This window comes from Stenotrophomonas sp. GW821-FHT02D01 (genome assembly GCF_059421765.1).
On record NZ_JBWKVP010000001.1, the window covers coordinates 360,391 to 414,519 of the forward strand.

The 54,129-nt window shown below is 66.1% G+C and carries 60 protein-coding genes and 2 tRNA genes (1 of these 62 only partly in view); 28 read left to right on the forward strand and 34 right to left on the reverse strand.

The genetic code is table 11. From position 1 onward, the window contains the following. Positions 1 to 434: 434 nt before the first annotated feature. Positions 435 to 527, reverse strand: a tRNA-Ser gene (locus tag AC07UW_RS01625). 122 nt (positions 528 to 649) lie between these two features. On the opposite strand from AC07UW_RS01625, the gene dnaX reads away from it, so the two are divergent. The 4 genes from dnaX to AC07UW_RS01645 all read left to right on the forward strand — a co-directional run bounded on the left by dnaX (position 650) and on the right by AC07UW_RS01645 (position 4,209). Continuing rightward, the gene (dnaX, locus tag AC07UW_RS01630; protein WP_495211521.1) at positions 650 to 2,746 is read left to right on the forward strand and encodes a DNA polymerase III subunit gamma/tau; all 2,097 of its coding nucleotides are present in this window, start codon (positions 650 to 652) and stop codon (positions 2,744 to 2,746) included. A gap of 6 nt (positions 2,747 to 2,752) precedes the next feature. Further along, positions 2,753 to 3,073 (forward strand): YbaB/EbfC family nucleoid-associated protein, encoded by a 321-nt coding sequence (locus AC07UW_RS01635; RefSeq protein ID WP_025879376.1) that lies wholly within the window; start codon positions 2,753 to 2,755, stop codon positions 3,071 to 3,073. A 111-nt stretch (positions 3,074 to 3,184) separates the two neighbouring features. Continuing rightward, positions 3,185 to 3,784 carry a recombination mediator RecR gene (gene recR / locus AC07UW_RS01640; RefSeq protein ID WP_495211272.1) on the forward strand — a complete coding sequence of 200 codons (600 nt, stop codon included), beginning with the start codon at positions 3,185 to 3,187 and terminating at the stop codon, positions 3,782 to 3,784. 65 nt (positions 3,785 to 3,849) lie between these two features. Continuing rightward, complete coding sequence (locus AC07UW_RS01645) at positions 3,850 to 4,209, forward strand: histidine triad nucleotide-binding protein (RefSeq protein WP_176021598.1); 360 nt, start codon at positions 3,850 to 3,852, stop codon at positions 4,207 to 4,209. Between the two features lie 79 nt (positions 4,210 to 4,288). Here AC07UW_RS01645 and AC07UW_RS01650 read toward each other — a convergent pair whose 3' ends face one another. The 4 genes from AC07UW_RS01650 to AC07UW_RS01665 are packed head-to-tail and all read right to left on the reverse strand — an operon-like array spanning position 4,289 to position 8,655. Next, a complete protein-coding gene (locus AC07UW_RS01650; protein WP_223494354.1) occupies positions 4,289 to 4,816 on the reverse strand; it encodes a Slp family lipoprotein in 528 nt (175 codons plus the stop codon). Then, complete coding sequence (locus tag AC07UW_RS01655; RefSeq protein ID WP_495211273.1) at positions 4,813 to 6,762, reverse strand: transglutaminase TgpA family protein; 1,950 nt, start codon at positions 6,760 to 6,762, stop codon at positions 4,813 to 4,815. Before AC07UW_RS01655 ends, AC07UW_RS01650 begins: the two co-directional genes overlap by 4 nt. After that, complete coding sequence (locus AC07UW_RS01660; protein WP_312110732.1) at positions 6,755 to 7,699, reverse strand: DUF58 domain-containing protein; 945 nt, start codon at positions 7,697 to 7,699, stop codon at positions 6,755 to 6,757. Before AC07UW_RS01660 ends, AC07UW_RS01655 begins: the two co-directional genes overlap by 8 nt. A gap of 2 nt (positions 7,700 to 7,701) precedes the next feature. Next, a complete protein-coding gene (locus AC07UW_RS01665) occupies positions 7,702 to 8,655 on the reverse strand; it encodes an AAA family ATPase (protein ID WP_312110733.1) in 954 nt (317 codons plus the stop codon). Between the two features lie 44 nt (positions 8,656 to 8,699). Between AC07UW_RS01665 and AC07UW_RS01670 the strand changes: the two genes are divergently transcribed. Continuing rightward, on the forward strand, positions 8,700 to 10,541 hold the full coding sequence (locus tag AC07UW_RS01670) for a glycosyltransferase family 39 protein (protein ID WP_495211274.1): 1,842 nt from the start codon (positions 8,700 to 8,702) through the stop codon (positions 10,539 to 10,541). A 72-nt stretch (positions 10,542 to 10,613) separates the two neighbouring features. Here AC07UW_RS01670 and AC07UW_RS01675 read toward each other — a convergent pair whose 3' ends face one another. Next, positions 10,614 to 11,186: a Maf family protein gene (locus AC07UW_RS01675; protein ID WP_336025238.1), complete on the reverse strand. Its 573-nt coding sequence runs from the start codon at positions 11,184 to 11,186 to the stop codon at positions 10,614 to 10,616. A 114-nt stretch (positions 11,187 to 11,300) separates the two neighbouring features. Here AC07UW_RS01675 and AC07UW_RS01680 point away from each other — a divergent pair, with 114 nt between their 5' ends. The 15 genes from AC07UW_RS01680 to AC07UW_RS01750 all read left to right on the forward strand — a co-directional run bounded on the left by AC07UW_RS01680 (position 11,301) and on the right by AC07UW_RS01750 (position 23,562). Next, positions 11,301 to 11,810 carry a YceD family protein gene (locus AC07UW_RS01680; RefSeq protein ID WP_025879385.1) on the forward strand — a complete coding sequence of 170 codons (510 nt, stop codon included), beginning with the start codon at positions 11,301 to 11,303 and terminating at the stop codon, positions 11,808 to 11,810. Between the two features lie 107 nt (positions 11,811 to 11,917). Continuing rightward, the gene (gene rpmF, locus AC07UW_RS01685; RefSeq protein WP_025879386.1) at positions 11,918 to 12,112 is read left to right on the forward strand and encodes a 50S ribosomal protein L32; all 195 of its coding nucleotides are present in this window, start codon (positions 11,918 to 11,920) and stop codon (positions 12,110 to 12,112) included. Between the two features lie 91 nt (positions 12,113 to 12,203). Next, the gene (locus tag AC07UW_RS01690) at positions 12,204 to 13,181 is read left to right on the forward strand and encodes a beta-ketoacyl-ACP synthase III (RefSeq protein ID WP_025879387.1); all 978 of its coding nucleotides are present in this window, start codon (positions 12,204 to 12,206) and stop codon (positions 13,179 to 13,181) included. A gap of 73 nt (positions 13,182 to 13,254) precedes the next feature. Next, the gene (locus AC07UW_RS01695; RefSeq protein WP_495211275.1) at positions 13,255 to 14,037 is read left to right on the forward strand and encodes a BUD32 family EKC/KEOPS complex subunit; all 783 of its coding nucleotides are present in this window, start codon (positions 13,255 to 13,257) and stop codon (positions 14,035 to 14,037) included. Between the two features lie 165 nt (positions 14,038 to 14,202). Beyond that, positions 14,203 to 15,147: an ACP S-malonyltransferase gene (fabD, locus tag AC07UW_RS01700; RefSeq protein ID WP_025874079.1), complete on the forward strand. Its 945-nt coding sequence runs from the start codon at positions 14,203 to 14,205 to the stop codon at positions 15,145 to 15,147. 82 nt (positions 15,148 to 15,229) lie between these two features. Next, a complete protein-coding gene (fabG, locus tag AC07UW_RS01705; protein ID WP_025874078.1) occupies positions 15,230 to 15,973 on the forward strand; it encodes a 3-oxoacyl-ACP reductase FabG in 744 nt (247 codons plus the stop codon). Between the two features lie 152 nt (positions 15,974 to 16,125). Beyond that, positions 16,126 to 16,365 carry an acyl carrier protein gene (gene acpP, locus AC07UW_RS01710; protein ID WP_025874077.1) on the forward strand — a complete coding sequence of 80 codons (240 nt, stop codon included), beginning with the start codon at positions 16,126 to 16,128 and terminating at the stop codon, positions 16,363 to 16,365. A 145-nt stretch (positions 16,366 to 16,510) separates the two neighbouring features. Further along, positions 16,511 to 17,773 (forward strand): beta-ketoacyl-ACP synthase II, encoded by a 1,263-nt coding sequence (gene fabF, locus AC07UW_RS01715; RefSeq protein WP_025874076.1) that lies wholly within the window; start codon positions 16,511 to 16,513, stop codon positions 17,771 to 17,773. 92 nt (positions 17,774 to 17,865) lie between these two features. Further along, complete coding sequence (locus AC07UW_RS01720) at positions 17,866 to 19,230, forward strand: aminodeoxychorismate synthase component I (protein ID WP_495211276.1); 1,365 nt, start codon at positions 17,866 to 17,868, stop codon at positions 19,228 to 19,230. A 293-nt stretch (positions 19,231 to 19,523) separates the two neighbouring features. Beyond that, the gene (mltG, locus tag AC07UW_RS01725; protein WP_032977352.1) at positions 19,524 to 20,585 is read left to right on the forward strand and encodes an endolytic transglycosylase MltG; all 1,062 of its coding nucleotides are present in this window, start codon (positions 19,524 to 19,526) and stop codon (positions 20,583 to 20,585) included. Then, positions 20,582 to 21,247 (forward strand): dTMP kinase, encoded by a 666-nt coding sequence (gene tmk / locus AC07UW_RS01730; protein ID WP_223494365.1) that lies wholly within the window; start codon positions 20,582 to 20,584, stop codon positions 21,245 to 21,247. The genes mltG and tmk overlap by 4 nt, the downstream gene beginning before the upstream one ends. Further along, positions 21,244 to 22,200, forward strand: coding sequence for a DNA polymerase III subunit delta' (locus tag AC07UW_RS01735; RefSeq protein WP_495211277.1), 957 nt, complete (start codon positions 21,244 to 21,246; stop codon positions 22,198 to 22,200). Before tmk ends, AC07UW_RS01735 begins: the two co-directional genes overlap by 4 nt. Next, entirely contained in the window at positions 22,197 to 22,550 is a 354-nt protein-coding gene (locus AC07UW_RS01740) for a PilZ domain-containing protein (protein ID WP_025874071.1), read from the forward strand. The genes AC07UW_RS01735 and AC07UW_RS01740 overlap by 4 nt, the downstream gene beginning before the upstream one ends. Positions 22,551 to 22,682: 132 nt before the next feature. Further along, a tRNA-Val gene (locus AC07UW_RS01745) sits at positions 22,683 to 22,757 on the forward strand. A gap of 424 nt (positions 22,758 to 23,181) precedes the next feature. Further along, the gene (locus AC07UW_RS01750; protein WP_025874066.1) at positions 23,182 to 23,562 is read left to right on the forward strand and encodes a tautomerase family protein; all 381 of its coding nucleotides are present in this window, start codon (positions 23,182 to 23,184) and stop codon (positions 23,560 to 23,562) included. Positions 23,563 to 23,593: 31 nt separating this feature from the next. Here AC07UW_RS01750 and AC07UW_RS01755 read toward each other — a convergent pair whose 3' ends face one another. From AC07UW_RS01755 to AC07UW_RS01870, 24 genes are all read right to left on the reverse strand, one after another. Further along, entirely contained in the window at positions 23,594 to 24,667 is a 1,074-nt protein-coding gene (locus AC07UW_RS01755; protein WP_394195983.1) for a phage late control D family protein, read from the reverse strand. Further along, positions 24,658 to 24,873, reverse strand: a complete 216-nt coding sequence (locus tag AC07UW_RS01760) for a tail protein X (protein WP_099842002.1) — start codon at positions 24,871 to 24,873, stop codon at positions 24,658 to 24,660. The genes AC07UW_RS01755 and AC07UW_RS01760 overlap by 10 nt, the downstream gene beginning before the upstream one ends. Continuing rightward, on the reverse strand, positions 24,857 to 25,324 hold the full coding sequence (locus tag AC07UW_RS01765; RefSeq protein ID WP_105163537.1) for a phage tail protein: 468 nt from the start codon (positions 25,322 to 25,324) through the stop codon (positions 24,857 to 24,859). The genes AC07UW_RS01760 and AC07UW_RS01765 overlap by 17 nt, the downstream gene beginning before the upstream one ends. 2 nt (positions 25,325 to 25,326) lie before the next feature. Continuing rightward, positions 25,327 to 27,798 (reverse strand): phage tail tape measure protein, encoded by a 2,472-nt coding sequence (locus tag AC07UW_RS01770; RefSeq protein ID WP_495211278.1) that lies wholly within the window; start codon positions 27,796 to 27,798, stop codon positions 25,327 to 25,329. A gap of 120 nt (positions 27,799 to 27,918) precedes the next feature. Continuing rightward, on the reverse strand, positions 27,919 to 28,209 hold the full coding sequence (locus AC07UW_RS01775; protein ID WP_394195987.1) for a phage tail assembly protein: 291 nt from the start codon (positions 28,207 to 28,209) through the stop codon (positions 27,919 to 27,921). A gap of 83 nt (positions 28,210 to 28,292) precedes the next feature. Next, positions 28,293 to 28,796, reverse strand: coding sequence for a phage major tail tube protein (locus AC07UW_RS01780; protein ID WP_093817501.1), 504 nt, complete (start codon positions 28,794 to 28,796; stop codon positions 28,293 to 28,295). A 2-nt stretch (positions 28,797 to 28,798) separates the two neighbouring features. Continuing rightward, positions 28,799 to 30,001, reverse strand: a complete 1,203-nt coding sequence (locus tag AC07UW_RS01785; RefSeq protein ID WP_223494370.1) for a phage tail sheath C-terminal domain-containing protein — start codon at positions 29,999 to 30,001, stop codon at positions 28,799 to 28,801. A gap of 106 nt (positions 30,002 to 30,107) precedes the next feature. Next, complete coding sequence (locus tag AC07UW_RS01790; RefSeq protein ID WP_223494371.1) at positions 30,108 to 30,767, reverse strand: hypothetical protein; 660 nt, start codon at positions 30,765 to 30,767, stop codon at positions 30,108 to 30,110. Between the two features lies 1 nt (position 30,768). Beyond that, the gene (locus tag AC07UW_RS01795; RefSeq protein ID WP_223494372.1) at positions 30,769 to 32,769 is read right to left on the reverse strand and encodes a tail fiber domain-containing protein; all 2,001 of its coding nucleotides are present in this window, start codon (positions 32,767 to 32,769) and stop codon (positions 30,769 to 30,771) included. Between the two features lie 7 nt (positions 32,770 to 32,776). Then, a complete protein-coding gene (locus tag AC07UW_RS01800; RefSeq protein ID WP_317850491.1) occupies positions 32,777 to 33,556 on the reverse strand; it encodes a phage tail protein I in 780 nt (259 codons plus the stop codon). Next, positions 33,549 to 34,445: a baseplate assembly protein gene (locus AC07UW_RS01805; protein WP_099842010.1), complete on the reverse strand. Its 897-nt coding sequence runs from the start codon at positions 34,443 to 34,445 to the stop codon at positions 33,549 to 33,551. Before AC07UW_RS01805 ends, AC07UW_RS01800 begins: the two co-directional genes overlap by 8 nt. 2 nt (positions 34,446 to 34,447) lie before the next feature. Continuing rightward, positions 34,448 to 34,786: a GPW/gp25 family protein gene (locus AC07UW_RS01810; RefSeq protein WP_089239202.1), complete on the reverse strand. Its 339-nt coding sequence runs from the start codon at positions 34,784 to 34,786 to the stop codon at positions 34,448 to 34,450. 52 nt (positions 34,787 to 34,838) lie between these two features. Further along, positions 34,839 to 35,429 carry a phage baseplate assembly protein V gene (locus tag AC07UW_RS01815; RefSeq protein WP_495211279.1) on the reverse strand — a complete coding sequence of 197 codons (591 nt, stop codon included), beginning with the start codon at positions 35,427 to 35,429 and terminating at the stop codon, positions 34,839 to 34,841. Continuing rightward, entirely contained in the window at positions 35,426 to 35,980 is a 555-nt protein-coding gene (locus AC07UW_RS01820; RefSeq protein ID WP_495211280.1) for a hypothetical protein, read from the reverse strand. The genes AC07UW_RS01815 and AC07UW_RS01820 overlap by 4 nt, the downstream gene beginning before the upstream one ends. Positions 35,981 to 36,099: 119 nt before the next feature. After that, positions 36,100 to 36,411, reverse strand: a complete 312-nt coding sequence (locus AC07UW_RS01825; RefSeq protein WP_495211281.1) for a hypothetical protein — start codon at positions 36,409 to 36,411, stop codon at positions 36,100 to 36,102. Then, positions 36,353 to 36,727 carry a hypothetical protein gene (locus AC07UW_RS01830; protein WP_495211282.1) on the reverse strand — a complete coding sequence of 125 codons (375 nt, stop codon included), beginning with the start codon at positions 36,725 to 36,727 and terminating at the stop codon, positions 36,353 to 36,355. The genes AC07UW_RS01825 and AC07UW_RS01830 overlap by 59 nt, the downstream gene beginning before the upstream one ends. Continuing rightward, positions 36,727 to 37,212: a glycoside hydrolase family 24 protein gene (locus tag AC07UW_RS01835; RefSeq protein WP_223494378.1), complete on the reverse strand. Its 486-nt coding sequence runs from the start codon at positions 37,210 to 37,212 to the stop codon at positions 36,727 to 36,729. The genes AC07UW_RS01830 and AC07UW_RS01835 overlap by 1 nt, the downstream gene beginning before the upstream one ends. Beyond that, on the reverse strand, positions 37,209 to 37,559 hold the full coding sequence (locus tag AC07UW_RS01840) for a hypothetical protein (RefSeq protein ID WP_223494379.1): 351 nt from the start codon (positions 37,557 to 37,559) through the stop codon (positions 37,209 to 37,211). Before AC07UW_RS01840 ends, AC07UW_RS01835 begins: the two co-directional genes overlap by 4 nt. After that, positions 37,556 to 37,984 carry a Mor transcription activator family protein gene (locus AC07UW_RS01845; protein WP_223494380.1) on the reverse strand — a complete coding sequence of 143 codons (429 nt, stop codon included), beginning with the start codon at positions 37,982 to 37,984 and terminating at the stop codon, positions 37,556 to 37,558. The genes AC07UW_RS01840 and AC07UW_RS01845 overlap by 4 nt, the downstream gene beginning before the upstream one ends. Positions 37,985 to 38,345: 361 nt before the next feature. Further along, a complete protein-coding gene (locus AC07UW_RS01850; RefSeq protein WP_495211283.1) occupies positions 38,346 to 38,729 on the reverse strand; it encodes a hypothetical protein in 384 nt (127 codons plus the stop codon). Between the two features lie 168 nt (positions 38,730 to 38,897). Further along, positions 38,898 to 39,434: a hypothetical protein gene (locus AC07UW_RS01855; RefSeq protein WP_495211284.1), complete on the reverse strand. Its 537-nt coding sequence runs from the start codon at positions 39,432 to 39,434 to the stop codon at positions 38,898 to 38,900. A gap of 41 nt (positions 39,435 to 39,475) precedes the next feature. Next, positions 39,476 to 39,703, reverse strand: coding sequence for a hypothetical protein (locus tag AC07UW_RS01860; protein ID WP_105163551.1), 228 nt, complete (start codon positions 39,701 to 39,703; stop codon positions 39,476 to 39,478). A gap of 72 nt (positions 39,704 to 39,775) precedes the next feature. Further along, positions 39,776 to 40,051 (reverse strand): DUF7696 family protein, encoded by a 276-nt coding sequence (locus tag AC07UW_RS01865; protein ID WP_495211285.1) that lies wholly within the window; start codon positions 40,049 to 40,051, stop codon positions 39,776 to 39,778. Continuing rightward, positions 40,051 to 42,387, reverse strand: a complete 2,337-nt coding sequence (locus AC07UW_RS01870; RefSeq protein WP_495211286.1) for a VapE domain-containing protein — start codon at positions 42,385 to 42,387, stop codon at positions 40,051 to 40,053. The genes AC07UW_RS01865 and AC07UW_RS01870 overlap by 1 nt, the downstream gene beginning before the upstream one ends. A 487-nt stretch (positions 42,388 to 42,874) precedes the next feature. Between AC07UW_RS01870 and AC07UW_RS01875 the strand changes: the two genes are divergently transcribed. The 6 genes from AC07UW_RS01875 to AC07UW_RS01900 all read left to right on the forward strand — a co-directional run bounded on the left by AC07UW_RS01875 (position 42,875) and on the right by AC07UW_RS01900 (position 49,207). Further along, positions 42,875 to 43,099 carry a hypothetical protein gene (locus tag AC07UW_RS01875; protein ID WP_313248828.1) on the forward strand — a complete coding sequence of 75 codons (225 nt, stop codon included), beginning with the start codon at positions 42,875 to 42,877 and terminating at the stop codon, positions 43,097 to 43,099. 11 nt (positions 43,100 to 43,110) lie between these two features. Next, positions 43,111 to 43,365: a hypothetical protein gene (locus AC07UW_RS01880; RefSeq protein WP_089239227.1), complete on the forward strand. Its 255-nt coding sequence runs from the start codon at positions 43,111 to 43,113 to the stop codon at positions 43,363 to 43,365. Between the two features lie 227 nt (positions 43,366 to 43,592). Then, positions 43,593 to 43,982: a DUF2946 family protein gene (locus AC07UW_RS01885; RefSeq protein ID WP_495211287.1), complete on the forward strand. Its 390-nt coding sequence runs from the start codon at positions 43,593 to 43,595 to the stop codon at positions 43,980 to 43,982. A 128-nt stretch (positions 43,983 to 44,110) separates the two neighbouring features. Then, a complete protein-coding gene (locus AC07UW_RS01890; RefSeq protein ID WP_495211288.1) occupies positions 44,111 to 46,249 on the forward strand; it encodes a TonB-dependent receptor in 2,139 nt (712 codons plus the stop codon). An 11-nt stretch (positions 46,250 to 46,260) separates the two neighbouring features. Then, the gene (locus AC07UW_RS01895) at positions 46,261 to 47,766 is read left to right on the forward strand and encodes a PepSY domain-containing protein (protein ID WP_495211289.1); all 1,506 of its coding nucleotides are present in this window, start codon (positions 46,261 to 46,263) and stop codon (positions 47,764 to 47,766) included. Positions 47,767 to 48,070: 304 nt separating this feature from the next. Continuing rightward, complete coding sequence (locus tag AC07UW_RS01900) at positions 48,071 to 49,207, forward strand: RICIN domain-containing protein (protein ID WP_495211290.1); 1,137 nt, start codon at positions 48,071 to 48,073, stop codon at positions 49,205 to 49,207. Positions 49,208 to 49,294: 87 nt separating this feature from the next. Here the strand turns inward: AC07UW_RS01900 and AC07UW_RS01905 are convergent, their stop codons facing one another. Further along, positions 49,295 to 50,428, reverse strand: coding sequence for an MFS transporter (locus tag AC07UW_RS01905; RefSeq protein ID WP_495211291.1), 1,134 nt, complete (start codon positions 50,426 to 50,428; stop codon positions 49,295 to 49,297). An 11-nt stretch (positions 50,429 to 50,439) separates the two neighbouring features. After that, positions 50,440 to 51,213 (reverse strand): DeoR/GlpR family DNA-binding transcription regulator, encoded by a 774-nt coding sequence (locus tag AC07UW_RS01910; protein WP_223494391.1) that lies wholly within the window; start codon positions 51,211 to 51,213, stop codon positions 50,440 to 50,442. 173 nt (positions 51,214 to 51,386) lie between these two features. On the opposite strand from AC07UW_RS01910, the gene smqnr reads away from it, so the two are divergent. Beyond that, positions 51,387 to 52,034 (forward strand): SmQnr family pentapeptide repeat protein, encoded by a 648-nt coding sequence (gene smqnr / locus AC07UW_RS01915; protein WP_495211292.1) that lies wholly within the window; start codon positions 51,387 to 51,389, stop codon positions 52,032 to 52,034. 15 nt (positions 52,035 to 52,049) lie between these two features. On the opposite strand, the gene AC07UW_RS01920 is transcribed toward smqnr, so the two are convergent. Next, positions 52,050 to 52,733 (reverse strand): class I SAM-dependent methyltransferase, encoded by a 684-nt coding sequence (locus AC07UW_RS01920; RefSeq protein ID WP_495211293.1) that lies wholly within the window; start codon positions 52,731 to 52,733, stop codon positions 52,050 to 52,052. 117 nt (positions 52,734 to 52,850) lie between these two features. On the opposite strand from AC07UW_RS01920, the gene AC07UW_RS01925 reads away from it, so the two are divergent. Continuing rightward, positions 52,851 to 53,324, forward strand: coding sequence for a hypothetical protein (locus tag AC07UW_RS01925; RefSeq protein WP_223494394.1), 474 nt, complete (start codon positions 52,851 to 52,853; stop codon positions 53,322 to 53,324). Positions 53,325 to 53,393: 69 nt separating this feature from the next. Here the strand turns inward: AC07UW_RS01925 and AC07UW_RS01930 are convergent, their stop codons facing one another. Further along, positions 53,394 to 54,129, reverse strand: partial view of an aminotransferase-like domain-containing protein gene (locus AC07UW_RS01930; protein WP_495211294.1) — the 3' portion only. 656 nt of this gene lie beyond the right edge of the window; only the last 736 of its 1,392 coding nucleotides appear in the window; its start codon lies off the right edge, out of view; its stop codon occupies positions 53,394 to 53,396.

Genomic DNA, 54,129 nt, shown 5'->3' on the forward strand with positions numbered 1-54,129 from the left:
CGTGGATCTACTGCCATATCTGGAGGAACAAGCCCCTCTGTTGAGGGGCTGCCCCGGCAGGGGCGGGGAGAGGCAGGCGAGGGGAGGGGCCCGAACGTTGCGCAGCAACGTTTGGGGCGAAGCGCGCGCAGCGCACTTCGCGTCCCCAGCCAGATAAATAAAAAAGGCTGCTGTCCGGCTCTACCCCTGCAGGCCGTCGAACCTGGGCGGGCGCGGTTCCTTCGGTCATCCACGCATGGCGTGGATCTACTGCCATATCTGGAGGAACAAGCCCCTCTGTTGAGGGGCTGCCCCGGCAGGGGCGGGGAGAGGCAGGCAAAGGGAGGGGCCCGAACGTTGCGCAGCAACGTTTGGGGCGAAGTGCGGAACGCGCGTCGCGTCCCCAGCCAGATAAATAAAAAAGGCCACCCGAAGGGCAGCCTTTTTTATTTATCTGGCGGAGAGAGGGGGATTCGAACCCCCGAAGCGCGGTTTAGACGCTTACACACTTTCCAGGCGTGCTCCTTCAACCACTCGGACACCTCTCCGGATCCCTGCCATCGGCAAACGCCTCAGCAGGGGCGCAGATTCTAGCGGGCGCAGCGGCAGGACACAAGCACTGGTTTGCAGGGCGAGAGGGCTGGACAGGCGTGGCACAATGGAACATCCGATGGAAGACGGTGGCCTGATGTCCTATCTCGTCCTTGCCCGCAAGTGGCGTCCGAAGCGTTTTGCCGAGCTGGTGGGCCAGGAACACGTGGTCCGTGCGCTCAGCAATGCGCTGGACAGCGGCCGGGTCCACCACGCGTTCCTGTTTACCGGTACCCGCGGCGTGGGCAAGACCACGATCGCGCGCATCTTCGCCAAGTCGCTGAACTGCGAACAGGGCACCAGTGCCGATCCCTGCGGCCAGTGTGCGGCCTGCCTGGACATCGACGCCGGTCGCTACATCGACCTGCTGGAAATCGATGCCGCGTCCAACACCGGCGTTGACGATGTGCGCGAAGTGATCGAGAACGCCCAGTACATGCCCTCGCGTGGCAAGTACAAGGTGTACCTGATCGACGAAGTGCACATGCTGTCCAAGGCCGCGTTCAATGCGCTGCTGAAGACGCTGGAAGAGCCGCCGGAGCATGTGAAGTTCCTGCTGGCCACCACCGACCCGCAGAAGCTGCCGGTCACCGTGCTCAGCCGCTGCCTGCAGTTCAACCTCAAGCGCCTGGATGAAGACCAGATCCAGGGGCAGATGACCCGCATCCTCACCGCCGAGGAGATCGAGTCGGACCCGACCGCCATCGTGCAGTTGGCCAAGGCCGCCGACGGCAGCCTGCGTGACGGCCTGTCGCTGCTCGACCAGGCCATTGCCTATGCCGGCGGTGCGCTGCGTGAGGACGTGGTGCGCACCATGCTGGGCACGGTCGACCGCACCCAAGTGGCGGCCATGCTCGATGCCTTGGCCGAGGGCGATGGCCCGCGCCTGCTGCAGGTGGTGGCGGCGCTGGCCGAGTTCTCGCCGGACTGGAGCGGGGTGCTCGATGCGCTGGCCGAGGGCCTGCACCGCATCCAGGTGCAGCAACTGGTGCCGGGCGCGTCCGCCGCTGCAGAAGGACTGGATGCCAGCCTGTTCGCCGAGCGCCTGCGCCCGGAAGTGGTCCAGCTCTGGTATCAGATGGCCCTGAATGGTCGTCGCGATCTGCCATTGGCGCCCAGCCCGCGCGCCGGCTTTGAAATGGCCGTGCTGCGCATGTTGGCGTTCCGCCCTGCGGCTGCCGTGCCGTCGGTGCCGCGTACTCCGGAATCCTCGGGTGGCAGCGCACCGACCGGTACGGGCCAGACCGGGGGCGGCCTTGCTGGCAGCCACGAAGGAGCTGCACCGGCCGCTGCTGCGGCGCCAGAAGCCGCAGCGGTAATGCAGGCAATTGCGGTACCCGTGTTGGCGGAGGCAACCGCGCAGACGCCGAACCCGGCGCCACAGCGCGAACCCGAGCCGGAGCCCGAGCCGACCCCGGAACCGGATCCGACCCCTGAACCTGAACCGGCTCCGATCGAGGAACCCGGGTCACCGCTGCCGATGAAGGCACAGTTGGCTCCCGAGGCGGCCACGCCCAAGGCACCTGCTGAGGCAGACGACCTGCCGCCGTGGGCGACCGACGCGGCTGGCGCGCGCGATGAAGCGCTGGCGGCCGAGATGGCAACGCCCGACGCGGCCATGGTCGCGCCGTGGCACGAGCCGCCGCCGCCGGCTTCACAGCCGGTTGCAGAGGCTGTTGCCGCGCCGGAGCGTCCGTTCCGTGCCGAGGGTATCGACATCGCCCCGGCACCGGTTGCGGCAAAGGAAAAAGCCCTGCCGGCAGGCAGCGTCAGTGACCTGGCCTGTGCCGAAGACTGGCTCGACCTGATCGCCAACAGTGGCCTGAGCGGTCCCTCGCGACAGCTGGCGGCCAATGCGGCCTTCATCAGCTGCCAGCATGGGGTCTTGAAACTGGGCCTTTCGCCCGGATTTGAATACCTGCGCTCCGAACGCGCGCTGGCAGCGCTGGGCGAGGTGCTGGAAAAGTCCCTTGGCCACGCGCTGAAGATCGTGGTCGAAACCGTGGAAACCGAGCAGGTCCCGGCCGAGACCCTGCACCAGCGCGCCGACCGCCAGCGTGGCGAGCGGCAGCAGGCTGCCGAGGCCATTTTCATGGACGATCCGGAAGTCCAGCTGCTGATCCAGCAGCACGGCGCCCGGGTTGTTTCCGATTCCATCCGTTCTTTTGACGAGTAAGACGACATGCGCGGCAATATCGCCCAACTGATGCAGCAGGCCCAGAAGATGCAGGAAAACCTGCAGAAGGCCCAGGAAGAAATCGCCAAGATCGAAGTGACCGGCAGCGCCGGTGGCGGCATGGTCAGCGTCACCCTGACCGGCGCCAAGGAGTGCCGCAAGGTACGCATCGATCCGTCGCTGGCCAGCGATCCGGAAATGCTGGAAGACCTGATCGCCGCCGCCTTCAACGATGCGTCCAACAAGATCGACGCCGAGTCGAAGTCGAAGATGGGTTCGGCCACCGCCGGCATGCAGCTGCCGCCGGGCATGAAGATGCCGTTCTGATGCCCTGCGTGGCACCCGCACTGCCGGGTGCCATGCACTGTGTAGCGTCGAGCGTGCTCGATTGCCCGCAATTTCCAGTCGAGCACGCTCGGCTCTACAGAACACGCCGCCGTGTCCGCACCCCTGCTTGAACAACTGATCGATGCATTGCGGGTGTTGCCTGGCGTAGGCCAGAAGACGGCACAGCGCATGGCCTACCACCTGCTCGAACGCGAGCGCGAAGGTGGCAAACGCCTTGCCGAGACGCTGGCGCAGGCGGTTGAACGCATCGGTCACTGTGCGCAGTGCCGAGACTTCAGCGAAACCGAGCTGTGCCCGACCTGCGCCAATGGCAGCCGTGAGCGCAGCCAGCTGTGCGTGGTGGAATCGCCGGCTGACCGCCTGGCGATCGAGAACGCCACCGGCTATCGCGGCGTTTACTTCGTGCTGCAGGGGCGCCTGTCGCCGCTGGATGGCATCGGCCCGCGCGAGCTGGGTCTGGAACAGCTGGAACATCGCCTGGCCGAAGCGGAAGTGCAGGAACTGATCATTGCCACCAGCGCCACTGTCGAAGGCGAAGCTACCGCGCACTATCTCGCGCAGCTGGCGCGTGCCCGCCAGGTGCGGCCGAGTCGACTGGCGCAGGGCCTGCCCCTCGGCGGTGAGCTGGAATACGTCGATCGCGGCACGCTGTCGCATGCGTTCGGCACCCGCAGCGAAGTGCGCGATTGAGTCGATGCCGGGCATGCCCCGGCGTTACCGGCCTACAATGCGGGGACACCCCGCCGAGGCCGACCATGAGCAGCGAAACCCTCTTCAGCAAGATCATCCGTCGCGAGATCCCGGCCACCATCGTCTATGAAGACGAGGACGTGCTGGCGTTCAAGGACATCGCACCGCAGGCGCCGGTGCACGTGCTGTTCATTCCAAAGAACGAGATCATTCCGACCCTGGATGACCTGCAGCCGTCGCAGGCGCACCTGATTGGCAAGCTGGCGCTGGCCGCCGCCGAGTACGCGCGTCGGGAAGGTTTCGCGCAGGACGGCTACCGCATCGTGATGAACTGCCGCGAAGATGCCGGGCAGACCGTGTTCCATATCCACATGCATCTGCTGGCTGGCGCGCCGCTGGGTCACTTCGGTACGCCAGGGCGTTGAGGCAGCCATCCACGCATGGCGTGGATGAAAAAAGGCCGCCCGATGGGCGGCCTTGTGCATCATGCGTACCGGGCCTGGACTACCACCAGCCCCAGCCGCGGTAACCGCCCCAGTACGGGCCATACGGGCCCGGGCCCCACGGTCCGTAGGGGTAGGGCACCACATCGACCTGGCGCTGCTCCGGCCACAGGTAGATCACGTCGGCAGACAGCTTCGGCAGGCGATAGTCGTAATCGCCGATACGGGTGTTGGCGTAGCCATCGATCTTGCCGATGAAGGTCACGTCGCGGCCGGCTTCGAACACGGCCGGATCGTAGAAGCCGGAACGGCAGGCGATGAAGCGGCCGTCGCTGGCATCGGAAGAGGTCGTGTTCGGACGGCCGCTACCGTTGAGCGGGCGCGAGATGATCTGGAAACAGGTCTCACCCTGTCCGGGCTTCGTTTCGATGATCCGGCCACCCCAGCGCACCGGCGTGCCGACCTGCTGGGTGGCAACCGAGTCGCGCGGGGAAACCAGGCTGAACTGTCCCTGCAGCGGCTTGGGGGCCGTGGCGCAGGCCGACAGGGCCAGGGCGGCCACGGCGGTGAGGAGGAACTTGGTATTCATGGGGAGGCTCCGGAAGTCGGGCGATGCCTGCGCAGGTCCCGCAATAATGGGGCGAGCTCGGTACAAGTGCCAGCGTAGCGTGCATCAGCGAAACGCTGGCTGAGTGTGATGAGGCCCGGGTCGGGGCGCTGTGCGTGGACCCGGCGGGCCCAGTGCAGGGCGGGTTCGTGCGGTTCGCGGCCCAGCCCCAGCCGCGCATAGCGCTGCCCCAGCCGATGCCAGGCGCGCAGCAGCGGGTCACGCTCGCGTTCGCCACGAGCCAGCAGCCACGCCATCCACGCCAGTGCCAGCAACGCGGCCATCACGAAGCCGGCCAGCAGCTGTCCGGGGCCGAGGTCGTCCAGCCCGAACGGTTGCAGCAACTGCTGCTGGCGGCGCGCGTCAAAGGACAGCACCAGTTCGTTCCAGCCCCTTCGCATCCAGTCGCCGACCTGGCCCAGCTGCACCCAGCGCTGCTGCAGTCCGGTATCGGCACCGGCCTGCAGACGGTCGTCGAGCGTGTCCAGGATGCGCTCGGGTGCTACTGCCGCTGTCGGGTCGACGCGCACCCAGCCGCGTTGGGGCAGCCACACCTCAGCCCAGGCATGGGCGTCCATCCGCCGCAGTACCCAGTAGTCGCCGATCCGGTTGTGGGTGCCGCCGGCGAAACCGGTGACCACCCGCGCCGGAATGCCTGCATTGCGCATCAGCACAACGAAGGCCGAGCTGAAATGCTGGCAGTAGCCGGCCTTGTAGTCGAACAGGAACGCATCGACCGGATCGCGCCCGGCGGCCGGTGTTTCCAGCGTGTACGAAAAATCCGCGGTGATCCATGCCAGGGCGCGACGGACCACGGCGGCATCATCGCTTCCGGCGTCCTGTCGCCACTGTCGGGCGAGGGTTGCCGTGCGGGGGTTGAAGCCTTCCGGCAACTGCAGCGCTGCGCTGCGCTGATACGGCAACAGCGTGGCATCAAAGCGTTGCGGCGGGGCCGAATGCAGACGCCACCTGCTCAGCGCGGACAACGGGCGGTCGCTGCTCAGGCTCAGCGCTGCATCAAGGCGGCTGCCTTCCGGTGCGGTGGTGGGCAGGTCCAGCGCGACCAGCTGGCGGCGGTCGGTGGGTTCGTAATCGATCTGGTAGTCCCAGCCCTCCGTGCCGTGTTCGACGACGGCAGGTGGCAAACGTTCGGTACGGCGGTCGCGTCGCCAGACATGCCCGTCGAACTGGGTCAGTACCGGCCCGCGCCAGTAGCGCTGCGCCGGCTCTGGAGCCGCGCCGAAGAACTGCGCCCGCAGGGCCGGGGTGTCGTCGGCCATCAGGTCCAGCCACTTGTCCGGCTCCATCGTGTCCGACAGCCCGGGCGTGCCGACGGCGCGTTCGGGAATGCCCCACAGCGGCGTGGCCAATCGTGGGAACAGCCAGAAGCAGGCCAGCGCCAGCGGCAGGCCGATCAGCAGCAGGCGACCGACGCCGCGAAGTTGCGCAGACAGCGGCGGTGGCGCACTGCGGCCTTCACCCTGCGCCAGCCGCTGCAGGGCAATCAGGGCACTGGTACCGGCCAGCATGGCCAGCACGGTGGTCAGCGGCCCTTGGTCGAGCAGGAAGGCCGCGAACGGTGAGAACAGGGCAAAGCCGAGCAGGCTGCGCGCATCGCGCAGGGTGCGCAGCTCGCTGGACTTGATCGCCAGCATCGCCGCCAGCAGTGCACAGCCGGTATCCCGGCCTGGGCGTACCGCCCCCATCTGCCAGGCGATGGCGGCCAGCATGCCGAGCACCAGCAGTACGCGCACCGGCATCGGCAGCATGCCGCGCTGCGACAGTGCTGCAGTGAACACTGCTGCCACGGCGATCAACGCGGCCAGCGTGGTGGGCAGCTGCAGCAGCAGCGGCAACAGGGCCAGTGCGGCGCTGGCCAGCGTCCACGTGCGGGTGTTGCGGTCCAGCAGCAGGGCAGATTCAGTCATGGGGAAGCAACGCCAGCGCACGCAGGCACAGGTGGTGGTGGCTGGCGCCCTGGCCAGGGCCGATCGGCGGGTGCATCGGCAGCAGCAGTGTGTAGCGACGGCCTTCGCGTTCGGCGCTATCCACCCAGCGTGCCAGCCGCGCGATGCGGGCCTCCTGGCCCAAGGGTGCCAGCGCGCGCCAGTCCAGCACCACTTCGATGCCTATCGGCTTCTCGTATTCGCGTACCAGCAGCGCGTCGCGGCGTGCGGAGTGTTTCCAGGCAATGCTGCGCGGTGGATCTCCAGCGCGATACGGGCGCAGCTGATGCAGTTCCTCGCCGTTGGCGTGGGCGCGGGTGTGCAGTGGATCGCTGCCCTGCTGCGGCAACGGTGGCGCCTTCGCTTCTGCCAGCGGGTAGACCAGCAGGGGTTCTTCCGGCCACACCCATGACCACGCCCTCACCAGGCCCAGCGGTTGTGTGGTGGACAGGCGGATACGCGGCAGGTCCAGCCAGCCGCGGCGTTGGCTGGGCACTTCCAGCTCGGCTTCACCACGACCGTGTGCGGGCAGGTCGAGCCAGGCTTCGCTGTCGCCCAGTTGCAGGTGCAGGCCGTGGCGCGCTCGTGGGTCGCGCAGCGACAGGTCCACGCGCAGGCGCAGCGGTTGCCCGGCTGGCACCGGTTCGGCGGAAATCGCGTCGATCTGCACACCCGACAACTGCAGGTGCGCGGCGATGGCGCTGGCAATTGCTGCCGCGGCCAGCAGCAGCGCCAGCAACAGCGCAGGGTTGTTGTTGTAGTTCAGCGCACCCAGCAACATCGCGACCAGCAGGCAGGCCACAAACAGGCCGAAGCGGGTGGGCAGCACGTAGATGCGCCGGCGGTCGAGCCGTTGCGGCAACGACTCCGGCGTGCGCGGGCGTGCCAGCTGCAACAGTCGCCGGGCATGCGATGCCATCTTCAATCGACCGCGACAGTCTGCAGGATCGCGCGTGCCAGCGCCGGCCCCGAGCTCGACTCGGCTTCGCCCACCAGGCGATGGCCGGCCACCGCTACGAACAGCGTCTGCACGTCTTCGGGCACTACGTGGCCACGGCCGAGCAGCAGCGCATGTGCCTTGGCTGCGCGCAGCAGGGCCAGGCCGGCGCGCGGCGATAGTCCCACGCGCACGCCGGCGTGCTGGCGGCTGCGGGTCAACAATGCCTGCACGTAGTCCACCAGCGCGTCACTGACATGCACCTGGCCGACGGCCTCGCGCAGTGCGCGTACCTGGTTGTCGTCCAGCTGGGGTAGCGCGCGGGCGATCAGGTCGCGACGATCACTGCCGCGCAGCAGCTCGCGTTCCGCTTGCGGGCTGGGGTAGCCCATCGCCAGCCGAAGCAGGAAACGGTCCAGTTGCGAATCGGGCAGCGGGAAGGTGCCTGACAGATCCACCGGGTTCTGCGTGGCGATCACGAAGAACGGATCGGGCAGGGCATGCGTCTGACCGTCGAGGGTGACCTGCTGCTCGGCCATTGCTTCCAGCAGGGCGCTCTGCGTGCGCGGCGGCGCCCGGTTGATCTCGTCGGCCAGCAGCACGTGGGTGAACACCGGCCCGGGATGGAACTGGAACTGACGGCTGCCGGCGTCGTACACCGATACGCCGAGTACGTCGGCCGGCAGCAGGTCGGAGGTGAACTGCACGCGCTGGAAGCTCAGGCCCAGGCTGCTGGCCAAGGCATGGGCCAGCGTGGTCTTGCCGAGGCCGGGCAGGTCTTCGATCAGCAGATGGCCGCCAGAGAGCAGGGCCACGAAGGCCAACCGCACCTCGTGCACCTTGCCCAGCACCAGCGCATTGACCTGGTCCTGCGCATTGCGCAGGGACTGACGCAGTTGATCGGTTAGCATGCTGGGAATGGGGGACGAAGCTGTCATGGTCGTCTCAAGTTCGGTAACCGGTCGATTCTATCCATAGAGCAATGCAGGGCGAACAACGCGCACGTACGATTTTTCTCTGGTTATGGACGCTCGTCACAGCGGCCAAGCTGGTCGTGGCCGCACGCCTGCCGTTGTTCGTCGATGAGGCGTTCTACTGGCAGGAAGGCCAGCATCTGGCTGCGGCCTATTCGGATCTGCCGGGGCTGACGGCCTGGTTGACCCGCCTGGGTGTGGAGCTTGGGGGCCAGCACGTGCTTGCGCTGCGCCTGCCGTTCCTGGCCATCGGCGCAGTGCTGCCGCTGCTGGTATCGCGCATTGCGGCGCGCTGGTTCGGCAACGTTGCCGGCTGGCAGGCCGGTAGCTTGACGCTGCTGATGCCGTTGTCGGCCACGCTGGGCCTGCTGGCCGTACCCGATGTGCCTATGGCGCTGGCGGCGGTGCTGTGCCTGGACGCCGGCGCACGCCTGTTGCGCAACGTCGACGCCTCCTCGGCGGTGAAACTGGCGCTGGGCCTGCTGATCGGCGCGCTCAGCCACTATCGTTTCATCGGTGTCATCGGCGTCGGCTTCGTTGCCCTGCTTGCGCTGCCGCAAGGCCGGCGCATGCTGACCGATCCGCGCGTGTGGGTTGCCCTGGCCATTGGCGTACTGGCATGGCTGCCGCTGCTGGCCTGGAATGCCGACAATCACGATGCCGGTCTGAAGTTCCAGGTGGTCGAGCGCCATCCTTGGGCGTTCGAGTGGCGCGGCCTGTGGTTCCTGGTGATCCAGCCGATGCTGGTGACGCCCATCCTGTGCATCGCGATGTGGAAAGTGGCGCTGGCTGGCACCCGCAGCGGCGGCGGTGCGCGCGTGCAGTGGCGGTATTTCGGCCTGGTCGGCGGCGTATCGACGCTGGGCATCTTCGCACTGGGTTTTTTCACCGACGTCGAGCGCATCAGCTTCCATTGGCCGCTGCCGGGCTATCTGGCCCTGCTGGTGGCAGTGCCGGTGATACTCAACGGCTGGCCGCGCTGGTTGCGGCGTACAGGCTGGTGGCTGGCCGGGCTGGGCATGGTACTGGCCTTCGGCTATTACCTGATGGCGTCCTCGTCATCGCTGCGCGAGCAGTTGGCCGGCGACAAGTACTACCCGCGCAACTTCGCCGGCTGGCAGCCGCTGGCCGCTGCGGTCCGCGAAGAACTGCAGCAGATGCCGGAAGGCAGCCGCGTGCTGGCTGGCAACTTCAAGGTGGGCGCCGAACTGGGCTTCCAGCTGGGCCGCGGCGACATCGAAGTGCTGCCGCATCCGCTCAACGACAAGCACGGCCGTACCGCGCAGTTGGCGCAATGGAACCTGGTACATGAGGGCGAGCGCGACGTGCCGATGCTGCTGGTGCTGTCGCCCAGCGATCAGCGTTTCCGCGATCTGCTCACCCGCTATCACGCCATCTGCGAACAGGTCGGGCCGCTGCCGCCACCGCGTGTGGTCAGCAACGACCACGGATTCCAGCGCTTCCTGCTGTTCCGCCTGCCGGTGCAGCATGCGCAGGGGCCATGCGTAGCGCCCGCACTGGCCTGGCTGGACGCCCCTTCCAATGGCGACGTGGTGAGCGGCACGCTGGCGATCAAGGGCTGGGCGTTCAAGGAAGGTGTCGGCCTGTCGCGGGTTGAAGTGTTGGTGGATGGTCGTTCGATCGGCGATGCCACCTATGGACGCGTGTTCGATATCCGCCACACATGGCCGGACAGCACCGATCCGCAGCATCCGGCTGTCGGCTTCGACGCAACGTTCGATACGGGTACGTTGTCACCGGGAAAACATTGGCTTGGGCTGCGCCTGCATGGTCGCGATGGCAGCGTGGAGCAGTGGCAGGAGCAGCCGTTCGTGGTGGAAAAGCGCTGAGGCGTCGTGCCTCCCGTGACGGGCCTGCATTGGGCTCGATGCGGGTCTGGCTCCACCTGCGGGCGGGCAGGGTTACGGCACGGAGAATCCGGCCTTGCGCAGCAATCCGCACAGCGCGATCAGCGGCAGCCCGATCAGGGCAGTGGGGTCGCGATTGTCGATGGCCTCGAACAGGCTGATGCCCAGGCCTTCACACTTGAAGCTGCCGGCGCAGTCCAGCGGCTGTTCGATGGCCACGTAGCGGGCGATCTCCGGCGCCTGCAGCGCGCGGAAGCGCACCTGGGTCAAATCGATCGCCGAAAAGTATTCTCCGTCTCGGGTGAGACTGATGGCGGTATGAAATCTCACCATCTGCCCGGACATTGCCGCCAGCTGCGCGCAGGCCGCCTCGACCGTGCCCGGCTTGCCCAGCGGCTGACCGTTCAGGTCCGCCACCTGGTCCGAGCCGATCACCCAGCGGCCGGGATGGTGGGCGGCCACTGCGGCCGCCTTGGCGCTGGCCAGGCGCGACGCCAGCGCCAGCGGGGCCTCGTTGGCTTGCGGGGTCTCATCCACCTCCGGGCGTGCGCAGTCGAAGGGCAGGCCCAGCCGTTCCAGCAGGTCGCGGCGGTAGCGGGAGGTGGAGGCCAGAACCAGGGCAGGCATGCAGGAATTCCGGGGGCGGGGCGCGGCAGTCTGGCCCGGTACCGCCAGCCACAGCAAGCCTTTCATGGCAGTCATTTGACACGCGACCTGTCGATCCTTAATATTCGGCGGCTTATGTCCGCGAACGTACCCGAAACGCTGGATGCCTGGCGGATGGTCGTAGCGCGAAGGCGCTTCGACGGTCAGGTTCCCCTGGCTGAATTGACTCGCCTGCAGGGGCTTGTCGCAGATACCGAAGGTGAGTGTAATTACTCGCTCGAATTCGGTCGCGACGAGATCTTGCGGGTATCCTATGTGGAACTGACCATCGATACCGCGTTGCCGCTGACCTGTCAGCGCAGCATGCAGCGTTTCCTGCTGCCGGTGAAGATGACCCAGAGGCTTGGTCTGATCCGCGAGGAAGACGAGGAATCGTCTTTGCCGGAGGAATACGAGCCGTTGCTGGTGCCGGAAGACGGCCAGCTGCGTCCGTTGGACCTGGTCGAGGACGAACTGGTGCTGGCGGTGCCGGTGGTACCCCTGTCGCCGTACGGTGAGGCAGTCGACAAGGACTGGGCACCGACCGAAGAAGAAATTGAAAAGGCCAACCCGTTCGCGGCGTTGGCGGCATTGAAGAAACAATAGCAGCCGGTTGTCGTCGGCGGCTGCGGCGAAAGCGAAAAGTGTGCTGGACGCTGGCGTCCTGTGCGACGAAACGACGAAGCAAAACGAACCGAGTTTGGAGCAATCCCATGGCTGTCCAGAAATCCCGTGTTACCCCGTCCCGTCGTGGCCAGCGTCGTTCGCATGACGCCCTGAGCGCCAAGCAGCTGTCGACCGACCCGACCACCGGCGAAGTGCATCTGCGTCACCACATCACTGCTGACGGTTTCTACCGCGGCAAGAAGGTCATCCAGACCAAGTCTTCGGCTGTCCAGGAAGACTGATGTGCCGGAAGGTCGCTGCCCGCTGGGCAGCGGCCTTCGCCTTCTTTCCCGGGCACGCCGGTGAACGGCGGCTCGTGCAACAGGAAACATGATGAGCAAGCGGATCTACTCGAGGATCGCGGGCACCGGTAGCTATTTGCCGGAAAAAGTCCTGACCAACGCCGACCTGGAAAAAATGGTCGAGACCTCGGACGAGTGGATCCAGACGCGCACCGGTATCCGTGAACGGCACATCGCTGCCGAAGGCGAAACCACCAGCGATCTCGGCTACCAGGCCGCGCTGCGTGCGATCGAAGCCGCTGGTATCGACGCTTCGCAGCTCGACATGATCGTGGTCGGTACGACCACTCCTGATCTGATCTTTCCCTCCACCGCGTGCCTGATCCAGGCCAAGCTCGGTGTGAGCGGCTGTCCCGCTTTCGACGTCAACGCGGCCTGTTCGGGCTTCGTGTTCGCGCTCAGCGTGGCTGACAAATTCATCCGCTCCGGTGATGCCCGCCATGTGCTGGTGATCGGCACGGAAACCCTGACCCGCATCGTCGATTGGGAAGACCGCACCACCTGCGTGCTGTTCGGTGATGGCGCGGGCGCCGTCGTGCTCAAGGCCGACGAAGAAACCGGCATCCTCAGCACCCACCTGCATTCGGATGGCAGCAAGAAAGAGCTGCTGTGGAATCCGGTCGGCGTCTCGGTCGGTTTCGGTGAAGGCAACAACGGTGGCGGCACCATCAACATGAAGGGCAACGACGTGTTCAAGTACGCCGTCAAGGCGCTGGACTCGGTCGTGGACGAAACCCTGGATGCCAACGGCCTGACCAAGTCCGACCTGGACTGGCTGATTCCGCACCAGGCCAACCTGCGCATCATCGAAGCCACCGCCAAGCGGCTGGAGATGTCGATGGATCAGGTCGTGGTCACCGTCGACAAGCATGGCAACACTTCGTCGGCCTCGGTGCCGCTGGCCCTGGATGCTGCTGTTCGTTCCGGCAGGGTCGAGCGCGGCCAGCTGTTGCTGCTGGAAGCGTTCGGCGGTGGCTTCACGTGGGGTTCGGCACTGCTGCGCTATTGATAGTGCCAGTTACGACAACGTGAAACCGTCGTTACGGCCCCTCTGGGGCCGTAATGCGTTAAAGGAGACTGTCATGGTTGAGCCCATCGTCATCGAAGGGCAGCGCGCCTGGCTGAAGCAGTACGGCGAAGGAAGCCGAGCAGTGGCCCTGGGCCTGCTCAATTTTGTTGCCCGCCGGTTCCATCTCGATGCCCTGCGCCCGCCGCCGCACCGCGGTGGCGACGCCGCGCGCGAAACCGAGGCCCGCCGTCTGTCTGAACTGCAGGCGCAGGGCGTGAACGTGCCCGCGGTGATCGGCAGCGGCCATGCCGCGCTGGTGATCGGCGACAACGGCAGCTCGTTCAATACCTGTCTGCGTGAAGCCGATGACGCCGGCCGCGATCGCCTTGTGGCTGCGGCGATGCAGGCCATTGCCGAAGCGCACGGTCGTGGCGCCTATTTTGGCCAGCCGCTGCCGCGCAACCTCACCTGGGATGGCCAGAACGTCGGTTTCATCGACTTTGAAGAAGATCCGCTGGAAGTCATGGACCTGGCCGAGGCGCAGGCGCGTGACTGGCTGATGTTCGGCTACGGCGTGGCCAAGTACTACGCCGACCGCCCTGAAACCCTGCAGGCGATGATGGCCGAGGCGATGAACGGCGTGCAGGCACCGGTGCGTGCGCACGTGCACGCCGTCAGTGGCCGTCTGCAGCGCTTGGCGCGGGTGTGCATGAAGCTGGGGCGGTCGGCGCGCGCGCTGGCCCACTCCATCTTCATCACCCACGGTGCCACCACGCTGGGCCTGCTGATGGTGGTCGGCCTGTGCATGGACTGGTTTGCCGACGGCGAGCTGGACATCCTGCAGCTGCTCTGCTGACAGCGGGGCAGCTCGCAGCGTCGGGTAGTGCCGGCCGCTGGCCGGCATCACCCGCTGGCCGATCCGGCAGGCCGCCTCCATACGCGTGCATACGCGCACGTACAGACGACACGGCATGTTCCCCCTTATCATGGCCCGCTTCGATTGCAACAAGCGGATGACCGCGTGACCGTATCCACCCTCGCTTTTGTCTTCCCCGGTCAGGGCTCGCAGTCTGTGGGCATGCTGGCCGAGCTGGCCGAACTGCACCCGCAGGTGCGTGAGGCCTTCACCGAGGCATCCGATGGTGCCGGCGTCGACCTGTGGGCGTTGTCCCAGGGCGGCCCGGAGGAAATGCTCAACCGTACCGAATACACCCAGCCGGCCCTGCTGGCCGCCAGCATCGGTGCGTGGCGCGCCTGGAATGCCGTGGGCGGTCCGCGTCCGTCGGTTCTGGCTGGCCACAGCCTGGGTGAGTACACCGCCCTGGTCGCCGCTGGCGCCCTCAGCCTGCACGACGGTGCGCACCTGGTGCGCCTGCGCGGCCAGCTGATGCAGGACGCCGCACCGGCGGGTGTGGGCGCCATGGCCGCCGTGCTCGGTGCCGAAGACCAGCTGGTGCTGGACGTCTGCGCGGAAGCTGCCGGCAGCCAGGTGGTCGTTCCGGCCAACTTCAACTCGCCGGGCCAGATCGTGATCGGCGGCGACGCTGCCGCGGTCGACCGCGCGCTGGCGCTGCTGGCCGAGAAGGGCGTGCGCAAGGCGGTCAAGCTGGCCGTCAGCGTGCCCTCGCACACCCCGTTGATGCGCGAAGCCGCCAACCGTCTGGCCGAAGTGATGGCTGGCCTGTCCTGGCAGCTGCCGCAGCTGCCGGTGGTGCAGAACGTCGACGCCAAGGTGCACGACGGTGTGGACGCGATCCGCGCCGCGCTGGTGCAGCAGTTGTACCAGCCCGTGCAGTGGACCGGCTGCGTGCAGGCGCTGGCCGCCCGTGGCGTCACCCGGATCGCCGAATGCGGCCCGGGCAAGGTGCTGACCGGTCTGGTCAAGCGCATCGACAAGGCCATCGATGGCCGTTCCCTGGCCACCCCGGGCGACTTCGAAACCGCCCGCGAGACGTGGTCGGCCTGATTGCCCCTGTTCCTGCCGACCGTGCCGGTGGCCGCTGCAAGCGGCACGGGTGCGGCGGCCGCCCCAGCCTGAGGAAAACATCATGAGCAAGCCCCTGCAGGGTGAAATCGCACTGGTCACCGGTGCCAGCCGCGGCATTGGTGCCGCCATCGCCGATCTGCTGGCCGCCCAGGGCGCCACCGTCATCGGCACCGCGACCACCGATTCCGGCGCCGCCGCGATCGGCGAACGCTTGGCCGCCCACGGCGGTCACGGCCGCGCGCTGAACGTCACCGACGCTGCCGCGCTCGATGCCGTGCTTGACGGTATCGCCAAGGAATTCGGCCCGATCTCGATCCTGGTCAACAACGCCGGCATCACCCGCGACAACCTGCTGATGCGCATGAAGGAAGACGATTGGGCGTCGATCATCGACACCAACCTGACCAGCGTGTTCCGCACCAGCAAGGCCGTCATGCGCGGCATGATGAAGGCGCGCAAGGGCCGCATCATCAACATCGCCTCGGTGGTGGGCGTGACCGGCAATGCCGGCCAGGCCAACTATGCCGCCGCCAAGGCCGGCATCATCGGTTTCTCCAAGTCGCTGGCCAAGGAAATCGGCTCGCGCGGGGTCACCGTCAATGTGGTCGCGCCGGGGTTCATCGACACCGACATGACCAAGGCGCTGCCGGAAGAAGCGCGTACCGCGCTGATCGGCGACATCGCCCTCGAACGCCTGGGTTCGCCGGAGGACATCGCCCATGCGGTGGCCTTCCTGGCCAGCCCGGCTGCCGGCTACATCACCGGCGAAACTCTCCATGTGAACGGCGGCATGTACATGCCGTAAGCAAGGGGCGCAGGGATCGCGCCGCAAGTGGTTGATCTGCGAGGATTTTTGCTGCAATGCAAGGTCACGCCGGTTTCCACTACACTATCCCACGGCCATCGCCTTTGATGGCGACCACTTTTGAACCACTACTCCATCTGGAGCGATATCCCATGAGCACCATCGAAGAACGCGTCAAGAAAATCGTCATCGAACAGCTTGGCGTCAAGGAAGAAGAAGTCACCAACAGCGCATCGTTCGTCGATGACCTGGGCGCTGACTCGCTGGACACCGTCGAGCTGGTGATGGCGCTGGAAGAAGAATTCGAGTGCGAGATCCCGGACGAAGAAGCCGAGAAGATCAGCACCGTGCAGGCTGCGATCACCTACATCACGGCCCACGTCAAGGCCTGATGCAGGACGTCAGTGCGCGTGCGGGCGTTGAGTCCGGCGCGCACGACACCCCATGGGGCCGCTGTTTGCGGCCCCGTGTGTTTGCGTACCACACCGAAGTAAACCGCGTTACCCGCAAAGAACGTTCGGGTCAGGAGAATCAGCAATGAAGCGTCGCGTCGTCGTAACCGGCCTGGGTATGGTCTCGCCGTTGGGCAATGATCTGGCCAGCAGCTGGGAAGGCATCACCCACGGTCGTTCGGGCATCGGTCCGCTGACCAACGTTTCTGATGCCTACCTGGAACGGTTCACCACCAAGATCGCAGGTGAGGTCAAAGGCTTTGACATCACCGCCGACAACGAACTGTTCGGCAAGTACCGGGTCAGCGGCAAGGATGCCAAGAAGATGGACCCGTTCATCCATTACGGCCTCGGTGCCGCCTTCATGGCCCTGCATGATTCGGGCCTGGAGATCACCGACGCCAACGCCGACCGCATTGGCGCCATCGTTGGCGCCGGCATCGGCGGCCTGCTCGGCATCGAAGAGCAGACCATCGAGTTCCACGAGGGGAAGAAGATCTCTCCCTTCTACGTGCCCAAGACCATCATCAACATGCTGCCGGGCCAGCTGAGCATCATCAGTGGCCTGAAGGGCCCGTCGTTCTCGGCGGTCTCGGCGTGCGCCACCTCCAACCATTCCATCGGCACCGCCATGCGCATGATCCAGTACGGCGACGCGGACGTGATGGTGGCCGGCGGTGCAGAGCGCGGCTCCTCGCCGACGGCGCTGGGCGGCTTCTGCGCGATGAAGGCGATGAGCACCCGCAACGACGCTCCGGAACAGGCCTCGCGCCCGTGGGACAAGGACCGTGACGGCTTCGTGCTCGGCGACGGCGCCGGCATCCTCATCCTGGAGGAGTACGAGCACGCCAAGGCACGCGGCGCGAAGATCTACTGCGAACTGGCCGGTTTCGGCGCCAGCTCCGACGCGTACCATATGACCGCGCCGAGCGAGAACGGCGAAGGCGCTGCGCGCTGCATGACCATGGCCATGAAGGACGCCGGTGTCACCCCGGAACAGGTCGGCTACCTCAACGCACATGGCACCTCGACCCCGCTGGGCGACCTCGGTGAGACCATGGCGATGAAGACCGCCTTCGGCGACCACGCCTACAAGATGATGGTCAGCTCCACCAAGTCGATGACCGGCCACCTGCTCGGCGCTGCCGGCGGCGTGGAAGCGATCTTCTCGGTGCTGGCAATGCGCGACAACGTGATTCCGCCGACCATCAACCTGCAGCAGCCGGGCGAAGGCTGCGACCTGGACTACGTGCCCAACGAAGCACGCCAGGCCAAGGTCGACGTGGTGATGTCCAATGGCTTCGGCTTCGGCGGCACCAACGGCACGCTGATCTTCAAGCGCGTCTGATCGCTCCTGTAGGGTCGAGCCATGCTCGGCTCGGCCAACCACGAGGCCGCCGCAAGGCGGCTTCCGTGTATCCGTCTCCCGAACTGGCTGCCATGACCCACGCCCCGCTGATCCACCCGCTGCCACACCCGATCGACCTGCTGGCCCTGCAGCAGCGCGACCCGGCGCGTTTCCCGCTGCTGATGGAGTCCACCGCCTCGGGCACTGCGCAGGGCCGCTGGAGTCTGCTGCTGGCCGCGCAGGGCGACACCCTCCAGCTGGACGCCGATGGCCAGGTGCGCGACCAGCACGGTGCGGTGCAGCCCGGCAGCTTCCTGCAGGCGCTGGACCGCGCATGGCAGGCACAGCGGTTGCCGCACGACGGCGGCCACGCGCTGCCGTTCCGCGGTGGCTGGGCGCTGATGCTCGATTACGAAGTGGCCAGCCAGGTCGAGCCGGTGCTGCCGGCGCGCGCGCGCGATGACGGCCGGCCGACCGCACTTGCCCTGCGCTGCCCGGCCGCCGTGCTGCATGACCACCAGGCCGACGCCAGCTTCCTCATTGCCGAAGCGGGCGAGCAAGCACTGCTGGACTCGCTGGTCACGCTGGTAGCGGGTGAACTGCCGCCGGCCGGGCAGGGCTGGCAGCCGCCGCAGTCGGTCAGCGAAGACGAGCCACAGCGCTTCACCGAGGGTGTGCGCCGGGTGATCGACTACCTGCGCGCCGGCGACGTGTTCCAGGTGAACCTATCGCGGCGCTGGAGCGCGCACTTCGCAGCACCGGTCAGCCCGCAGGCGCTGTACGCGCAGCTGCGGCGGGCCAATCCGGCGCCGTTTGCCGGCCTGTTCAGTGCGCACGGCCGGCATGTGGTCAGCTCGTCGCCGGAACGGCTGGTATCGGTGCATGGCGGCCACGCGCAGACCCGCCCGATCGCCGGCACCCGTCCGCGCTTCGAGGGCGACGACGATGCCGCGCGCATCCAGGAGCTGGTCGGCCATCCCAAGGAGCGCGCCGAGCACGTGATGCTGATCGACCTGGAGCGCAACGATCTGGGCCGCATCTGCCTGCCCGGCACGGTCGTGGTGGACGAGCTGATGACCGTGGAAAGCTACGCCCACGTGCACCACATCGTCAGCAACGTCAGCGGCCACCTGCGCGCGGACGTGACCCCAGGCGAAGTGATCGCCGCCACTTTCCCTGGCGGCACCATCACCGGCTGCCCGAAGGTGCGCTGCATGCAGATCATCAGCGAGCTGGAGCAGGTGCCGCGCGGCGCGTACACCGGTGCGTTCGGCTGGCTGAACCGCGATGGCGACCTGGACCTGAACATCCTGATCCGCACCGCTGAAGTGGACGGCAGCGAGGTCAGCTTCCGAACCGGTGCCGGCATCGTGGTCGACTCGGACCCGGACAAGGAACTGGACGAAACCCGGGCCAAGGCCCGCGGCCTGCTGCGGGCGCTGGGGCAGCAGGGCTGAGGGGGCGGCCCCGCCGGTATGGCCCGGCGGGGTGGGTGCCGACCGTTGGTCGGCACGGATGCCTCCATGGCGGGTCATCCACGCATGGCGTGGATCTACTGGAGATGGCGGGTGGGTGCCGACCGTTCGTCGGCAAGGATGCTCCCATGGCGGTTCATCCACGCATGGCGTGGATCCACTGGAGATGGCGGGTGGGTGCCGACCGTTGGTCGGCACGGATGCGTGGCTCTGGTCATGACCCCACACCACCGGCACGGTATCCTGCACGACGGAATCGAGTTCAGAGGTAGTCCATGGCGGGAGCCAAGCGCGGGTGTCTGTTGGTGGTAACGCTGCTGCTGGTGCTGGCCGCCATCGTGGCCGGCGCGGGCGCGTGGTTCTTCTACAAGCAGAGCCAGTTTGCCGACGTGCCGTTGACCCCCAGTGCGGACAGCGTGGTCATCGCCAGCGGCGATGGCATGAACAGCGTGCTGCGCAAGCTGCGCGAGGCCGGCGTGGACGAGGGCCAGGACACCCAGTGGCAGCTGCTGGCCCGCCAGCTGGACGCCGCCGGCAAGCTGAAGGTGGGCGAGTACGCACTGAGCAAGGACCTGACTCCGCGCGAGCTGCTGCTGCGCATGCGCGCGGGCAAGGTGCTGCAGCACCGCGTCACCATCATCGAAGGCTGGAACATCCGCCAGCTGCGCGCCGCGCTCAAACGCGCTGATCCGCTGCTGCACACCACCGACAACCTCGATGACGCAGCACTGATGGACCGCCTCGGTTTCGCCGGCCAGCATCCGGAAGGCCGCTTCCTGCCGGAGACCTACGTCTACCAGCGCGGCGACAGTGACCTGGACGTACTCAAGCGCGCCCACGGCGCGATGGAGAAGGCGCTGGACGAAGCTTGGGAAAGCCGCGCCCCGGATCTGCCGATCAACACGCCCTACGAGCTGCTGACGCTGGCGTCGATCATCGAAAAGGAAACCGCGCTGGCCAGCGAGCGACCGCAGATTGCCGGCGTGTTCATGCGCCGCCTGAAGATCGGCATGCGCCTGCAGACCGATCCGACCGTGATCTATGGCATCGGCGCGGCGTACGACGGCAATATCCGCCGCCGCGACCTGACCACCGATACGCCCTACAACACCTACACTCGCTCTGGCCTGACCCCGACCCCGATCGCCATGCCCAGCCGCGATGCGCTGATGGCCGCTGCACAACCGGCACCGGGCGATGCGCTGTACTTCGTCGCGGTGGGCGATGGCAGTGGCGCGCACGTGTTCTCGCCCAGCCTGGACAAACACAACGCCGCCGTAGCCCGCTACCTGCAGCAGCTGCGCCAGCAACGCACCCAGGAGACTCCGGCGCAATGAGTTCCGCGCTGCTTCGCCATCCCCGTTTCGTCAGCCTGGAAGGCGGCGAGGGCGCGGGCAAGACCACCGCCATCAACGCCATCCGCGAGTGCCTGCGCCGCCACGGCCATGAGGTCGTGTTGACCCGCGAGCCCGGTGGCACGCCGCTGGCCGAGCGCATCCGCGGCCTGGTGCTGAAGCCCGATGCCGAGATTGCCGCCGAGCCGCTCAGTGCCGAGGCTGAGCTGCTGCTGGTGTTCGCCGCACGCGCGCAGCATGTGCGCCAGGTGATCCAGCCGGCGCTGCAGCGCGGCGCCTACGTGCTCAGCGATCGCTTCACCGATTCCAGCTACGCCTACCAGGGCGGTGGCCGCGGCCTGGACCCGCAGTGGATCGCTGACCTGGAGCGCCGCGCCGTTGGCCTGCTGCCCGGTTTGACCCTGTTGTTGGACGTGGACGTGGCTGTCGGCCGCGCGCGTGCCAACGGCCGCGATCTGTGGCCGGACCGCATCGAAAGCGAACAGGACGATTTCTTCCAGCGCGTGCGCGAAGTGTTCCGCAGCCGTGCGCAGCAGGACCCGCAGCGTTTCGCGCTGGTTGATGCAGGACAGGTGCAGGAGCGCGTGGCTGCTGATGTGGTTGCGCGTGTCGAGCACTGGCTGCAGCAAGGGGAGGGCGCATGAGTACGTTCTCGCCCTGGCAGCAGCGCGCGTTCGACCAGACCGTGGCTGCACTGGATGCAGATCGGCTGGGCCATGGCCTGCTGATCTGTGGCCCGGCCGGGCTGGGCAAGCGGGAGGTGGCCCTGGCGCTGGCCGACCACGTGCTGGCACGCGGGGATGCCGCGCATGCCACCCGTACCCGGCAGCTGATTGCCGCCGGCACGCATCCCGACCTGCAGCTGATCAGCTTCATTCCGAACAAGAGCGGCGACAAGCTGCGCACCGAGATCGTGATCGAGCAGGTGCGCGAGATCACCAACAAGCTGGCGCTGACCCCGCAGTACGGCGTGGCGCAGGTGGTGATCGTCGACCCGGCCGATGCCATCAACCGTTCGGCCGCCAATGCGCTGCTGAAGACCCTGGAAGAACCGCAACCCGGGCGTTACCTGTGGTTGATCAGCAGCGACCCGGCGCGCCTGCCGCAGACCGTGCGCAGCCGCTGCCAGCGCCTGGAATTCAAGCTGCCGCCGCGCGAGGAAGCGCTGGCCTGGCTGCAGCAGCAGGGCCACAGCGAAGCGGCCGCGCGTGAGGCGCTGGATGCAGCACGCGGCCATCCCGGGCAGGCCGACAACTGGCTGCGCGAAGATGGCCTGAGCCTGCGTCGCGAGGTCGGCCGTGAGCTGGAACAGCTGGCCGCTGGCAAGACCGGCGCGGTGGAGCTGGCGCAGAAGTGGTGCGCCGATGACAACGCGGCGCTGCGCCTGCGCTTCGCTGCCGACCTGGCGCTGGCCCAGGCCAGCACCGATGCCTTGACCACGCCGGAGCGATTGCACAAGCTTGCAGCCTGGTTCGATGCGGCCAACCGCACCCGCGACCTGCTGCGCACCACCGTGCGCGCAGACCTTGCGGTGGTCGAGTTGCTGCTGGCCTGGAACAAGGTGAACGAGCGGCCTGCCGCAAGGGGAAATCGATGAGTGCCAGCAACGCCCGCCAGGGCATCCTGTCCCTGGCAGTGAAGGACAAAGCCGCGCTGTACAGCGCGTACATGCCGTTCGTGAAGAATGGCGGCATCTTCGTGCCCACGCCCAAGCGTTATTTCCTGGGCGATGAGGTGTTCCTGCTGCTGACCCTGCCCGATTCCAGCGAGCGCCTGCCGGTGGCCGGCAAGGTGATCTGGGTGACTCCGGCCGGTGCGCAGGGCAACCGCACCGCCGGCATCGGCGTGCAGCTGGCCGATGGCCAGGAAGGCGAGACGGTGCGCCACAAGATCGAAACGATCCTGGCCGGCCTGACCGGTTCGGACAAGCCGACGCATACGATGTGAGGTTGCGGATTGGCCTGCCCGGTGGGGCCGGGCCGTGCCCGGCTGATCGGGGAAATGGGCCGGGAAACAGGATGTGAAAAGGTGTTGACGCCCTGAAAAACCGCCCTATAATGAGCGGCTCAGCAACACACCGGGCGGTTAGCTCAGCGGTAGAGCATTGCCTTCACACGGCAAGGGTCACAGGTTCGATCCCTGTACCGCCCACCATGTTGCAGAACGAAAAAAGCCTCCAGCGATGGGGGCTTTTTTGTTGCCTGCGATTTACCCGGACTTGTTTGCCACGGCGGTGATCGCATCGCCGAGGTCTGCATGCGCGGCGTGCGCGATCTGGCGTGCGGCCAGCAGCAGAGCGTTTCGATGGAAGTCGCCGATCTGCTGATCGGTATACCCGTCAACGCATACATGCTGTGCCGCGTGCTGAAGCTCGAGGACGAGGGAACGTTCGCAACAATACCCAGACACATCAAGTGTTCCCCGTTCTGTGTGTTGCGACACCCGAACGCCGTGCAGCCCCCGCGCGGCGCATGCCATGGATGGAAGCAGAGGGTTCCATCCGTGCGCTGTCCCGCCGCCCTCGGCGGGCGTAATCTCGGCCCATTGCCGCGCCCCTTCCCATCCCTGGAGTGCCACCATGCCGCTCGCCCGTATCGATCTTCGCAAAGGTAAATCCGTCGAGTATCGCCAGCGTGTCGGCGAAGCGATCTACCAGGCCATGCGTGCCGTCGGCGTGCCGGAAAACGATCGCTTCCAGATCTTCCAGGAGCACGACGCCGGCACGCTCGTGTACGACCCGGGCTACCTGGGCATCGCCCGCACCGATGACTTCATCTGCATCCAGATCACCTGGAACGAAGGGCGCACGTTGGAGCAGAAGAAGGCGCTGTATGCCGGTATTGCCGATGGCCTGCACGCGGCGGTGGGGATCCGCCGCGAGGATGTGTTCATCAATCTGGTGGAAGTGAAGAAGGAGAACTGGTCGTTCGGTAATGGCCAAGCGCAGTACGTGAGCTGATGCGCGAAGAGCATCCACGCATGGCGTGGATCTACACTTCGCTGCCCACCTGCGGGGTCTGCTTGACCGCTGCGGTGCTGGCCGCCTTCACGGCTTCGGCGCTGTTGGGTTGCTCGCACTCGATGCTGGTGCGATAGCCGTCGCTGCCGATGCTGTGCTCGGCGCGCTTGACCAGCCACTCGCCATCCACGCCATCGCGAAAGCCCTGCATGATCACCGTAGCCTCGGCCATCAGCGTCTCGCGGCCTGGAAGGCTGTAGCTCAGCGTACGCGTCTGCCGCGCTTGCTCGCGGTGCTTGGCGCGCGCTGCGGCTTCGGCGGTTTCGCGGTCGGCATAGGCCATGCGCAGGCGCACGATCGGTTCGCCGCTGCCCACCTTCACTTCCTGGCGCTGCGCGCCACGCACATCGCGGTAGTAGGCGATGGTGGTGCCGGCATCGTCGCGGGCGGCGATGGTGACGCGGTAGCTGCTGCCATCGGCCGGCGTAAGGGTCACCTCCGGAATGCGTTCGCCACTGGCGGTGGTCGATTCGCCACGTTTGACCAGCATCAGCCGGCCGCCGCCCGGTTTGGCGATGGCGTCGTGCTGTTTGGCCAAGCGCAGCAGCAGGTTCATGTCCGACTCCTGCGATTGCACCGTCAGCGGCAGCACGATGGATGCCAGCGACGCACTTACCGCAGCGGTCAGGCCGTGTTCGGCGGCCATCCGCTTGACCATGTCGCCGATCGTCGTGCCCTTTTTCCATGTGCGCGTTTTCTGCGTCTGCAGATCGTTCTTGCCGCCTTTGCTGGTTTCGAATGGTGCGGCGCGTGCGCGCAGGGTCATGCTGCCGGGATAGCCTGAAATCTCCACCTCGTCGCAGACGTACAGGCCCATGCGCCGCACCTCGCCGTCGTAGCCGATGAAGGCCTCCAGCTCCGCCCCCACCGGCGGCAGCTGGATCGGATCGTTCGGATCGTGGTCGGCCAACTGCAGCTCCAACGTGTCCGAGCTGTTGCCGGTCTCGTCGGTGATGCGCAGTGATTTGAAGCGCGACATGATCTTGTCGGTGATGTCCTGGCTGTTGGCCACCACGCGGAACGCAGGTGCGATGTTCAATCCCATAGTGATACCCCCTTGCGTTCCTTGGCGGGGCGCTGCACGTCCGGCAGGACAATCGCCACGCCAGCAGTGAGCACCGGGCCGCGCGCGGCCAGGCCGGGGTTGGCATCGAACACCGCGCGCAGGATCGCCGGCGATTGCTCGCCATAGTGCGCGTAGGCAACGCGGTCGACGACATCGCCATCGCGGGTGTTATACGTTCGTGCCATCGCTGTGCTTCCGGAGAGTGAGTGTGAAGTCCTGCTTCTGGATCTGGCTGTCGACTGTGAATTCGCTGGAGGTGACGTCGATTTTCTCGATGACCCACAGACCCAGATTGCCGCCCTTGCCGGTCAGCAGACGCTGCGGTTTTCCCTGGCTGGCCAGCTTGCGCAGTTGCGACATCTCGTTGCCAGCGCCACGGAACAGCGGGTAGACAACGCCTGGCAGTGTCATGGTGGCCGAGCCCGGGCCGGTGTACTGCAGTGCAGGCATCTGCCCGACGCGATCCTGGGCCTGCCAGCGGAAATCGTTGGACTGCTGGATCTGCTGGAATACGGCCGTGTTGAGGCTGAACTTGAAGCCGCCCAGCATCAGCAGCACCGGCGCGTTGCCGGAATCATTGCCCTTGAATTGCGACAGCAGCTTGTCTACTGCGCCGGTTACGAACTCGCGCTTCATGCTTAGTTCCTGTCTCCCAGGGTGGCGCGGGCCTGCACGGCCTGCTGGTGCTGCAGCGCGTTGGCGGTACGCCGTGCCAGCGCCTCGCTGGATTCACCCGGTTGCTGGTGGATGGTGATGTTGTTGGTCTGTTGCTGCTGCACGGTGGTGGGGGTGCGTGCGGTGGCAGAGGGCATCGGGGGGGCTGGGCGGCCTTTAGCAGCATCGCCGATACCAGCCCATCGCTTGCCGGCGCCCGGCGCATCGAAGGTGGCTACGTCCTTGGCCAAGCCCGCGGCGTCATCCAAGCCCCCTCTGCCGTTGGCGCGCATGTTGGTGTACGCCACCATGCCACTGCCGACTGCATCAGCACCGCCAGCAAGCACCTCTTTCCCGAAGTCCATGCCCTTGCCGACGAGTTCGCTGACCTTGCCCAGCCCGCCGCCGACGAAGCCCATCAGCTTCTCGATGTACGGTGCGAGGAACTCCAGCTTTTCGGCAAGCCAGTCGAACAGGAATTCGGCGCCGGACTTGATCAACGTCCATGTCATGCTCATTCCGTCTCCGATCGCGCTGGCCACGGTCGTATACACGCTGCCCATCCAGACGACGTACTGGATCAGGCCGCCGATGAGCTGGATATTCATGCGCAGGCCTTCCATGAGCACCGTGCCGACGAAGCTGCCGATCTCCGCTACGCGCGAAAGTTCGTTGCCGGTGTACTGCGCGGGAGCCAGCATTTTGGAGAGCCAGTCCCATGCCTGGCCCAGCAGCCCGCCGACCGCTTCCCATGCCGGGCGCAGCGGCTCGACGGCGCGCATCAGTTCGCCCATGGCGGCGGTTCCTGCGCCGCTGAGGCCATCCCAGACGCCACCGAGGAAGGCCTTGATCGGCTCCCAGTACTTGCGCACCAGCAGTGCGCCGGCGGTGATGGCGGCGATGGCGATGGCGATCGGACCGCCGCCGATGGCACCGACGGCGGTCGCGACCACGCGGAACCCGGATGCCAAGCGCATTGCCGTCGGACCGAACTGCCCCATCTGCGCCAGCAGGCTGCCGCCGCGGAACAGCTCGAAGGCCTTCTGCACCGCCAGGATCGGGCCCTGCAGGAACGTCCACGCATAGCGCACGCCGAGCACCGCAGTGCGCATGCCCATCAGGCCGACTACGACCTGGGTGGTATTGGCGATCAGCTTCGGGTTTTCCTGCACGAACGACGCAACGCCGTTCAGCAGTTCGGTCAGCTTCACCGCCGCCTCACCCACGGCCGGCAGCAGCGCGGCACCGAAGGCCTTGGACAGGTTGTCCACGGCGATCCTGGCGCCTTCGATCCTTTCCGGGTCGGTCTGCAGCTTGGCCGCGAAGCCGCTGTCGGTGGTGCCCGCCGAGCTGTTGAGCGCCTTGTCGCGGATGCGGATGTACTCATCCCAGTTCTGGATCATCGGACGCACGAAGTTCTGCGCCTGTGCATCGCCGAACAGCTTGCCGATCTTCGTCTGGTCACCGGCGGTGGCCTGCATGATCGCCTGCATCGCCGCGTCGAACGGATTGCCACCGCTGCTCTGCGCTTCGCTGATGATCCTGCGCAGGTCCAGCTTGAAGCCCTTCTTGGCGCGTGCCTGCAGGTCGGGCGAGAGGATGCTGGCCATGAAGCGCTGCATGTTGCCGGCCGCTTCGTCGGCACCACCGGCGCCTTGCCGGGCGACATCCAGCGCAGCGCCCATGGTGGCGGCGGCGGCGTTGCCGTGCATCTGCAGCGACTGGAATGCGTTGCCGAGCACCGGCAATGCACCGGCCACGTCCTTCAGGCCCAGGCCACCGTTCTTGCCTGCCACCACCAGCACATCAAGCGCCGATTGCAGGCCGGCCGGATTGATCTTCAGCGCCTGCTGCAGGCCCGACGCCGCCAACGTGACGTCGTCGATGCTCTCGCCGGTAGCGGTGGTGGTGCGGCCGATCGCGCTCAGGCTGGATTGTGCGGTCTGCGCATCCAGGCCTGCGGCGACCAGCTGGCTGACCGCGCGCTGCAGTTCGCCCGCGCCTTGGTGGGTACGGCTGGATTCGGCAAGGATGGTCTGGCCCAGCGCAGCGACCTGGGCGCGGGTCAGGTTGGCGGCGTTGCCGATGGCCTGGTTCTCGCGCGCGAAGCCGGCGGCGTTCTCCACCGGCTTGGCCAGCGTGGTGATGGCGCTGCCGAGCATGCCGCGCGCATCGCCAAACGCCGAGCCCAGCTTTTCGCGCTTCTCAAGATTCGCCGTGCGCTTGTCTTCGATCCGCTGCAACGCTTCCTGGGAAGCGCGCAACGCATCGGCCTCGGCACGCATGCGGGCGAACTGGTTGCTCGACCTGCCCATGACATTGAGCTTGCGCTCGAGCTTGTCGGCTTCATCTCCGAGGCGCTTCAGGCCATCGTTGCTGAAGGACAGTGCGTCCTGCAACGATCGGGAAACCGAGCCGCCGATCGTGATCGTTGTCGTTTGAACGTTACTCGCCATGTACCGGCAATCCCTGTATCCACCAGATGAATTTCGACACCCGCAGCGTCATGATCTCGCGCAGGCCCCAGCCGGTATGGCCGGCCAGGGCGAGCGCTCCCTGCCTGATCTGCGGCAGGGTCAGGTGGTAAAAAGCGCGACGCCAGCCTGCAGGCGGGCGTAGTCGCGCAGCGGCATCTTGCGCACGTCATCCGGTGCGATCTCGCACAGGTTGGCGATCATGCGCACCTCGCGCTGGGCGTCGGTGCCCTTGTCGTCCTGGTAGCGCTCCATGTCTTCCACGGTCGGTTCGCGCATGCGCAGCACGGCGGTGTCCACGCCATTGACCTGGCGCGGGCGGGAGAGGGTGATTTCGGCATAGCCGTCGCGTTCGATGACGGTGTCGGTGGTGGTCTTGGTCTTGCTGGACATGGCTGTGTTCCCGAATGTCGATGGAGTTGCAGTGGATCCGGGGGCGCTGTGCGCCCCCGTGTACGTCGAGGCGGTGCCGGGGATCAGATGCCCAGGGCGCCGCGGATGCCGGCGAGTGCGTCCACGCCGCCCTGGCGGGCGATCATGTTGGTCACGTCGATCTCCTGCACGACCTGCACGCCATGGGTCAGCTTGTAGTAGCTCAGTGCCAGGGAGACCTTGACCGTGCCCTTTTCGCCGACCTTGGTTTCGCCGCGGTCGAGGGTCTTCACCTTGCCGCGCATGTTGTGCACGACCGAAGTGACCGAGCCATCGTCGGCTTCCAGCGCCTCGCGGGCGGTGAAGCCATACTCCTTGCTCTCGATGACGTGGAACTTGGACATGATCTCCGCGTCATCGGAGGCGAAGGTGACCTCGGCGGTCAGCTTGTCGTGGCCGAGCACGATTTCCGTCGGGGCGAGCATGCCGCCGGCCTGGAAGTCCTCGGTCTTCAGCGACAGCTTGGGAGCGGTGAAGGACATTACGCTGCCAGCAAAACCCTTGCCGTCGACGTAGAAGTTGAAGTTCTTGCGGATCTTGCGCGCCATGCTTAGAAGATCTCCGAGACGTAGTTGTTGTTCATGTGCATGCGGAAGGTCAGCTGCTCACCCGGGTAGGTCGGGGTGAAGTCGAAGTCCCAGTAGAAGCGGCCATCGGCCACGCTGTCCGCTGCGTTCAGTTCAGGGTCGATCCAGCAGTTGCCACCGAGGATCGCGCCCTGCGTCTTCAGGCCACGCAGGAAGGCATTGACGCCCTCGCGCACGTCATCGACGTAGGTCTTGCTGATGCCGCGGTCGACGGCCCACAGGTGGGCAGCCTCCAGGCTGTCGGCGATGATGTCGGCGGTGCGCACCACGCACAGGAACTGCCACTTCGGATCGATGCTGGCGGTGCGGTTGCCCCACAGGCGGAAGCCACCTTCGCGGATGATGGTCGCTACGTTGGCCTGGTTCAGCAGGTTGGCGCGGCTGGTCGCATCGGACAGGCCGAAGTCGATCGCACGAGCGGTGCCGACGATGCCGTACAGCTCCTGGTTGGACGGCGATGCCCACCAGCCGCGTTCGTTGTCGCTGCGGGCGATGGCACCGGCCACGGCACCGGAGGCGTAACGGCTGACGATCGCTTCACCCTGCTGCACCAGCACGGCCGGATCGACCACGTAGACACGCTTGGAACCAGTCAGTGCGGTGGTGGACTTGGCCGCATCGTCGTTGCTGTTCGGGCCATCCTTGATGATGATGGCGCGCAGCTTGTCGGCGATGCCGAGCAGCTCGGCCACGACCGGGTTGGCCAGGACAGTGTCCGGACTGGCCGGATCGGCCGGGTGCAGGTGGGTGAAGCCCGGGGCGACCAGGATGCGCGGCTTCACGCCGACGATGGACTTGGCAGCCAGCAGTGCATGCACGCCGGAGTACGCGCCGGTCTGTGCGTTCACGCCGCCGAGCACGTTGGCCAGGGTAGCGCTTTCGTTGGCGCCGTTCTCGACGCGGATCACCACCACGACGGCCGACGACTGGTCGAAGATCGCATCCAGTGCGCCGGGCAGCGTGCCGGCTTCGGTGCCGGTCTTGGCCGACAGCTTGGCGGCCTGCGACTGCGAGGTGACCAGGACAGGCGTGTTGATGGGGAAAGCGTCGGCGTCGGCCAGCGGCGCAGTGCCGACGATGCCGATGACGCTGGTGGATGCAACAGCGATCGAGCGCGCACCGGTGTCGATGTTGACGACCTGTACGCCGTGGAGAAATTCGGTCATTCGGAGAGGTTCCTCGGTGTGGTGGTGTGCCTGCAGATGCAGGCGACGGGTATATCTTCGGAAAAGGCGGGCGCCGCGATAATTGCAGCGGTGGCCCGGTGATCGATCAGACCCAGCCGGAGGCGCTGACGCTGGCGCTGAAGCTGGAGACCTGGGCATTGCCACCGGCACGACGCAGCGCGACGGAAATGCTGACGTTGTCCGATTCGTAGTTGGCGGACCTGGCTGGGACGCTGATGGAGACGCCTGCCGACGGTGAGTTCGACGCCGGTACGAAGGACGGAGCGCTGGTGCTGAAGGACGCCTTCGTGGGCGAGGAACCGGTGATCTGGATCTCGTACTCGGAAGCGTTGGCACCCGCCGGAAGCCACTGGCCAGACGCCACCGTCGAACTTCCACCATTGCCGCCGCCGGCGACGCCGCTGCGGATGGCGTAGGTCCCGTCGGCATACATCTGGATCGAGACGGTTGCCGACACGGTGCCGGTGGAGTTGGTCTTGGCGCCGTTGCTTGCCGAGTAGCCCTTGCCATGGAACGGCAATCGGTAGGTCGCGCTGCCGCGTGCGGCCCACAGGTTGGAGACGTCCATGCCGTTGACCCGGTGGCCCACATCGGCACGTTTGCTGCCGTACTGGATGTGGGCATAGCGGCGGCTGAGGTCGGTGCCGCCTACGCGACGGCCCGAGTCCTGGGCGACAGGTCCTTCCACGTAGGCATCGAACAGGTCGTCGAAGTCGACGCCTGCAGAGCGGTAGCCACTGGCCATGTCAGCGCTCCGCCTTCAGCGCGCGGACCTCGGCTGCCAGTTCCTGGATGGCTTTGGCCATGACCGGAAGCAGCTGGTCGAGCTTGATCGAGGCGACGCGTTCGCCATTGAATTCAACGCCTTTCAGGTCGACGGCTTCGGGCACCAGCTCGGCCAGCTGCTCGGCAACGAAGAACAGGCGACGACGACCGTCGTTGTTGTATTCGGGCTTGTAGTGGCCGGCAGCCAGTTCCATGCGCTCGACGGCAGCAAGACCGTAGGGCACGGGGCCGTCGATGCTCTTCAGTTTCCGCGACGAACCAAAATCGAAACCTCCAGTTGTACGCAACGACCCGTTTCGCGACAGAACAATAGCGTCGGTGAGGTACGTCCCATCGTCGTTGTACGACCAGATCTTGAAGGAGCGGTCGCTTTCAATCCCAAGTTGCCATTGGCGTACACCCGACTGGTACACGGCATATGCGCCCTGCTGCGATCCGAGTGTTGAGCAGTTGGCGATAAACGCACTCGACGCACCTGGGTTCACCTGCGAGGAAACAGTACCCGCGAAGGAGCCGCCGCCGTTCAGAGCTTCGAACATTCCGGACGCCGTGAAGGCGTAGAAGCTACCAACCGAACCGCTGTCCGTAGCTGCGCGGACGCTGAATCGACCGTCCGATGATCGGTACAAATAGCCAGTTGGCATCTGCGCTCCGGCGAGGCTGATTGACAGGCCGCCAGTCATCGTATCGCCACCCTTATTCACCTTCGCCGCCGGGTCGAAGTTACCGCTCGTCCAGATCGAGCCACCGGCATTGAGCGTGGTGGTATAGCCACCCGCCGAATTGGCGAACGTGAAGTTGGAGCCATTCTTGAAGATGTACGAACTGGTATCACCCAGCACTAGCACGCCATCGTTGGCGACGCCGTTCCAGCCATACGAGCGCAGCGAGTTTCCGTTCACTGCGACGTGGCCAGTGAACGTACCTCCGGTCTTGTCCATTTTGGTGTCCGGCGCAAAGTTGCCGGCATGCCACATCGCCGAGCCGTTCCAGCGTGGCGTATCGCCGTGCTTGATGGTGATTTCGCTGCTGGCCGCGCGATCAGTGCTCCACACCCGCCACAGGCCTGCGTTGCCCCAGCCACCGATGAACGATTGCTCCGCGCCCTGGGCACCAAAGCCCACCAGCGGATAGGTGCCCGCAACAAACTGCTGGTCGGTGAAGGTGTTCGCGCCTTTCGACGCCTTGGCATCCAACACTCCCTGCAGCCCGGTCACATCCGCGATGACATGCTTGTGGCCGACAGTAGCGAAGTCACCCGCCAGGGCGAACGCGGATGCGTGCTTGCCATCCAGGGTATCGGCATCCAAGCCGTTGCCATGGCCAGTGTCCTTCAGTGCGGCACCCTTCAGCTCCAACGCGGTGCGTGCGGCGGCCGTGGTTACGGCAGACAGCAAGGTCCTGGCCAGTGCAGTGGGCGCGGCAGCACCAAAGCGCTTGTCGGTGAATGCACGCAGGCCGCGCGGAGTCACCGCGCGCTGGGTGTCAGCCGCGTCTTCCGCTTCGGTGTTGGTGGCCAGCTCGACCACACCCAGCACCTCGGTGGTGGCCGGCGGGTAGATGAACTCGGCGTTGCCGAACTGGATCTGCGTGATGTCCACGTCGGTGAAACGCGCATCAGTGGCCAGCAGCAGCATCGACGCAGCCGATTTTTCCAGGATCGGATCGGTCTGGCCGTAAGTGGCGAACAGCGTGCCGTCAGCCAGGTACAGGCCGAATCCGCGCAGCGAATAGGCGGTGGCACTGTCGTCGCGGATGGTCACGTGCAGCGTGTCATCGCCCACGGCCTGGCCGCCGAAGGTCGCGACCCGTTTGATCTCGCCTGGCAGCGCGGTCAGGTCGCCCGAAGGTGCGAATGCCGTGGATGTCAGGCCGATCTGGGTGATCAGAACGGCATTGGTGCCGGTGTTCGGCGGATTGACCAGCTTGGCGAAGCCGGCGTCGGTGATTTTCAATCGCATGCGGGGTTTACTCTCCGATCAGTTGGATGCGGCGGAAGGCCGTGGCGTGTGCGGCTGCAAGCGCGCCGATTGCTGCGTCGGCCTGCATGCCCTGGGTGAAGGTGAAGTGCGATCGCACCGGCTTGGTGCGGGTGATCTCGCCGATGACGTCGTCGACGAACATGGCGGTGGCCGACGTGCCGCCCTGGTTGGCGATGGTCATCACCGCTTCGAAGGTGTGCGGTGGTCCCTTCGGTTGCAGCTGCCACCACTCGCGGATCAGTACAGAACCACCGAACGCAGCAACCACATCGCGGACGCTGCCCGCCGTGCCCTTGCGGCGCTGGATGGCGATCGCCGCACGCACGCGGGCGCGTTTGACCGGTTCGGGCCAGTACGCCTTCCATTCGTCCACCGAGAGCGCCCATGCCAGCCAGGGCAGCAACGCGGCCGGGCAGCGATCGGCGTCCCACAGGGCGGTGATGTCCACCGGCAGCGGGCGGGCAATGATCGCCTGCGACAATGCACGCTCGGCCTGGGTGGCATTGGGCGGCAGCAGGTTGGCTGAGGCCGGCACGCGGACCTGTGCGTCGCCGTCGATGATCCCGCCAGGGGAAGGTGCGGTTGCGAGCGTGACCGCGCTACCGCTGACGGAAGCGTCGTTCAGGCGCCGGCGTCCCTGCGCATCCGTGAGATACACGGCCTGCACCGTTGCCAGCATGCCGCCGGGATGGCGGAATACCTGGTTCTTCCCATCAACCGCGCCACGCAGACGCGCATTGACCAGGCGCGTGGTGGCCTCACTCATCGTTGCCACCATGCGCCAGCGTGACGGCGGTGCAGTACGTGGCCTGGGTGCGGTCCACCACCACGTCCGCGGCGGGGCTGTCGATCACCACGCGCTGTACGCCTTCGGCATGCAGTGCAGCGAACAGCCCGGAGCGGGTCACGTCGCGGCCAAGCCGATGCGATTCGACGATGTAGCGGTCCAGGCGTGTGCGCGCTTCGGCCAGCACGACCTGCGAGTCGGGTCCAGCGAAGGTGTACAGCGTAGCGGCGACAGCGTACTTGATGACTGTCGCCGGTTTTACCAGCACGTGATCGGTCAACGGGCGCACGTCATCCGCGCTCAGCTTCGCCTCCACCACGTCGAGCAAGCCCTGGGTGGCGGTGCCGTCGGCTTCACGCGACAGCACCGATACCACTACTTCACCAGGCGTGCTGCTGGTAGCGCTGGCGTCCAGCACGCGCGGATCCGCGCTCAGCGCATGGAACACATAGGCACCTTCCGGTCCTGCCACGCTGAAGCCTTCCGGCCCGAGCTGGATGCGGCGACGGAAGTCCTCGTCGTTCTCGTAGCGGGGAAGGATGCCTTCCTGTGGCTTGCCCGGATCGAGCACCAGGCGTGTGATGCCGAAGATTGCCGCCAGCTGATCCAGGTCGCTGCCCACCGCATAGGCGAGCATGACACCGCGCGCGGCATCGTTGACGCGCTGTCGATCGAGCAGGCGCAGGTAGGTGCAGACTTCGAGAATCTTGAAGGCGGGGTCCGACGGCAGCAGCGCGTCGAACGTGGGGTCCAGGGCCTGCAATGCCGTCAGCGACTCATCGAACATGGCTTCGAAATCGAGCACTTCGATGACCGCCGGGGCTGGCAGCTGGGAGAGATTGACACTGGTGAACGAGCCGGATGCCACGGTTAGCGAACCTCGATTCCTTCGATGGTGATGGCCTCGCCATCCGGCAGGTGAATCCCGGTCACTGCCAGGATCATCACGCCGGGGGCGGGGAGGGAGACGTCGACGTTCTCGACGTGGAGACGCGGTTCCCATCGCGCGAGTGCGTCGACGGTGGCCGCGATCAGGTCCATGCGCAGGGAGCGGTTGGTCGGCGCATCGATCAGTTCGAAGATGCGCGAGCCGTACTCGCGACGCAGGACGCGGGAGCCAAGGGGTGTGGTGAGAACGTCACGCACGGACTGGTGCAGATGGGCCAGCCCATCCAGGGATTTGCCGGTGTTGGCGTCGATTCCTCGCATGGTCTCTATCGTCGTGGAGTACGGGTTTTCAGGGCATTGCAGCGATGGCCCATCACTGCTGTGCAGGCGTGGTGGGTGCGGTCGGGCCCTGGGCGGTGTGTTTGTGCGACTTCAGGCTGATGGCGCCGGCTTTGACGTCGGCCGATGTGCTGATGTCCTTGCCCGCTGTGATCGCACCGGTGACGTCCAGATCGCCGGTGGCCTTGAGCGCCGGCGTGTCGAGCAACACCGATTCGCTGGCATGCACTTCCGCGTTTGCGCAGTTGACGATGACCTTGCCGCTGCCAACGGTGATGGTCAGCGTGGTGGTTTCGCGGTCGTACTCGACGAGGCTGCCGTCGGCGTACTGCGTGCGCTGCAGCTGGCGTGTGTCGGCCGGTGCGGGAAAGCGATCCTGGTACAGGCTGCCGAGCACCAGGGCCTGGCCGGGGTCGCCATACGGGCATGCCAGCACCACCTGTTCGCCGGGCTCCGGTGCGCACCAGCTGCGCACGCCTGGTCCCGCACGGCGTTCCAGCCAGGGAATCCAATCGGTGAGCATGCCGTCAGCATCGACGCGCACGCGGCCGCCGGCTTCATCAAGTTCGCGCACGACGCCGATCATCAACAGGTTGCCGATCAGCCGGGCGTGTTCGGCGCTCATGGTGTGTCCTCCGCGAGTGGCTGGTAGCGCCGCTCATGGGCCCGGCCGATCTCCGGTGCGAAGCTGTAGGACGCGTGCGGTACCACGCCATCGCCGTCCTCCCAGGCAATGCCGCCCAGCGCGAGGGGCACTGACCATTCCACGATCCACGTGCGCAGGTCGGGCTGCGCCGCTGCGGCATCCTCGGGCAGCGCTGCGATTACCTCGATCGCGCCACTGGGCGCACCCGGAAAGCGGCCGAGCTGATGCAGCCAGGTGGCGAGGTTTACAGCGATCCGGCGCAGCTGCAGGGCAGAATCGGCTGCCGCGGACTGCACGGAGATGCGTGCTTCAAAGCGCAGCACGGCCTGCAGTTGGCCGCTGCCATCATCGCTGTCCTTGCCGCGATCACAGCGGTTCATCGCCAGCAGGCAGGCGGGCGTGGGCGGCGCACCACTGTTGGCGTCGCGATAGAACTCGACGGTGGCGAAGTCCGCAAAGCGTGCTCGGATCGCCGCTTCGATGGCGGCGTGCAGCGCGTCGAGGGTGGAGGAAGGGGTATCGGTTGCCATGTCAGCTCATGCGATGAATGGAAGGAAGAACGCGACTGGCCGCAGCACGCGCTTTCTGCAAGCAGTGTTGCCATTGCCCCGGGCGCGGGGCATTGCACGCGTGGCCGTGACTGGCCCGCTCAGTGCTCGTGTGGGCCGCGATGTCTGGTGTTGCCCGCGGGGATGCAGCCGGCAGGCGTCAGCGGTGGTGCACCATTGATGATGAAGCCGTGCTGGCTGCCGAGGCTGCACAGCAGAGCGCGCATCTGGTCGGCCAGTTCGTGGTACTGGCGCGCCACGGCGACGTGGTTGCGCAGCAGCGCGTCGTCGTCGGCAGCCTGCAGATCGGGCAGTTCCTGCGGCGCGCGCAGTTGTGCCGGTGCGATGCTGAGATCAGGGACGAAGAGGGTGGCCGGCGTTGGCTTCGCGCCAGATGCGCACGAACTCAGCATCAGCATCGCCGCGGTCGCGGCCAGGGTTCTTGGCATGGGTGTCGATGTCCTGTTGCAGGGTGGTGAACTGCTGGGTGCGCACGGACTGCAAGGCCAAGTGCTGTGATTCAGCCTGTGCACCGGCCTGTGCGTTGGTCTGGTCCTGCTGGCGCGCGACGAGCGCGGTGTCGGCACGACCGGTCTCCTGCGCGGCCTGTACGCGCATGGCGGCGAGACCCGCGTTGCGGTCGCGCATCTCCCAGCCCAGCCAGGCGCAGCACGCGTGGCTGGCAACCAGGCCCAGCAGCACGATGCGCAGCCTCAGCGGTATCGGCATCACTGCAGGAGCCCGCCAGCGGCGCGATAGGAGGCGCGCAGCGTTTCCAGCGCATGCTCCTTCTGCCCGTAGCCGGCGCCCGGCAGCGACGCCCAGATGCGCCGGGCGGCGGCGACAGCAGCATCGAATCGGCCCAGGCGGATCAGATCGTAGGCACCGCATTGCTTGAGCAGCGCTACTGCGGCGCGGTCCTGCGATACCGGGCCGAAGTCCGGCAGGTCCAGGCGTGCACGCAGGTCGTCCCAGGTGCTGCGCAGGAACTGGTAGCGGCCGGCGGCGCTGGACTTGATGCCGTAGCGCGGCAGCGACACCAGTACGCGTGGATGGTCGCGATGGTCGTTGAACAGCTGGCCGCCGACGATCACGTCGTAGCCACGATTGCGGGAGCGCTGGCCGGGAATGTCGGTGCCTTCGGATACGGCCAGCATGTCCAGGAACGCGGCCACGTTGGCGCCGCCGAGGGCGCTCGCTGCGGCGGCGGTCATGCGGCTGCTCCCGACCGTTTACGCACCAGGTCCAGCAGCGCATCGATCTGCACGCTCTGCTGGGCGATCTGTGCGCGCAGGGCGCTGACTTCACCACGCAGCTGGCCGATCTCCTGGGCCATGGCTTCGCGCTCGTGCATCAGCCCATCTGCGCGTGTGCGTTCCGCAGCCAGCTGTTCCTGCAGGGTGCGCAGGGTGTTGCTGGTGGCTTCATCGGCGGTGCGGTCGACCTTGGCCGACGACAACCATTGCCGCAGCCACAACGAGACTGCAATCAATACCCCGGACGTGCCGCCCAGGTACTTGGCCCAGTCCGGCACGCCGGCCAGCAGCTCGCTCTCGTTCATGCGCGTGCGTATCCCTTCAGCAGTGCAGGATGGACGGCCGGGACCGGGGTGGAGCGGGCACCGCGCACGGCGCGCTTGATGGTGGTCTGCGATACACCGAACTCCTGCGCGACGTGCTCGCGGGGCATGCCGCTGGCTACCGCCCGGGCGATCTGCTCGCGGCGCTCATGTGCACTGGCGGCGAAGCAGGACGCCAGGAACAGCAACTCACCGCCGAAGTGCGCGACCAGGCGCTGGGCCATCTCCAGGCCAAGAATGTCGATCAGTCGATGCTGATCGGGCAGGGTGGAGGGTACGTAGACGATGACGCGGTGGCGTCCGGTGGTGCTGGAGGTGGTCGGCGGCCATGCACGCACCAGCGTGAGGGCTGCGGATTCGCCGATGACCTCGGCAAGGGTCTGGATGCTGTCGGGCAGGGCGTTCATGGCAAGGTTGGTCAGTGGCATTGGTATCCACTGTTGCCATCCCGTCGATCACGTCAACACCTTTCATCTACTTTCGGCGCTTGCGACTGAAGGCATTCAGATGCGTGCGCGAGGACCGGCGAGTACCTGCATGCGCAGGTTTGCGATGCGGCCCTGTCACGCCATCCGGCCTTGCCTGTGGTTTCGCTGGTTCTCCCGTACTCCTTGTCCTCACCTGCTGGAAACGGAGACAGGGCAATAGGGGACGGCAGGTACAAGGTGAGGACGGCCATGGTGTTGATGCTCTTGCCGGGCGCTTGGGTGCCTGAAACGAAAAAGCCCCGGACGATGCCGGGGCTTCAGGACTGCAGGTGGTGCTGGGTCAAAGGTCGAACACCAGGTTGCCGCCGGTCTTGCGCGGAATGTAGCCGGCATCACGCAGCCAGCGGGCTGCATTGACCTGGTCCATGCGCTTGACCGGGAAACGGTTGGCGAACATCAGGAAGCGCGCCACGGTGATCGACTCGCCCTTGCCCTTGAGCGCGGCCAGCGTCTCGATGAACCACGGAGCGGGGGGCTGCTGGTTGCCGGGGCGGGCGGTGGTACGTGCCTGCTTGGCGGCAGTAGCCTTGGGCTGGGCGCTGGCCAGCGAGCACAGCGAAATGAAGATCGCATCCAGACTCACGATGTCCTTGCCACCCTTGGGCTGCGACTTGAACAACGCGATGGCCTTCTGGCGTGTCGACGTGAACTGTTCGACCTCCATGACATTTCCTCTTTGCGAAAGCGGTTGGGGATGCAGGGTGACGGCAGGTGCCGTCATTGATGGGGGACGACCTTACATCATTTTCGCCGATGATGGGCCGGAACCTGCTTTATGGATGAAGAAAGCAACGGACCGGCCCGTCGCACGGCGGCGGTTCCGGCAGGCCGTTCAGATCACGCCACGGCACATCAACTGGTCCAGTGCCGTGCGCACCAGATCGGCCGCGCTGCGGTCGTTGTGCAGCTCGAAATCGATCAGCGCGGCGGGCAGCGGCTGGCCGCTGGCATGCAGGTCCACGCTGTCGTGGCCGGGGCGGGTGATGCGGATCACAATGCCGCCCTGGCGGCAGATGGCGCGGGCCTCGTCAGCGGAATGGACATCGGGAACCAGACCGCCTTCGGGCAGGCGGGAGAACAACGAGCGCACCCACAGCTCCGGATGGACATGCTCGCGACGACATCCGGCGCTGGCACTTGGCCGCGCCGGGGCCGCAAAGGTGTCGCAGCGCAGGGCCAGCGCGGAGGCCAGGCCGTTGGCGAGGGTGTCCTTGCCCACGCCCTTGCCACCGGCGATGCCGATGTAGAGCGGTGGCCGCGTCAACGGGGCGGATCGCAGCGGCACGCTGCCAAAGGCGGAACCGCAGCGGAATGCGGCCAACGTGTCGGCGATCATGCGCTGGCTGCTGTCGAGCGAGGCGGGGATCATGCGGTAAGTACTCCTTGGGGAATGCGCAGGCGCGGCAGCAGTCAGCAATCGCTGCCGGTGGTGCTGCGGGCGCGCAGGATGCGCTGGGTGATGCGGCCGCCGCGTGCTGCGGCGGCGATCGGGTCGAAGCACAGCATGGCCGTGGACGTGCGGCGGCCGGCGGCGAGGTGGTCGCGGATGGTCCGTTGCGATAGAACCGGTACGCGTTGATGGATCTGCTGCACGGTCAGCTGTTCGCCTTCGAAGGCGTGCAGGCGGGCGCGAGGCATGGCTGGGCTCCTGGAAGGTGGCGTGGCCGTTACCCATATCTTGCCTTTGAAGTCCCTTCCAGTCAACACCTTTCATCTACTGCCATCCATTGCTGGGGGCACAGGGGCCGCAGCGTCCCATATCCGCAGCGCAGCCGCTGCCAGCCGATCGCGCTCGGCAAGGCCACGTGCTGCCTGCACGCCCTGAAGGTACTGCTGGCGGTGCCGGCGAGGCCCTATCTTCATCCTGCGTCCGCGCGCATCGACGCAGTGGTAGCCGTCCAGCCCCAGCAGGTGTCGTGCCTCGCAGTCCAGGCGCCAGTCGGCGCTGGCGCTGCCGACATCACGTCCGTCGTGGGTCCGGGGCATCAGAACGGCCCGGCGGCGTGCTCGGCAACGCTGCGGCTGCGCGGTGGCATCAGCCACACTTTCGCCCGTTCCTTGCCGATCAGCCTGGTGCGTACGTCATGGCGCTTGACCACGTAGGCTGCCGCCTCGTTGACGTCCCGGCGGTTGGGCTTGTCGATGCCCACGGCAATGGCGATCTCGGTGGCGCGATAAGGCACGCTCCGCTGCTCGGCAGGCAGCGACCAGTCGAAGTGACGGTCGATCAGCTCGGCGATCGGCGAGATCGGTTCGTGTTCGCTGTTGGTGGCGTTCAGCGCGTCCAGCTCATCACTCGCCAGATGCCAGGTTTCGCCGTTGCAATAGAGCGCATGCGCTTCGGCCCAGACCTGCTGCATGTCGATCCGGGCAGGCTCGCCCAGCGCCACTGCGTGCACGGTCCACCAGCGCGTATTGCCGGTGGCATCGCGCAGGAAGCGTTCGTCGTTGACACTGGCAAACAGGATCGTGCGCCGCGCATAGCGCGACTCGGTGCGCGCGTAGGGCCGCCGGATTTCATCATGGCTGCGGGAGATGAATGACTTCAAGGCGGCGATATCGGTGCGGCGGAACGTGGCATCGACCTCGCCCAGCTCGACGATCCACTTGGAAATGACCTGCTTGACGCTGTCCTTGTTGGCGGGGTCGAGCACCACGCCGTCGGCGATCAGCTGCAGCTCGGCCGGTGCCAGCTGCCGCGCCCAGCGTGTCTTGCCCAGGTTCTGCTTCGACACGAAGGTCAGTACGCCGCGGGCGACCATGCCATCGGGCTCGAATGCGGCGGCAACGCCGGAGATCAACCAGCGTCGCATCAGGATCTCCTTCAGCACGCGGCCATCGGCCATGCGTGTGGGCTGGGCTTCCTGCACCGTGTCGAAGAACGCCTGCAGGCGTGATTGTCCATCCCATGGCCGTGAGGTGATCCAGCTGGCGACCGGGTTGTACGGATTGGCCTCGGCCACCTGGCACAGGTTTGTCTCGAAGCTGGCGACGGCCATGCCGGCGCGGTGCATGCAGTCCATCACTTCGCCGGCGGCGACCTCCTTGGCGTTGTCCACGGTGGTCTGCAGGCCGGGGACGAGGATCTCCAGATCCTTGCGGATGACGTTGTAGCGCACGATCACGCCGGTGCGCCGGCACAGTTCGGCCAGGTTGCGCGCGGTCGGCAACGGCCGGCCACGCGCGCTGCAGTCGGGGAACGGGGTGAAGGTGTCGAAGGCGGAGAGGTTGCCAGGCACCAGATAGCGCGCGGCGGCCACTGCTGGCACCTCATCTTCCGTGGCCGCTTCATCGGCGGTGGCGGCAGGGGCGGGCATCAGCTGCGCACGCAATGCCTCCAGGCCTTCGCGCAGATGCAGGTCGTTGAAGTCGGTGGGGCGGTCATCCTCGTCGTGCAGAACGGCGAACTCCGGCCATACCACGCGTGCATCGATGTCCGCAGCGGCATGCGTTGCCTGGGTGACGCCGGGGTTTTCCAGCGGTTGCCGGGTCCATTGGTCGTTGTCGGCGCAGATCACCAGGCTTGCGTCTGGCATGGCGGTGCGCCATGCGCGTGCGACCGAGGCGAGATTGCCTGCGTCCCAGGCCACCACCACGCACCAACCGGTCGCCTGATGGATGGATTCCGCCGTGGCGTAGCCCTCGGCGATGGCGATGGTCTGGCCGGACAGCGGCTTGCCGATCACATGGAAGCAGCCTTGTTTGCGGCCGCCCGCCAGGAAGTCCTTGTCGCGACCGAGCGCCAGGTCCATGCGTGGAAAGATCGCCTGCAGCGAGACGATTCGGCCCGCGGTATTGGTCACCGGGACCAGCAGTGCGTTGTCGATGTGCCGGAACACCAGACCATCGCTGTTGCGCACCGGCCACGCCGCTACGCGCAGCCCGTGCGCCTGGATGCCCTTGCGCACAAGATACGGGTGGCTGGCATCGGCAGGCACTGCACGGTTCCACAGGACATTGGCCGCCTTGGCCGCCGCGTCCTCGCGCTCGCGCTGCTGTCTTTCCCGCTCCGCGCGGGCGGCATCCTGGCGCTGCCGGATCGCACGTTGTTCGGCGGCGGTCAGGGAGGTCGGCGACTTCGCGCACCACCCTTGGCGCAGGCCGGTACGCCAGCTGCCGAACTCGCCGGCGGGCACGTTGTCGCCGAACAGCACGGCCCAGCCATTGCGCGTGCCGCGGCGATCCCCCTCGACGTGAAAACGCACCAGCGTGCCGTCCGCATTGAGTGCATCTCGGCCACGCGCATCAGGCACGATGCCGTGTGCGTGCATGGCCTGCAGGAATGCGGGAACGATGTCCTGCACTGGGTGCGGTGTCTGCATTCGGCGGGGTCCCCTTGAAGCGTGGTTCGGTTCACAGCGGCCGGTTGCGGCCAACGTGCTGTGTGCTGCCCGCTGTTCGCGGGACATGCGGCGGCTGTCCGGCGCAACGCGGCCAGTGGGTGATGGAAGGTGGTGACGTCATCATGGTGTCGGAGCGGGCTTGTTTTTGCAACACCTTTTGACACCTTGCATCCCCGGTCTCGTATGGCGTCCTTGTCAGCGAGGGATCTGCGATGACGGTCGCAGATCGTCCTCATCGCGACGATGCGTCGCAGCCGGCGAGAACGCATTTTCCGATGATGCCGGTGCCGTTCGATACGGCCCTTCGCCCTCTCTCAACGCCCGACCCGGGCGCCATGCACAAGGAGTCCGCATGTTTGAAAACGAACCCGATGAAGTAGGCATGTCCGATGCCGTGCCGATACCGCGCACGACGGTCGCGACGTTCTCAATCGGTGCGACCACCCCCCGATAAAATACGACTGGCATGACGGACACCATCGACGAAGCGCAGGAACTGGAAGCGCGCCACCTGCAACGCGCCTTGGCCCAGCACGCAGTGCGGGCCGGCAACGTTGCCTCTCTTAAACCTACTGGGGAGTGCCACAACCCGGACTGCAGCGAAGACTTCGAAAACGATCCGGCCAGACTGTTCTGTGGGCCTGCGTGCGCCGAGCGTTTCGAAGCCATCCATCAACACCGCAACGCATAGGAACAGGGGACATGTCTCTGAACAGCAACGACGCTGGCTTCACCGAACGCATCGCCGGGGTATCGGCCGAGCTCGCCGTACTGATGAGCCTGGTGGAGCACCACATCCATCTGCAGTTGGCCGACCTGGCTGACTCCGGGGATGTGGATGCACAGGAGCGATTCGCGGTAGCCGATCCGGAGCGCTGGTTGGAGAACGCCCGCAACAGCCTGCAGGCGGGCGTCATGTTCCTGGAACGCGCTGTGCAGCAACCGGCACGGTTCTAGCGTTGCCGCCAGGGGACGGAAGGGGCCGGTCACACCAGGCGCCCTTCCGTCCCTTTCCGGCGATATCGGCACCTGACAAGGATCGGCATGGAACTGCCTGCGACACGATGTCGCAGGACCGGGGTGGCAACCCTGAACATGGTCCAAGGTTGGCCCCGGGCTCGTAGAATGGCCGGGTGCGCCGCTCTGTTCTCCACCACCGGTTCCAGACCCTGGCATGGCTTGCCATGCTGTTGGTGCTGTTCGCCCCGCTTGTGAGCCGCTGGCTGGTGCATGGGCACGTCGTTGCGACTGCCGCACCGGTGGCGGCCATGGACCACGCCGCACATACCCAGCACGCGATGGAAGGGCACCACGACCATCACGCGATGGCGATGGAGCACGGCGAGGCCGCACAGAAGCCGCCCGCTGATCCACATGCCGAACATGAAATGGGTGTGGACTGCGATTACTGCCTGATCGCCGCCAGGCTGATCACGTTGTTGGTGGCGGCGCTGCTGCTGTTGGCGCTGATGGCACCGGTCTGCCGTGCGCTGCGCGGTTCGGTGTGGGCATTGCCGCAGCGGATCAGCGGTACATTGGGAGCGCGGGGGCCACCGGCCTTGATGGCCGTCTAAGCCCTGCCCGCACGCCCTTGGATTGATTATCCCGAGCTGCCAGGCCTGGCCTGGCACTACCGCGTGCGCGTTTCCCGAACTCCTTGAGCTGCCCTGCATTGCGGGGTGGCCTTGCATGCCGTGAACAAATGAAAACAAACCCCAACTCCGCGCGCCTGCGCAGGACCGCGCTGCCTGCGCTGTGTGTGTCCTTGCTGCACACCGTGCCCGCCCTTGCCGACGATGCGGTACTTCCGACAACCCTGGATACCGTCCGCGTGGTCGATACCCGCAGCGGTTCGCTGTCCTCCACCGCCAATACCGGTTCGGCGCTCGGGCTGAGCGTGCTGCAGACGCCGGCCAGCCTCACGGTGATTTCACGCGAGCAGCTGGAACAGCGCGGTGATTCCAATCTCAACGACGCGATCACCCGCGCCGGCGCGATCAGTGCCATCCCCCATCCGGGCAACGGCCTGAGTGCGCTGTCCAGCCGTGGCTTCACCGATGGCGCTTCGGTGATGCGCCTGTACGACGGCCTGCGCCAGTATGGTGGTGTGGGCATCACCTTTCCGTTTGATACCTGGTCTATCGAGCGCATCGAGGTGCTGCGCGGGCCGGCCTCGGTCATCCACGGCGATGGCGCCATCGGCGGCGTGGTCAATATCGTGCCGAAGAAGCCTTCGCGCGGTGCCATCGAGAATGAGGTCGGCGTGACCCTGGGCAGTGAGGACACTGCGCGTCTGGGCTTCGGCAGCGGTGGCGCACTTACGCCCGAGTTGGCCTACCGGCTGGATGTGAGCGGCAACTACAGCAGCGGGTGGGTCGACCGCGGCCGCAACAACGATGCGACGTTCTCCGGCGCCCTGTTGTGGCAGCCAAGGTCGGACATGCAGTTCACGCTGACCCATGCGCAGGGCTACCAGCAGCCGATGCGCTACTTCGGTACGCCGTTGATCGATGGGCGGCAGCTGGATGCGCTGCGCCACGAGAACTACAACGTGGCCGACAGCGTAATCCGTTTCCGCGACCGCTGGACCCAGCTCGATGCGGCCTGGACGCCGAACGGGAACGTGGAGTGGCGCACACGCGTCTACCAGATCGACAGCCAGCGCGACTGGCGCAATGCCGAGGCCTATGTCTACAACGGGCGCACGGGCCTGATCGACCGCTCTGGCAACACCCAGATCACCCACAACCAGGACCAGACCGGACTGACGTCCACGCTGCGCCTGCTGGGCAATGCAGGTGGTCAGCCGAACAGTTTCGCCGTCGGCTTCGATGCCAACCGTGCGCATTTCAAGCACACCAACAACACCTATGCGGGCAGCTCGGGGCCGGTGGATCCTTTCAACCCGGTGCCCGGTGGGTTCAGCAGCGATGCCCCCAACCTGCCGCGCTACCGCAACAGCGCCGAACAGGTCGCGTTGTTCGTGGAAGACCGGCTGGAACTGAGCGAGCGCTGGTCGGTGCTCGCTGGCTTGCGCCACGACCGTGCCACGATCGACCGCAACGACCTGATCAGTGGCGAGCGTGCGTTCTCCAGGACCTACAACAGCACCGGCTGGCGCGCGGGCACGGTCTTCGCGGTGCAGCCTTCGTTGACCCTCTACGCGCAGTACTCGCAGGCGGCCGACCCGGTCAGTGGTCTGCTGATGATCAGCCCGGCCAACGGCGAGTTCGATCTGGCCAAGGGCAAGCAGATCGAGATCGGCATGAAGCAGGCCTTCGACGGAGGCGAGTGGACGCTGGCGGCCTATCGCATCCGCAAGACCGGCCTGCTCAGCCGTGATCCGTTGCAGCCCGACCGTCGCGTGCAGGTGGGGGCACAGACCTCAAAGGGAATCGAAGCTTCGTTGAACTGGAGCTTCGCGCCGCAGTGGTCGCTGGATGCCAACGCGACCGTGCTAAAGGCCGGGTTCGAGGATTTCCTGGAAGCCACCGGCACGCCGGCGGTGATCGTGTCGCGTGATGGCAACGTGCCGCCGAACGTGGCCGAACGTTTGGCCAACGTCTGGTTGAGCTGGCAGTTCCTGCCTGATTGGAGCGTGGCCAGTGGCGTGCGCTACGTGGGCAAGCGATATGCCGACAACGCCAACACGCTGCAGCTTCCGGGTTACGCCACCACCGATCTGGCCCTGACCTGGCAGGCCGCGCCGCGCACACGGCTGACCGCGCGCGTGTTCAACGTGTTCGACAAGGCGTACTACGCCACGGCGTACTACACCAGTACGCAGTGGCTGCTGGGCGCGGACCGGCGCGTCGAGTTCAGCCTCGACCATCGCTTCTGAGGACGCACGCCATGTCGTTGCGATCCACCGCCAGGCGCTGGACCTACCTGACGCATCGCTGGCTGGGCATCGGCGGGTGCCTGCTGATGTTGCTGTGGTTCGTCAGCGGCATGGTGATGCTGTTCGTCGGCTACCCGAAGCTGACGCCAGCGGAGCGGTTGGCCACGCTGCCCGCATTGGCCGACGCGCGCGGTTGGCAGGCACTTTCCGTGCTGCCGGAAGTGGTGCGACAGGCGCCTGAGCGGGTCGTGTTGACGACGCTGCGTGGCGAGCCCGCCTACGTGGTGCGCTCCGGCGCGAACGTGGGCGCGTGGTCGGTTCTTACCGGACAGGCATTGCCGCCGGTATCGGCGCAGTTGGCCGAGGTTTCCGCCGCGCAGTTCGCCGGCGGCCCTGCCTTCGTTGGCGCCATGCCGCTGGACGAAGACCGCTGGACGCATTCGCGCGCGCTGGATCCGCATCGACCGCTGTACCGCGTCGGCGTCGGCGGCGCACAGCCCGGTGATGTCTACGTGTCCTCGCATACCGGCGAAGTCGTGCTGGATGCACCGCGCCTGCAGCAGCGCTGGAACTATGTGGGTGCGTGGTTGCACTGGCTGTACTTCCTGCGCGTGCAGTCGGTGGACCCGGTATGGACCTGGACGGTGATCGTGCTGTCGGCGCTGTGCACGGTGGCCGCAATCAGCGGGATCGTGGTCGGCATCTGGCGCTGGCGGTTTCGCGGGCAGTACCGGTCCGGGTCGAAGACGCCGTACCAGGAGCCGTGGATGCGCTGGCATCACCTGATCGGCTTGATGGCGAGTGCATTCGTGTTCACCTGGATCTTCAGTGGATTGATGTCGATGAACCCGCTTCGGGTGTTCAGCAGCACGGGCGTGGTGATCGACACCGCGCACTATCGAGGTGGCGTGGTGACGGTGGAGGGCGCACTGGCCGAGCCCGGCCGGCTGCTGGCTGCATCGACGGACGTTGGCTTCGTGCCGGTGGAGATCCAGTGGCGACGTATCGGTGGCGAACTGTTCGCCGTGCTGCTGGACGGGCAGGGCGATACCCGCATCGTGTCGGCCGTCGAAGGGCGCCTGCGTGTCGCACGGCTGCTGCCGGAGGCATGGCTGAAGCAGAAGGTGCAGGCGATGTCCGCTGCGCCGATGCAGGGTTTCACGATCCGGCATGCGCCGGATGCGTACTTCTATACGCGCGCGCCGGAGGCCATGAACGGTGCGGCTGTGCGGCGCTTCCCGGTGGCGGTGGCGTGGTTCGGCGATGCCGAGGCCACGCGCGTTTACATCGATCTGGCGACCGGTGATCCGCTGTTGACGATGGGGCATCGCGAGCGGGTCGGGCGCTGGCTGTTCTCTTTCCTGCACAGCTGGGACCTGCCTGCCGCGCTGCGTCAGCAGAACACGCGGCTGGGCGCGCTGCTGTTGCTGAGCGTGGCTGGCACGGCACTGTGTACCACCGCTGCGGTGATCGGTTACCGGCGTCTGCGGATGAAGGTGCGGCGTCGGCGGCCGTAGCACCCTGACGTTGGCCTGGCGCGTATGAGACTATCGGGAGTTCCTGGCCATGAAGGCTGCGGCCCGATGTCGATGGCCAGGGAAGTGCAGGGGCTCAATGCTTGCAAGGGTGCAACGGTAGTCCCTGGATAGGATTTCCACCAACGTAAATGGAGCAAGGATGAATTACGTTTCGATGGGTGTTCTCGCAATTGGAATTGCAGCGGCGTCTTCAAGCGTTCAGGCCAAATCGTTGCCGCGCCTGTACAGCTTTCCAACCACAACGACAGCGTCTGTTTCCAATGCGCTGCCGGCACCGGGGCAGGTGATCCAGTTGTCTGCGCAGGTCGATGGCCAAGCACTCGGGCTGTATCACATTCCAGGCAATGAGCAGATCGGCGGCTTCGTCGAATTCAAGGTCAATGGCCAAGCGGTGGGCAAGGTGCAGGTCAGTACCGTCAACACGCCGTTCCTCGGTACGGTTTCCGACCTGGACAAGGGGTGCTGGGCTGCCATCCGTGACGTCCAGGCCTGTACGCACAAGTACGCCTACGGCCGTCCGGCCAAGGTGGCGATCAACTACACAGTGCCGGCAGGCTTCACTACCGCTTCGATCACGGCGACGTTCAGTGGCGATGGTCAGTTCACGCAAGGGTCGGTGTCGGCGCCGGTCAACCTGCGCAACATTCCCACCTTTGGTGAGATCCGCGGCATGGGCAACAAGTGCCTGGATGCCGAGGGCGCCAACACCGCGCCAGGTACCGCCATCCAGGTGTGGGATTGCACGCCGGGCACCGCACAACAGCTTTGGACGGTGAAGCCCAATACCTCGACCATCACGGGAGTGCCCAGCAATCGCGTGCTCGATATCGTGGGCTATGGCACCAGCAACGGAAGCCGGATCCAGCTCTATGACGCGCATGGTGACTGGAACCAGTCGTGGAATTTCTCCAACACGTCCATCGTCGGTGTGGCCAACAAGGTGCTGGATGCCATTGGTGCGTCCAGCGCCAACGGCACCAAGATCCAGCTGTACAGTAATGCGCTTACCAGCAACCAGAAGTGGGAGTTCAACCCCGCCAACGGCTCGATTGTTGGTGTCGGTGGCAAGTGCCTGGATGTTGAAGGTGCAAATCCTGCAGATGGCACCCGCGTGCAGTTGTGGGATTGCACGGGCGTGCCGCAGCAGCGCTTCGAGCTGGGCGCGGACGGGTCGATCCGTGGGTTGGGCGGGAAGTGCCTGGAAGCAGCGGATGGTGCGAGCCATGATGGAAATCCGATCCGCATGTGGTCGTGCAATGGTGGCGCGCACCAGTCCTGGCGACTGATAGGCGAGATCCGCAACCCGCAGACCAACATGTGCCTGGATGACCCGGGCATGGGCAATACCAACGGCTCGAAGGTGCACATGTGGATGTGCCAGGGCACAGAGAACCAGCGCTGGGAATTCTCCTCCTACTGAGTTTTCGCCTGATGCAGTGTTGTGGAACCGTGCGCCTTCGCGCGCACGGTTCTTTGCAGGGACAGGTCAACGGCCTGCCATGCAGTTCTACATCCGCAGCCAGCGCGTCGACACTGCCACCAGCAACAGCGCCATCGCCACACCGACAAAGGCGGCGATGAGGCCGAAATGATTGGCGGCGAAACCGATCAGCGCCGGGCCAGCAAGAATGCCGGCAAAGCCGAGGGTGGACACGGCGGTGATGGCGATCGCCTGCGGCATCCGGTGCTGGCTGCCAGCCAGCGAGAACAGCGCCGGTGCGATGTTGGCGCAGCCCAGGCCGACCAGCACATGGCCGACCAACGACACCTGCCACGGCGTGACCAGGGTGAGCACCAGCACGCCGGCGCAGGCCAGCAGCGCACCGGCCACGATCGCCTTCTGCCGGCCGATGCGTTCCACCAGGCTGTCGCCGAACAGGCGGGCCACGGTCATGGTCAGGGTGAAGGTCACGTAGCCGATGCCGGCATGGCTGGCATCGACCTGGCGTATGTCGGTGAGGAATACCGCGCTCCAGTCCAGCATCGCGCCCTCGGCCAGGAACGCGATGAAGGCAAGCACGCCGATGAACATGACGATGCCGCGCGGCCAGGCCAGCAGTGGTGCATTGTGTGCGACGCGCTCGCCACGCCAGTGACGCGCCGACAGCAGCGCGACCACACCCATCATCAATATGCCGAGCAGCACGGCCGCGATGGGCGCCATGCGCGCGCTCAGCAACAGGGTCATCGTCGCTGCGCCGAGGAATCCGCCGATGCTGAAGAACGCGTGGAAGCCGGACATCATGACCCGCTGCGCTTCGCGTTCCACCACAACGGCCTGTACGTTCATCGTGCAATCCATCGCGCCTACGCCGGCACCGAAGACGAACAGCACCAGGCCCAGCAACCACGCCGAGTCGGCCAGAGCCAGGCCGGGCACCGATGCGCAGATGATCAGCGTGGTGGCGACCATCACCCGGCGGCAGCCCAGCCGTGCGGCGAACAGGCCCGACAACGGCATGGCCAGCAGCGAGCCCGCGCCCAGGCACAGCAGCACCAGACCCAGCGTGGCGTCGTTGATATCGGTGCGCGTCTTGGCGAAGGGCACCAGCGTGGCCCACAGCGCGGTGGCGAAGCCGGGAATGAAGAATGCAGCGCGGGTCGTGTGCTGTTCGGCACGTGCGCGGTTGGCGAGGGACATGGGCGATGCGGTCAGGGAGGTGTCGGATGTACGGCGATGCCGGCGGCACGGAAACGGGCGGCCAGCGCAGGTGGTGCCGACGTGGTCAGTACCAGGTCGTCGATGTCGTCCAGGCTTGCGATCTGCCAGTTGCCGCGCGCGCCCAGTTTTTCGGTGGTGGCGGCGACGATGATGCGGCTGCTGCAGGCGACCATCGCGCGCTTGAGCGTGGCCTCCTCGGCGTCCATCGCCCACACGCCGGTGTCCACGTCCACGGCGCAGGGGCCGGGCAGATAGACATCCGCGCGCAGGCGCTGCACCTGGGCCAGCGCCTCGGCGCCAACCGCGCCGCCGCCGGCAGCCAGTCGCCCACCGATCAGCTGTACGGTGGTGCCCTCCTGCCACGCTGCGGCGGTGGCGATCTGCGGCGCGTTGGTGATCACCGTCAGCCCCAGCGCGCCCGGCAATTGCTGGGCAATAGCCAAGTTGGTCGAGCCGGCATCGATCAGCAGGACCTGGCCGGGCTGCAGCAGCGTACAGACACGGGCGGCCAGCTCGTCCTTGCCGGTGCGGTCCTGGGTCATCCGTTCGCGCAGTGGCACGGCCTTCGGGGCTGGCAGCACCGCTCCCCCATAGACGCGCTGGCACAGGCCCTGGGCAGCCAGTTCACGCAGATCCCGGCGGATCGAATCTTCGGAAACCGCGTAACGGCGGGCCAGTTCGGCGGCGACCACGCGTCCTTGCTGGCGCAGCTCCTGCAGGATCAACTGGGTACGTTCGGCGGGGAGTGTCGGGTCGGAGGTCATACCTGAAGTGTGCACAATCATGCATCAACGTGCAAGATCGGGTATTGGCGGTGGCGCGTACGGGTGGGATGTACACACTCCGGCTGCAGCGCCGGTGAATCCCACGCGAGCGCGTCCTGCCCATCGCCTTTCCAGCGCGGCATCATGGCAAGGCACCCGGCACGGAACCCTGCATGTCCTCCACTGTTCACCACAAGCTGCGCATCGGCGCCGATCAGTTCACCGGCCAGAAGGTGGTCGACCAGCAGTTCCTCGAATGCGATTTCTCCGGCGCTGACCTCACCGCCACCGAGTTCGTGAACTGCGGTTTCTACGATGCCGACACGCGCACCGGGTGCCGTTTCAGTGGTGCCACGTTGAAGGAAGCCAGCTTCCGCCAGTGCGACATCAGCATGTGCAACTTCAACTTCATCAAGGCGCTGGGGCTGGAAATCAGCGAGTGCCGCGCACAGGGGGCCGATTTCAGCCACGCCAGTTTCATGAACCAGATCACCACGCGCAGCTGGTTCTGCAGTGCCTTCATCAAGAAGAGCAACCTGCGCTATGCCAACTTCTCGCGGGTGACGCTGGAGAAGTGCGAGCTGTGGGAGAACCGCTGGGACGGTGCCAACGTGAGCGGCGCCAGTTTTGCAGGGTCGGACCTGTCCGGCGGCCAGTTCGATGGCGTCGACTGGAATTCCGCCAACTTCACCGATTGCGACCTGACCAACTCCGAACTGGGCGAACTGGACCTGCGCAGCACCAACCTGCGTGGCGCCACGCTCGATGTGCAGCAGGTCGCGCTGCTGATGCAGCGGATCGGCATCACCGTGGTGCCATGAGCGTGCGTCGCGGCGCTATACCGGTGTGGCCGGCGCATGTGCCACCCAGCCCTTGAAGCTGAAGCCGGCGTAGAACAGTTCCACGTTCTCGAAGCCGGCCTCCTGCAGCAGCGCCACTTCCTGTTCGGGTGAGAGCAGCGGCAGGCGCTCGGCGATCGCCTCGATCGCGCGCTGTGTATCGGCACGTGGAATGCCGGAAGCCTCGGCGAACGCGGCGTAGCGCTGCAGCCAGCGATGCTTGCCGTCTGCGTCCTGCGGCACGCTGTGGTGGGCCACCACCAGCGGAGAACCCGGCCGCAGCCGTTGCCGCAGTTCGCGCAGGGTGTGCAGGCGCTGTTCAACGGTGAGGAAGTGCAGGGTCAGCAGGCAGGTGGCGCCGTCGAAGACGGTGCGCGGGGCATCGTCGATGTAGCCTTCCAGCAGCGTCACCTGGGCCATCAACGGCCCCAGGGTCTGTTCGGCCAGCGCGAGCATTGGCGCGGCAGGATCGACGCCGAGCATCCGCCATTGCGGGTGCGCTTCTGCGAAGGCCTTGAGTTCCAGACCGCCGCCTGCGCCGAGCACCAGCACCTGGCCATCATCGGGTACGTGTTCGGCCAGCAGCAGGTGGCTCATCTGCTGAAGTCCGAGGAAACCGGGTACCTGCCGCAGCGGGCCCTCCGCGTAGCGGGCCACGGCGTGGGGATCGGAGAAGGACATCGGAAGGATTCCTGCGGCAATGGCGAACATCCACTTTACCGTGCTCGGCAAGTGTCGATTGCACAGTGGCCCGCCTTTGCTTAAGGTCTGCGCCTGCATGCATTGAAGAGATCGGGAATGGACCCTCGCAGCCCCGCGATGCCATCGACGGAAGCCTTCGAACTGGCGCTGACAATGCTGGGACGGGAGGGCGTGGATGAGGAGCAGGCCGAGCGGGCGCTGCTCGCGCTCGGCAGCGAACACTGGCAGATGCGCCGCCTGCTGGTGTGGTTGCCTGAAGCCTTCGCCATGGCCCTGATCGGTCATATGGAACTGGGTGTGCAACTGCCCGGTACCTTCACCGCCTCCGACGCACAGGGCGACCTGCATGAACTGCCGCTCGACCGTGAGCCTGTATTCGCTGCCGGTCTCCAGCGCGCCCTCGTCATGTACCACGAAGGGCCACGCGCCGCGTTCCGGGCGATCTGCCAGCGCAGTTCGTCGCTCAACGCGATCGACAACGCTTTGAATACCGGCGCCGATCTGCAGGGCGCCGCGCTTTCGGGTCCGGAGCTTCTGGACATCCCGGCAGAGACCTACCTCGCCCATTGAGCCCGGGCTTTCCAGAGCGAGGGTTTCATCCCGTCTGCTTCCAGGCGATACAGGCCGGTCAATCGCCAGTCATCGTGTACGCGTCTGCAACGCCTTCCCAAGCACCTGCCAGATCTTCGGGTCCTGGCACTGCGACACATTGAAGCGCACGTAGTCGGCAGCCCGCTGCGACTGGCTGAAGGCATTGCCCGGCGCCACCACCACGCCTTCGCGCAGGCACTGCCGCGCCACCGCCGATGCATCACGACCATCGGGCAGCTGGCACCACAGGAACAGCCCTGCTTCGGGTTGCAGCCACGGCGTGATGCCCAGTTTCTGCACCTGCCGCAGCGTGTGCTTGCGCGCATCGGCCAGGCGCGTGCGCACCGCCTGCATGTGGCGGCGGTAGCCACTGTCGGTCAGTGCGATCTGCATGAGGTGCGCGGCCAGGTGCCCACCGCCGAAGCTGGTGGCCAGCTTCAGATCGGTCAGTGCTTCGATCCAGTCCGGGCGCGCGGCAATGTAGCCGCAGCGCGATGCCGCGGAAATGGTCTTGGAGAAACTGCCGACATGGATCACCCGCGACAATCCATCCAGCGCCGCCAGCCGCGGCGCCGGGCGCAGCTCGAAGTCGGCGAAGATGTCATCTTCGATGATGATCAGTTCGCTGTGTTCGGCCAGGCCCAGCAGGCGGTGTGCCGTGGTCGCCGACAGCACCGCGCCGGTCGGGTTGTGCAGCCCGGCGTTGGTGATGTACAGGCGTGGCACGTGTTCCTGCATCGCGCTGGCAAACACCTGCAGGTCCGGCCCGGTGTGCGTGTACGGT

Bases quoted from the DNA above. Each gene is read 5' to 3' on its own strand.
- dnaX (WP_495211521.1), top strand. From the start codon at position 650: ATGGAAGACGGTGGCCTGATGTCCTATCTCGTCCTTGCCCGCAAGTGG.
- AC07UW_RS01635 (WP_025879376.1), top strand. From the start codon at position 2,753: ATGCGCGGCAATATCGCCCAACTGATGCAGCAGGCCCAGAAGATGCAG.
- AC07UW_RS01645 (WP_176021598.1), top strand. From the start codon at position 3,850: ATGAGCAGCGAAACCCTCTTCAGCAAGATCATCCGTCGCGAGATCCCG.
- AC07UW_RS01650 (WP_223494354.1), bottom strand. From the start codon at position 4,816: ATGAATACCAAGTTCCTCCTCACCGCCGTGGCCGCCCTGGCCCTGTCG.
- AC07UW_RS01655 (WP_495211273.1), bottom strand. From the start codon at position 6,762: ATGACTGAATCTGCCCTGCTGCTGGACCGCAACACCCGCACGTGGACG.
- AC07UW_RS01660 (WP_312110732.1), bottom strand. From the start codon at position 7,699: ATGGCATCGCATGCCCGGCGACTGTTGCAGCTGGCACGCCCGCGCACG.
- AC07UW_RS01665 (WP_312110733.1), bottom strand. From the start codon at position 8,655: ATGACAGCTTCGTCCCCCATTCCCAGCATGCTAACCGATCAACTGCGT.
- AC07UW_RS01670 (WP_495211274.1), top strand. From the start codon at position 8,700: ATGCAGGGCGAACAACGCGCACGTACGATTTTTCTCTGGTTATGGACG.
- AC07UW_RS01675 (WP_336025238.1), bottom strand. From the start codon at position 11,186: ATGCCTGCCCTGGTTCTGGCCTCCACCTCCCGCTACCGCCGCGACCTG.
- AC07UW_RS01680 (WP_025879385.1), top strand. From the start codon at position 11,301: ATGTCCGCGAACGTACCCGAAACGCTGGATGCCTGGCGGATGGTCGTA.
- rpmF (WP_025879386.1), top strand. From the start codon at position 11,918: ATGGCTGTCCAGAAATCCCGTGTTACCCCGTCCCGTCGTGGCCAGCGT.
- AC07UW_RS01690 (WP_025879387.1), top strand. From the start codon at position 12,204: ATGAGCAAGCGGATCTACTCGAGGATCGCGGGCACCGGTAGCTATTTG.
- AC07UW_RS01695 (WP_495211275.1), top strand. From the start codon at position 13,255: ATGGTTGAGCCCATCGTCATCGAAGGGCAGCGCGCCTGGCTGAAGCAG.
- fabG (WP_025874078.1), top strand. From the start codon at position 15,230: ATGAGCAAGCCCCTGCAGGGTGAAATCGCACTGGTCACCGGTGCCAGC.
- acpP (WP_025874077.1), top strand. From the start codon at position 16,126: ATGAGCACCATCGAAGAACGCGTCAAGAAAATCGTCATCGAACAGCTT.
- fabF (WP_025874076.1), top strand. From the start codon at position 16,511: ATGAAGCGTCGCGTCGTCGTAACCGGCCTGGGTATGGTCTCGCCGTTG.
- AC07UW_RS01720 (WP_495211276.1), top strand. From the start codon at position 17,866: ATGACCCACGCCCCGCTGATCCACCCGCTGCCACACCCGATCGACCTG.
- mltG (WP_032977352.1), top strand. From the start codon at position 19,524: ATGGCGGGAGCCAAGCGCGGGTGTCTGTTGGTGGTAACGCTGCTGCTG.
- tmk (WP_223494365.1), top strand. From the start codon at position 20,582: ATGAGTTCCGCGCTGCTTCGCCATCCCCGTTTCGTCAGCCTGGAAGGC.
- AC07UW_RS01735 (WP_495211277.1), top strand. From the start codon at position 21,244: ATGAGTACGTTCTCGCCCTGGCAGCAGCGCGCGTTCGACCAGACCGTG.
- AC07UW_RS01740 (WP_025874071.1), top strand. From the start codon at position 22,197: ATGAGTGCCAGCAACGCCCGCCAGGGCATCCTGTCCCTGGCAGTGAAG.
- AC07UW_RS01750 (WP_025874066.1), top strand. From the start codon at position 23,182: ATGCCGCTCGCCCGTATCGATCTTCGCAAAGGTAAATCCGTCGAGTAT.
- AC07UW_RS01755 (WP_394195983.1), bottom strand. From the start codon at position 24,667: ATGGGATTGAACATCGCACCTGCGTTCCGCGTGGTGGCCAACAGCCAG.
- AC07UW_RS01760 (WP_099842002.1), bottom strand. From the start codon at position 24,873: ATGGCACGAACGTATAACACCCGCGATGGCGATGTCGTCGACCGCGTT.
- AC07UW_RS01765 (WP_105163537.1), bottom strand. From the start codon at position 25,324: ATGAAGCGCGAGTTCGTAACCGGCGCAGTAGACAAGCTGCTGTCGCAA.
- AC07UW_RS01770 (WP_495211278.1), bottom strand. From the start codon at position 27,798: ATGGCGAGTAACGTTCAAACGACAACGATCACGATCGGCGGCTCGGTT.
- AC07UW_RS01775 (WP_394195987.1), bottom strand. From the start codon at position 28,209: ATGTCCAGCAAGACCAAGACCACCACCGACACCGTCATCGAACGCGAC.
- AC07UW_RS01780 (WP_093817501.1), bottom strand. From the start codon at position 28,796: ATGGCGCGCAAGATCCGCAAGAACTTCAACTTCTACGTCGACGGCAAG.
- AC07UW_RS01785 (WP_223494370.1), bottom strand. From the start codon at position 30,001: ATGACCGAATTTCTCCACGGCGTACAGGTCGTCAACATCGACACCGGT.
- AC07UW_RS01790 (WP_223494371.1), bottom strand. From the start codon at position 30,767: ATGGCCAGTGGCTACCGCTCTGCAGGCGTCGACTTCGACGACCTGTTC.
- AC07UW_RS01795 (WP_223494372.1), bottom strand. From the start codon at position 32,769: ATGCGATTGAAAATCACCGACGCCGGCTTCGCCAAGCTGGTCAATCCG.
- AC07UW_RS01800 (WP_317850491.1), bottom strand. From the start codon at position 33,556: ATGAGTGAGGCCACCACGCGCCTGGTCAATGCGCGTCTGCGTGGCGCG.
- AC07UW_RS01810 (WP_089239202.1), bottom strand. From the start codon at position 34,786: ATGCGAGGAATCGACGCCAACACCGGCAAATCCCTGGATGGGCTGGCC.
- AC07UW_RS01815 (WP_495211279.1), bottom strand. From the start codon at position 35,429: ATGAGCGCCGAACACGCCCGGCTGATCGGCAACCTGTTGATGATCGGC.
- AC07UW_RS01820 (WP_495211280.1), bottom strand. From the start codon at position 35,980: ATGGCAACCGATACCCCTTCCTCCACCCTCGACGCGCTGCACGCCGCC.
- AC07UW_RS01825 (WP_495211281.1), bottom strand. From the start codon at position 36,411: ATGCTGAGTTCGTGCGCATCTGGCGCGAAGCCAACGCCGGCCACCCTC.
- AC07UW_RS01830 (WP_495211282.1), bottom strand. From the start codon at position 36,727: ATGCCGATACCGCTGAGGCTGCGCATCGTGCTGCTGGGCCTGGTTGCC.
- AC07UW_RS01835 (WP_223494378.1), bottom strand. From the start codon at position 37,212: ATGACCGCCGCCGCAGCGAGCGCCCTCGGCGGCGCCAACGTGGCCGCG.
- AC07UW_RS01840 (WP_223494379.1), bottom strand. From the start codon at position 37,559: ATGAACGAGAGCGAGCTGCTGGCCGGCGTGCCGGACTGGGCCAAGTAC.
- AC07UW_RS01845 (WP_223494380.1), bottom strand. From the start codon at position 37,984: ATGAACGCCCTGCCCGACAGCATCCAGACCCTTGCCGAGGTCATCGGC.
- AC07UW_RS01850 (WP_495211283.1), bottom strand. From the start codon at position 38,729: ATGGAGGTCGAACAGTTCACGTCGACACGCCAGAAGGCCATCGCGTTG.
- AC07UW_RS01855 (WP_495211284.1), bottom strand. From the start codon at position 39,434: ATGATCCCCGCCTCGCTCGACAGCAGCCAGCGCATGATCGCCGACACG.
- AC07UW_RS01860 (WP_105163551.1), bottom strand. From the start codon at position 39,703: ATGCCTCGCGCCCGCCTGCACGCCTTCGAAGGCGAACAGCTGACCGTG.
- AC07UW_RS01865 (WP_495211285.1), bottom strand. From the start codon at position 40,051: ATGCCCCGGACCCACGACGGACGTGATGTCGGCAGCGCCAGCGCCGAC.
- AC07UW_RS01870 (WP_495211286.1), bottom strand. From the start codon at position 42,387: ATGCAGACACCGCACCCAGTGCAGGACATCGTTCCCGCATTCCTGCAG.
- AC07UW_RS01875 (WP_313248828.1), top strand. From the start codon at position 42,875: ATGACGGACACCATCGACGAAGCGCAGGAACTGGAAGCGCGCCACCTG.
- AC07UW_RS01880 (WP_089239227.1), top strand. From the start codon at position 43,111: ATGTCTCTGAACAGCAACGACGCTGGCTTCACCGAACGCATCGCCGGG.
- AC07UW_RS01885 (WP_495211287.1), top strand. From the start codon at position 43,593: ATGCTGTTGGTGCTGTTCGCCCCGCTTGTGAGCCGCTGGCTGGTGCAT.
- AC07UW_RS01890 (WP_495211288.1), top strand. From the start codon at position 44,111: ATGAAAACAAACCCCAACTCCGCGCGCCTGCGCAGGACCGCGCTGCCT.
- AC07UW_RS01895 (WP_495211289.1), top strand. From the start codon at position 46,261: ATGTCGTTGCGATCCACCGCCAGGCGCTGGACCTACCTGACGCATCGC.
- AC07UW_RS01905 (WP_495211291.1), bottom strand. From the start codon at position 50,428: ATGTCCCTCGCCAACCGCGCACGTGCCGAACAGCACACGACCCGCGCT.
- AC07UW_RS01910 (WP_223494391.1), bottom strand. From the start codon at position 51,213: ATGACCTCCGACCCGACACTCCCCGCCGAACGTACCCAGTTGATCCTG.
- smqnr (WP_495211292.1), top strand. From the start codon at position 51,387: ATGTCCTCCACTGTTCACCACAAGCTGCGCATCGGCGCCGATCAGTTC.
- AC07UW_RS01920 (WP_495211293.1), bottom strand. From the start codon at position 52,733: ATGTCCTTCTCCGATCCCCACGCCGTGGCCCGCTACGCGGAGGGCCCG.
- AC07UW_RS01925 (WP_223494394.1), top strand. From the start codon at position 52,851: ATGGACCCTCGCAGCCCCGCGATGCCATCGACGGAAGCCTTCGAACTG.